Below are 50,108 nucleotides of genomic sequence, written 5' to 3' on the forward strand. Positions count from 1 at the left end.
ATCGTTGTGTTAGATGAGACTATGAAGGAAAAAGTAAGAGAAGCTGCATATGGTCAATATAAAGTACATTCAGCTTCTGGGGTCATTCTTGTATTAGGTGATAAAAAAGCTTATAAAAACACGGCTGAACTAAGTCAGGGTATGGTGGACTTAGGGATTATCACAACATATGAGTTAGAAGAAATAGTTGCTGAGAATACTCACTTTTATGAAGATCGCGGCGATGCATTTATGAAAGAAGAAGCGATTCGAAATGCATCTTTGTCAGCAATGTTATTTATGCTAGCAGCGAAAAATCGCGGATGGGACACTTGTCCTATGATAGGCTTCGATAATCAAAAAATGCGTGAGCTTTTCAATGTGCCCGAAGAGCAAGAAATAGCTCTCATGATTACTATTGGGAAAGAAAAAGAAAGCAGTCGTCGTTTACGCGGTTATCGTAAGCCAGTCGAAGAATTTGCCACTTATTATTAAAGTGGTATAAAATTACAAAAGTTATATAAATACTATGAATAATATACATTTAGGAGGAAACATCGTGAAAGTAGTAGCCATCGTAGGGAGTATCCGTAAAGAATCTTATAATATGCAATTAGCTCAATTTATTGAAAAACGTTATGCCGAGAAATTGGATCTAGAAGTGTTAAGTCTGAAGGATTTACCGATGTACAACCAAGATATCGAAAATGAAGCACCACAAGCAGTACTTGATTTTAAAGCGAAAGTAAAGGCTGCAGATGCAGTGTTATGGATAACACCAGAATATAATGGAACTGTTCCAGGTGTGATGGTTAATGCAATTGACTGGTTATCTCGTGTAGATAAAGTAATGATTGGCAAGCCATCTATTATAATGGGTGCATCTATGGGGAATTTAGGTACTGTTAAAGCACAATTACATCTGCGTGATATATTATTCTCACCTGGTATTAATTCACCATTACTAAGTGGTAATGATGTTTATATCGGTGCTGTGCATACTAAATTTGATGAAGAAGGTAATTTGACGGATGAGGGTACAGTGAAATTCTTAGATGTAGTCATCGATAATTTCTTAAACTGGTCAAAAAAATACATTTAATTTAAAACCTAACCCATAAGTTTATAGTATACTTATGGGTCTTTTTCTGTTTGGATCGAGTTTTTTTCTGCATGAAATCTTCATATTTTGCCGATATACTAGTAAGAAACTCTAAAATGGTGGTTACAGATGAGAAAATTATCACTAAAGCTAGGCATCATCTTTTTCATTACATTATTTTGTATTGAAACATTTATGATGTTTTTTTTACACGCCTCATTGACTAATTCTAGAGTCGAAGAAGAATTAGCAAGTTTGCAAGCGAGAGGAAACTCACATCGCACAATATTAGAACAGAACTTTAATAACGAAACATTAGCACATGTCGTCCTGATGGAATCGGAAGAATCTACAGATGTAGTGGTGACAGATGCTGAGGGGATCATTTTAGCCTCCTCGCAACTACATCCTGAAATCAAAGAGCTGATAAAGAAAATAGATGAGACTATTCCATACGAGGGAAAGATTCTACAAGATAACTGGCGAGAGGTAAAAGCTATTGCTACTATTAGTCCAATGAAAAGTGAGCAGACAACGATTGGCTATGTCTTTATGTTTCAAAATACAGACTCAATCCATGCTTTAATGAAACGTTTAAATAAACATTTTCTTATTGTGGGCATCGTCTCTGGTTTAGTAACCATTGCTGTCATCATTGTGTTATCTAGAAAACTTGCGGAACCATTAATTCAGATGAAAGAGGCCACTTTGAAAATGAGTAAAGGGGATTTTACTGTCGCTCTTTCTACAAATGGCAAAGATGAACTTGGAGATTTATCGAATGCCATTCAGCTACTATCCAATGAGTTAAATCATTTAAGGCAGGAACGCGAAGAGTTTTTATCTAGTATTGCCCATGAGCTTCGTACACCGATAACCTTTATTAAAGGCTATACCGATATTCTTTATAAACGTGATTTATCAGCGCAGGATCGACAAAAATATTTAGCCATTATACGGGAAGAGACAAATAGACTTTCTCGTTTAATAAAGGATTTATTTGATCTAGCTAAAATGGATGAAAACTCCTTTATAATTGAAAAACAAAATCTAGATTTACAGGCTTTTTTTACTGGCATTAAGGGGAAATTAAGCCCTGCTTTTCAAGAAAAAGATATCCACTTTGAGGTATGCTGTGAAAACGGCTTAACGTTATGGGCAGATGAGGCAAGATTAGAGCAAATAATAATCAATCTATTAAATAACGCATTGACCTATTGCGGACAGGGAGATACTACCACGGTAAATGTTAAGAAGGTCAATGGTGTTTTAACGATTATTATTCGTGATACAGGAAGAGGGATTCCCAACAAAGATTTACCGTTTATTTTTGAGCGCTTTTACCGTGTAGAAAAATCTAGAAGTCGTGCTTTAGGTGGCTCTGGATTAGGTCTTGCAATTGTTAAGGAACTCGTACAGGCCCATGGGGGAGAAGTGACGGTTAAAAGTGAACTAAATAAAGGGACTGTTTTTGAATTATCGTTTAAAGGAGTAGGAGCGGATGAAAACCATTTTATGCATAGACGATGAACCAAGAATGTTAGATTTATTGACTCTTTATTTAGAGCCCGTGTTTCATTGTAGAGCCATGTCGTCCATTCATGATGCGCTCATATATCTAGAGGAAGAGCATGTTGATTTAGTTCTTTTGGATATTATGATGCCAGAGATGGATGGATTTCAAGTGTGCCAAGAAATCAGGAAGTTTTGGCATGTACCTATCATCATGCTTACGGCAAAAGGAGAGCACTCGGATATTGTAAAAGGATTAAACATTGGGGCAGATGATTATATATTAAAACCTTTCGATGAGGAAGAGCTATTAGCACGTATACATGCTGTATTAAGGAGAACCAAAGTAGAAAACAAAGTCGTTGTCTTTGAGGGGTTACGCTTAGATAAAGAATCCTTTGAATTATATTTTCAACAAGAAGCCATCCCATTAACACCAAAAGAATTTTCCATGATGTCCTTATTTCTAGATTATCAAAATAAAGTATTTTCAAGGGAACATCTTATTAATACAGTTTGGGGATATCATGTATCCATTGAGGATCGCACTATCGATTCCCATGTCCGAAATTTACGTGAAAAATTAAGAAAAAGCGGTTTTCCTGCTGATGATTATTTGCAAACTGTTTGGGGAATCGGCTATAAATGGCATAAGTTTGCGGATCGAAAGCCTTGAGAACATAAAAACTAGAAAACAACCTCTGCCAAATCTATTGGGAGAGGTTGTTCGGATTATTGCGCTGTTAACTCATCTTCTGTTACCCATTTATGATTTTTCACTGTTTCACCATTCGTCGTAGAAATATAATCAACCATATAAACAGTGGTTGGTACAGCTTCTTCAATTCGGACAGTCGCGTTTTTCATTCCTGCCATATGAGTAGCAGTCGTTTTTACCTCTGTGTCAGAGGATAGAGGCGCTTCTCCTACATCAATTAATTCCTCATGGATAATCCATTTATGATTCTCTACACGTTCGCCACCAGATGTTGGATTATAAGAAATAATATAGGCTGTAGTTTTATAGGCACCAACAATTGTCGCTTCAGCACCTTTCATCCCTTCCATATGCCCATCTTTAATCAAAGCGGTACTTCCTACCGGAAATGTTGGATCTTCAGCCTTTTTTAATGTAGCTGGTACTTCTGCTGAGCTAGAATGGTTCATCGTGGAGTGATCCATTTCTGTTTGTTGCTCCGACTCTGGAGTATTATTTGAAGTTGATGAAGGCTCCGTTTTATCTTCAGAACAAGCTGATAAAGTTAGTAAAACAACTGCTAATAATAGTCCACCTGACCACCTTCGTTTGAATGTCATATGAGATTCTCCTTTCTATTTGCCCTTACTGTAACAAACAAATATGCAGAAAGGATGAACATTAACGATTACAAAAAACTTCTTTAGTCCATTAACTTAAGAAGTGGGTGTAAGCGTTATTGAATGGGTAAGATTTTCAATGTTTTTTGCAGTCGGTACGCTAAAAAACCAGCGAAAATAGCTAAAATAATATCTTTTGGAAGTGGGGGGATCATCCAGAGCCAAGCTAATCTATAGGAAAAACCCTCTGGCGCACTGGCCCATAGTTTGTATGCAATAAACAGCCAGTTGGTACCTATTAAATAATTGAGAGCAGTTGCCAAAAATGCCGCTAGAATATAGCTTTTTCTCGTACCACTTCGTTCTACCATTAATCCAGCCATATACGCTGCTAAAATAAAGGTAATAATGAATCCAAATGTGGGGCTTAATAGTTGACTAAAGCCTCCACCAAAGCGAGCAAAGACAGGGGCTCCTGCTAATCCAATGCACATATAAACTGTGCAGGCAAGCGCTCCCTTTCTACTACCCAAAATAAGTCCTGCTAAAATGGCAAAAAGGGTTTGGAGAGTAATCGGTACTCCTCCCACTGTCATAAAGGGTACAAAGGAAGTTATATTGGCGCCGATCATCATAAGGGTAGAAAATAATCCAATATATGCCATATCTACAGTTCTTAATTTTTGATGACTTTGATTTGTTGCTGTTGTCATGATTTCACCTCTTATTTCAGAGTACTTACCGATAGTGTAAAAAACTAAGTTTTTTGTGTCAACTTAATTTTTGTTCATTGTTAACTCAAGTATGCTGGAAATTCCTTGTAGACTAAGTATCTATAAAAATGTATGATAGAATCGTCATAATTTTATAACTTCACATACTATTGGTGTGACATTTGAAACAATGTCGCTTAAAAGGGAAATCGGTGGAAGTCCGATGCTGTCCCGCAACTGTAACGAGGAGTCCTATCATGTTTATTTGCCACTATTAAAATGGGAAGGCTAATTATAGGATGATGAATCGAAGCCAGGAGACCTGCCAATAAGTAATACCTGTAATGCCCACGAGGATGCAAGCAATTACGGACAATAGCTGGATTTTCTGACTTTGTTTATTCGAGGGTATTTTTGTGCATATTTTGCATGAAATGCCCTTTTTTTATTGAGTGCTAACTGAAGTAAGAGGATCTGGCCAAAATCATGCGAAAGTATATTTAATTGCTTCATTCATCATCTTAGTAGGAGTTTAATGAATGAATAAAAAATTTATGTTATTTTCTTTAGTGCTTCTTTTAGTATTAATCGTATCCATGACATTTGCTGTGATGGTAGGATCTGTTTCTGTGACGCCATTATATGTATGGAAAGTAATTCTTTCAAAATTACCCTTTATACAACACACAATAGAGCAGGATTGGAGTCGCTCACAGGAAATTATTATATGGCAAATAAGAGTACCCCGTGTCATCCTTGCGGCTATTGTTGGAGCGGGTTTAGCCATTGCAGGGGCAGCAATTCAGGCACTTGTAAGAAATTCCATTGCAGACCCGTACATATTAGGAATTTCTTCAGGAGCAGCAGTTGGAGCAACTTCAGTAATTATTTTAGGTGCTTTTTCATTTTTAGGTATTTACGCACTTTCTGTATCAGCTTTTATAGGGTCTTTGCTTGCGATTGGGTTAGTGTTTTTCTTATCGCGCGTAGGTGGCAGGGTCTCGATTTTTCGCTTGCTATTGGCAGGAATGGCAGTTTCCTTTATATTAACAGCCATTTCTAATTTTATATTAATGATGTCAAAGCAAGAGGGTGCATTAAAGGCCGTTATGTTTTGGATGTTAGGAAGCTTAGCTGGAGCTAAATGGAGTAATATTATTATTCCAGCTTCCATCTTTTTCATAGTGTTTGCCCTTTTATGGCTATTTTATCGAAATTTAAATTTGCTATTACTTGGGGAAGAGGCTGCTGTAACATTAGGAGTCAATCTTCAACAATTTCGCATACAGCTCATATTACTTGTCTCTCTTTTAACGGGGGTACTTGTAGCAGTCAGTGGTTCTATCGGATTTGTGGGATTAATTATTCCGCATATAGTACGGTTAATTGTCGGTTCTAACTATAAATATGTAATACCGGTCAGTGCTTTATTAGGAGGGATATTCTTAGTCTGGGCAGATGCTTTAGCTCGCATTATAATTGCCCCACAGGAGATGCCAATCGGTATTATTACAGCTTTCTGTGGGGGACCATTTTTCATTTGGTTGCTCCGTCGTAACAATTATTCTTTCGGTGAAGGAGATTAAGTTCCATGACATTAGAAGCAAAACAAGTATCATTCTCCATTTACGATCAGCAAATACTTCACGAGGTAAGTGTAAAAATAAAGAAAAAGCAATTTGTCGGGTTAATCGGCCCTAATGGTAGTGGGAAGTCGACCTTGCTTAAAAATATGTATCGTCTCCTAAAGCCGGAAAGTGGGACAGTCTTGTTAAATGAACAAGATATTTTAAAGCAATCTAGTAAAGCCATTGCTAAAAATTTAGCCGTTGTGAGTCAAGAAACACCTGTATTATTTGACTTTACTGTTGACGATTTAGTCAGTATGGGAAGGACTCCACATAAAAAGCTTTTAGAGCTTGATCAGGAACAGGATTTTCAAATTGTTAAAAATGCTCTCAAGCAAACGGGTATATTGCATCTCGCGAAACGAAGCTTTAGCTCACTTTCCGGTGGGGAAAAGAAGCGTGTCATGGTGGCAAGAGCACTTGCTCAGCAAGCACACGTACTTATATTAGATGAACCAACAAATCATTTAGATATTCAACATCAACTTCAGTTGATGGACTTAATTCAAACCTTACATCTAACAGTAGTAGCCGCTTTGCATGACTTGAATATCGCCGCAATGTACTGTGATCAAATTTATGTTTTACAGCGTGGACGCATTGTTTGTCATGGTACACCAGAAGAAGTGCTTACACCATCATTACTGCAAGAAGTATTTGGAGTATTTGCAGATATTCAAACACATACACTGACGGGTAAACCGTATCTTACATATGTCCCTGAACAATTTGCAAGAAGGACCAACCCTATTTAGTAATCACAATTGTCTTGCCTCAATCATTTAACATCATCTAAATAAAAAGGGCGCCACTTCATTAAGAGGGCGCCCTTTGTAATCAAATATCAAGATACTGCTTTTAAACCTGCAACTCCAATGATAATTGCAACGATACTGATGATTCGTGCAAGGTTTTTAGATTCCCCAAAGAACATAATATTGACAAGCACGGCACCTACAGTTCCAATACCAACCCAAACAACATAGGCGATACTTAATTGTAAATAATTGAAGGAAGCATATAAAAGTGCAAAAGATAAACCAAAGCCTCCGATGTATAATAATAAATTTCGGACGGTTTTATGTTGACTATAAAAGCGTAAACCAATGACACCGACTATTTCCGCCACTGCTGCTAATATAACGAATACCCAGCCCATTATGCATCCACTCCTTTTGTCGTACTAGGATCTTTCGATGGATTATCCGCCAATTTTAGGCCAATAACGCCCAACACTAAAATAACCATAAATATCCCCTTAATCGCATTAAAGTCACCATTGAAAATAAAAATATCCATTAAGGTCGTTCCGATTGCACCTGCTCCAGCGAAAATTGCATAGACAGTACCAGTAGGAAGTTTTTCACAAGCCTTTGATAAGAAGTGAAAATCAATAGCGATAATAGATACAATAATGATCCAATGCCACCATGAATTTGCTACATTAAAACCGAATATCCAGAACAATTCAAATAAACTTGTTAGTCCTACATACATCCATTCTTTTTGCATAAATAAATTCCTTTCATAGTAAAATATTATGACTGACATTCAGTCATTTTTGAGGTAAAAGAGAACGCCACTTATGCGTGACGTAGGCCAAGTGCATGATATAAAAAGTCTAGAAGCTCAAGTTTAAGCAGTTGCATGGTTTCATCCTTACTATCGTCAAACAAATAAATTTGTTCGGCAGCAGATTCAATTAGCCCAATGATAAGCTTGGCTGAACGTGATGGGTTAATGGAATCTCGTATGACTCCTTGCTGTTGAGCCGTTAATAAGAAATTACTCATCCAATGATAGTAGGGTGAATAGATGTTTTCCCATTCTTTCAAATGCTCAGTTTGTGCAATACCCGCATAAATAAGTGCAACGATATCTCCATATTCTTTCGTAATTAAGAAAATCATTTCAACCACTTCTTCAAGCTGCTGTTCAAAGGGTTTATGATCTGAAACTCCTTCTTCGACAGTCGCTATAATGCGCTCTACCATATTTTTTGCAATAGCAGGCATAACTGAAAGGCGCGATGGGAAATAAAGATAAAATGTTCCTTGTGCAATACCAGCGGCCTTTACGATATCTGAAACCTTTGTTTTTTCAATACCTTTTTCTCGAAATACTTCAATGGCTGCTTGAATAATTTTTTCTTCCTTTGACATGATATCCCTCACTTTTGCCATCTTTATTAGTATGTTACAGGAGAGAAAAATGAATGTCAACGAAAAATGACTGATAGTCAGTCATTTTTTAGGTAAGTATAGTTGTTTTAAATTCGGGGAACTTTATATTTGAAAGGATTGATGACAATGGAAGACATTAAATTTGCACAATTAGATTCACAGCAACTTGCGAAAATTAATGAACTGGAGAAAAAAATGGGTGTCACATTAGTTGCCTATGATTCATCATCTACACCCCCACACAGCTCTGGGGCTTATGAGGAAAATAATAGCACAACCAATAATCATCCATCATAATAAAATTGTGAAATGCCTTGCAGTCATGTAAGGTATTTTCGTTTAAGTAGCGCTTAAGGAGTGAATGAACATGAAAGAATTCTATGCTGATTTACATATTCATATTGGTCGTACAGCCAAAGGGCGTGCCGTGAAAATTACTGGCAGTAAAACGTTGACATTAGCCCGTATATTGGAGACTGCTAGTGCAAGAAAGGGACTGGACATCATTGGTATTATTGATTGCCATTCGCCCGAGGTAATAGAAGAAATGAAAGTGATGATTGACCAAGGAGAACTGGTGGAGCTGGCAGAGGGTGGACTACGTTTTCAAGAAACGACACTGATTCCTGGTTCAGAAATAGAAATCTATGACCATCATTGTCATGGTCCCATTCATGTACTTGCTTACTTTCCTACATTATTGCGAATGGAACAATTTTCAGATTGGATGTCTCAGCATATGAAAAACATTCATTTAAGCTCACAACGAATTTACTGTGAAGGAAGGACATTACAAAAAAAGGTCCGTGAGTTGGGAGGGCTATTTATTCCTGCACATGTATTTACCCCATTTAAAAGTTTATATGGGAAAGGTGTTCATCGCAGTTTAACAGAGGTTTTTGATCCGCAGCTAATAGATGCCATTGAATTAGGGTTAAGCTCAGATACAAACATGGTACGCCAGATTAAAGAGCTTCAATCCTATCCATTCGTGAGTAATTCTGACGCTCATTCTCTTGGAAAACTGGCACGTGAGTATCAAAAATTACGATTAGCAGATGCAAATTTTATAGAATTACAAATGGCTCTCCGTGATCAACAGGGACGAGCCATAATAGCCAATTATGGCTTAAATCCATTGCTAGGTAAATATCATCAGACAGTTTGTAGTAAATGTGGAGAACAGCTTAGTAACGAGGCTATGATTTGTACGAACTGTGAAAGTACGCAAATCATAAAAGGCGTTGCTACACGTATTCAGGAGTTATCAGAGAATTTTCCACATGAAAAAAATAGACCACCGTATATCCATCAAGTACCGCTCGATTTTATTCCAGGGATTGGCCCAAAAATGATGGAAAGACTACTACATGCTTTCGGAACAGAGATGAATATTTTACACCAAGTTACCATGGAACAGCTTGAACAAATAGTGCCACATAAAATAGCCAAATTAATTGATGCGGCAAGAACAGGTCATTTAGATATTGAAGTTGGTGGTGGAGGAATTTATGGGAAGGTACACATGGAATAGCAAAAATGATTAAAAAACATTGCTGGGTTTTTAACCTATTTTTATCCTTCTTCTAGTAAAATAGTTAAAACAATTACTATTTTTTAGGTAGGGGAGAGAGTGTATGAAACTTTCAAAGAAATGCCAATTTTTAGCTACTAGTATGCTAGCATTACAATTAACGATACCTGTCGTTGCGAATGCTGAAGAAACAGGAGATTACATAGCACCAAGTTGGACTACTCAGGCAGATTATGTAGCTCTAGGTGATTCAATTGCACATGGGATGAATGAGGTCGGTGCAATCGGATTAGGCTACCCAGATTATGTTGCACAAGCTTTACAAAAAGAGGGTTTCATTACTTCTTTTAATAAAGGCTTTGCGATGTCAGGCTATACAACAAAAAATGTGTTGGCAGATATACAAAATGATGTTGCAAAAACAGTGACAGGTTTTGGCTATCCCATGGAACAGGTTAAATTAAAAGCATCTATTAAAGAGGCAGAGATTATTACGTTAACTATTGGTGCTAATGATTTACTGCCAATATTAAAAGAATCACAGACAGCGGGAATTGATACACTAGCCATTATAAAGGCTACAAAAGAGGCTGTAACCAATATTGCAGCAATTTTAACTGAAATAAAAAAACTAAATCCACAAGCAGAAGTTTATGTGATGGGCTATTACAATTCGTTCCCCTATTATGGTGAGAGCCTACAAAATCAATTTAAAATACTATTGGCTACAATGAATACAACCATTAAAACGACAGTTGAAAAGGCTGGAGCATTTTTTGTACCAACATCTGATATTGTAGCAAAGGATGTTCCAAGCTATCTTCCAAATCCAGAAAATATTCATTTAAGTGAAGCCGGTTATTTCGCAGTAGCCAATGAGGCATTTTTACCAATCATAAAAACTAGTTCCTTATGGGATGTAACAAATGCTATTCAAGTACATGTGAAGGATCATAAAACTGTGGATATAAGTTGGCGAGAAGCGACGGATAATGTAGGTGTGGAAAATTACCAAGTATATGTAAATGGGAAATTAGCTTCAACAGTAACTGCTGATACAACAGAGATGACACTTACGGATCTGACTGAGAATACAGACTACACTATTACAATAAAAGCAATTGATGCTGCTGGTAATGAAAGTGTTCAAAATCCAACAGCGGCTTTCACTACTAGAGAAACGATACGTTTTACAGATACAGCTCATCATTGGGCAAAAGAGTATATTCAACAAGCAGCAGAAGCGGGGATGATGAATGGCTATCCAGATGGTACATTTAAACCTAATCAAAATGTGACACGAGCACAAGTAGCTTCAATACTAGTGAGAAGTCTGGGGATATCAACACAGGAAAAGACGCCGTTTACAGATATCGCCAAATATGATGCGAAAACACAGTCGGAAATTGCGGCAGCGTATGCACATGGCATTATTAAGGGGGCCGATGGGAAATTCAACCCTGCAAGACCTGTAAGCCGCGCTGAATTAGCAGTAATGATTGAGCGTGCCTATGAGCAACAATTTAAACAGCCTTATATTGTCCAAGGAAGTTCACCATTTACAGATATTACATCTTATAATGCAGAGACAAAACATGCCATCACGATGTTATTTGAGCTAGGAATTGTGTCCGGAGATGGACAGAAGTATTCACCAGCGGCTTCAACTACAAGAGGGCAAGCAGCTAAAATAATGGTGAATCTGAATCAATTATTCAATAAGTAGACCATCAAAGGTAGAGGTGAAATGGCGCCTCTACCTTTTAACGTTTTCGTGATAAATGAAAGCTTCTATGTTTTTATTCGTCATACAACTTTTTCAGCAACGTTTTCATTACCTGTCAAGTGACGAGGACCTGCCTGACAGTGTTGTTCACCACCGGTTTTTCTTTGGAAAAGATTTTCGTAATGATTGAAGCGCCATTACACAGTTCAACTGTATACCGCAAATGCTATAGCGACATAAACTAAACATTAATAAGCGATAAGGATAAAAATGAGATTGAACTTGTCCTAAATTACTACAATTTAGATCAGGTTTAAAAATAAATGTGTTGAATACCCCTCTAATGATAGTTATAGGGTGTTTTTTTATGATTAAAAGAAATAAGATTTGTCTAGATAAAATTATAGTAGGTAAATACCTGGGTTAGAGGATAATATATGAATATAAGCAATACTTTTAATTCGTACTTATATAGAGTTTACTGAATTAAAGAAAGGAAAATGAGGATGTTATCATTTATTTTATCTACCAAAAGATTAGTTAAAGGATTGTGGCGGTCATTTAAAAGACCCCAGTTTCTTTCATTATTTACAACTCTATTCCTCATCATTCTATCGGGTACGTTGTTTTACAAGGGGACAGAGGGGTGGCATTGGCTAGATGCCATGTATTTTGCCGTAGTCAGCTTGATTCCAACAGGCGTAGAAACGGGGCTATACCCAACAACCTCGTTCTCCAAGATTTTTACCATGATCTATCTTATTGTAGGTACGGGTGTAATGTTTATTATGTTGCTCACGCTTGGCCGCTCTATCGTAGACTTTTCCTTAAATGAGGAGGAAGCGGTTGCGGTTAAGAAACGTTTGAAAAAGTAAAATAGCCGTACAATGAATCTGGTGAAAGATTCATTGTACGGCTATATTTTTATGAAAGTTTAGCTATAATGCCTTCTTCGTCGTCTAAAACAAGTTCAATACCTGTTGAAAAAGGATCACCATGTAGAACATCTTTTATCCAAACACGTAAGGCACCAATCATGGCTCCTGTATTGAGTATTTCGATTTGACCATTTACTTCAACCTCCGCACCGAAGCCTGTGTCATCATCATATGTCAATTCGACGATAACATCCTCTGGGCGAATGCTCTTATAATACGCTTGAGATAAACAAATAGCGTTAATAATATCTTGTTCGTTAATTATTTGTGCCATTGGGCTTCCTCTTTGCGTTTTTTATCTTTAAACATATTCATAATTTTTACGACTAGCATCACAATAACAGCAATTGCAGCTACGTTAATGAGCAATCCTAAGATGTTTCCAAGTAAACCCATACCGCTAAATAAGCTACCGAATAATAAACCTGCAAGTCCCCCAAGCATTAAACCTTTCATAAGACCACCCGAGAAGAAACCACCTTTTTTAGTTGTATCAGCTTTATTTGTTGAGTTGGTATTGTTTTTATTTGTTGTGGCATTTTTTTGATCTTTAGAAGTGTCCTGAGACTTCTGGATATTTGAGCTATTGTTATTATTTGAGAAGCCTTTTTTACCTGATTTATAGGACTTAGCCTCTGCTGTTGGTGTGTCAGAGATGAATAATGCTGCACCAACTGTGGAAAATATCAGTGTCGCTGCAAATAGAGCGGCAAGAATTTTTTTCATTACTTACATTCCTCCAATATAATTTTTGGTTTGGTCATAAACTAGTTCTTATATAGTAATATTACATGAACTTTATTAAAAAATAAAACCAATACCTTCTATAAATAAGCAATATCAAAAAATTTGAACAAATAGTGACAGATGTAGCATTTGGGAAAATTATATAATAGAAAGAGGTGAAACGATGCTAGTTACATTCATATTCTTCATCTCCATATTTTTATTGCTGTACCTGACAGAAAAAAGGCGTTTCCTTAACGCGGTAGCTCTGGGTTTGATAGGTGTATATATAGTCAGGGTGCTCATTATACATTTTCCTTTATTACTGCCGAATAATCAGGGCATCATATCAGAAATGGGGATTTTTATTATACTAGGAAGCTTTCCTAGTATCATGTTTATGTTATCTATAGCTATGTTTTTCAATAGTAAGGTTTTGTTAGAGAAGGAAGGACGTAAAGTAAGGAATTTAATGTTAGCTATTATGGGGCTTAGTTTTGTTATTATGATGATAGGGTATGTATTCGTTATTTTTATTCAGATTGAAAATGTGCTTTGGCATATTCTTTTCTTCTATGCCTTTTTAATTTTTGGCTATACCATGTTTTTATACACAAGTGTCCTAGCATACGCTGTATTGTATCATTTCACACCTATACGCTATGAACCAAACTATATAATAGCTCTTGGATCAGGATTAATTGGCGATAGAGTTCCACCACTTTTAGCAAGTCGCTTAAATGAAGCGGTAAAGCAATACAAGAAGTACGGGGAAAGACCGTTTATCATTGTCTCAGGTGGTCAAGGGACTGATGAAAACGTATCTGAGGCAAAGGCTATGAAAAAATATTTATTAGATGTTCATGATATTCCCGCTAATAAAGTTCTAATGGAAGATCAGTCAACCAATACAGAAGAAAATATGATTTTTACGAAAAACATAATGGATCAGCATGCTCAAGGAGAAAAATATCGTTCCATATTTGTGACAAATAATTTTCACGTATTTCGCGCAAGTCTCTATGCAAAAAAAGCAAAATTAGATGCAGAAGGAGTTGGCTCAAAAACAGCCTTTTACTATGTTCCTAATGCATTTACAAGAGAATTTATAGGCTTATTAGAAATGAATAAGTGGGCCCATATGACAGTTTTTTTGATCATTACGCTATTCATAGGCTTACTGTTGCGAGCATATGTGTAACCAAAAATCAACTGTCTTCCATATAATAATGGCAAGACAGTTTTTTACATAATGTGCAAGGGAGGAAAACAATGTACGAGCAAATTTTAGCTAAGCGCAATAAGGAACGCATTCAGTCCCTACAAGAAATCATGCAAACAAAAAATACAATGTTTGCTCAAAATATTACATTACTAACATTCACTGAAGTTAACTTAACAGCCTTGCAAAAAATACTGTATCAAATAGTGCGAGGGTTATTAAAAGATCAGCAACAGCGACATTTACAAATTGTCCATTCAGATCAAACTCAATCTGTGCAGGATAATGTTTTAACGTTGTTAGCAGAGTATGATGATGTGTTGCGTGATGCCATTCCACAACCAATCTATATACTCATTTGGCAAATTTCATCCCTCGAAAGGTTAACAAGCAGAGTAGAAGTTGTAGATGATGTACTTGATGTTGTTGAATGGTATTTCGACCATCAGGATGATCAAGTCAAGATTTTAGATGAAGAAGATTTAGATCATGAGGTAATGATTGATTTATATAAAGAGGCGGTTGAAGATCAAGACACGGATGCACAATATCAGCTAGGGGAGTATTACAATGCTAAGGAAGGGAATTGTTTTCAACCTGAAAAATCATTAAAATGGTTCGAATTAGCCGCAGCCCAAGGAAATGCAGATGCTCAATATGTGCTAGGGAATTTTTATTTTGAGGGAGTCGGTGTTGAGGAGAATTACACGCAGGCCTTTTCTTTATATGAAAGGGCTGCTTTACAAGGGCATGCCGATGCTGCCAATAATTTAGCGGATATGTACTTTAATGGAGAGGGTGTGCCGCTGGATTTTACTCTGGCAAGAAAATGGTTTGATTTTGCAGCTAGTAAGAATGTGGCAGAGGCTATGTTTACGCTAGGAATTATTTATGAGCAAGGATTAGGAGTCAATAAAGATACAAATGCAGCTTTTAATATGTATAAAAAGTCTGCCGAAGCAGGATATGTGGAAGCGCAGTATCGTCTAGGGGGTATTTATCTAGAGGGGCGCCTTGATCAAGCAAAAGATATAAATCGAGGTCTATTTTGGTATGAAAGAGCTGCAGAGCAATTTCATATCGATGCCTTTTATGATTTAGGCTTTATTTGGAGTAAAGGTTTAACAGGCATCCGAAATATTGAAAAGGGCATTCATTGGTTTAAACAGGCTGCTCTACAAGGGGATGCAGATGCAAAGCTACAACTTGGTCATATATATAATAATGATGAAGGCATTGCTAGAAATCTGAAGGAGGCTCTTAAGTGGTATAGACTTGCTGCAGATGCTGGCATAGAAGAAGCGGCTAAAATAGTAGAGGAACTTAAGGGATTGTAAATTTTATATTAAAATTTCATAGCTCAATAAGATTATTTATACGAATGTATATAATGAACCTTTTGTATTGTTAGAGAGCTAGATATTAGGTATTTATGATTATTTAAAATAAAGGTATAAAATATTAATATAGTGAAATTCAATGATGATTGATCGAAAAATAGAAAAAAGGTAAAAAAAATAAGCATAATCAAACAAACAAATGAAACAAAAGGCTACCAATAATATTGTGGTAGCTTTTTTTTGATGATATTCATACAATGTAACAACAAGGACTTTATATACATATTATGTAAAATTATGGTAATGATAAAATTGACAGTATTTTTTAAAATGTTTAAGGTAAATGAGTAATTTTGAAATGAATCAAACATAAATAAATCGACTGTAGTCAATGTATAGAGAAGATCTGTTAGTTGGGTGCAAATTACCTTTTATTCATGATAGAACAATGTGTGACTGCTTTTTTGGGAGGAAGAAGTGTGACAAATGAAATAGCTGAAGCAAATGGGCTCATAGTAATATGCTAAGCTATTTATCGGTATTTTTTGTTGTATCAATCAATATGCTAAAAGGTATTTGTTGTTTCTCAGCCTAATAAAGTAAACGGGACGAAAGAGGGAAGATAAGTGATTTTTCAAAAACAGAGTAAGACGAAGGCGTTGGATTTACAGCAATATACGGTGAAAATGGATCTGTCTAATCGCCAATTAATGGTGAAGCAAATTGAAATGCTGAATGTAACGAAGCAGGACTTACAATATTTAAAAGCATTCCAGCCGTATGTTATGGACAATGTAGACCACATCGTAAACCGTTTTTACAATATGATCGGTACCGAACAACATTTGGTAAATATCATTAGTCATCATAGTTCTGTAGAAAAGCTTAAAGTAACGTTACGGCAGCATATTATTGAAATGTTTAATGGAACGATTGATGAGGTGTATTACCAAAGGCGTGTGAAAATTGCAAAGGTGCACGTCCATATTGGGCTTAGAACACAATGGTATATTTGCGCATTCCAAGATTTATCTCTCTCATTTATAGACTTGGTTGAACAGCATATTGGTCATCCGCAAGATCAGTTTAATACAATAAGAGCTATTTCTAAAATTTGTAATTTTGAGCAACAACTTGTTTTAGAGGCATATGAAAATACAGTGGAACAGCATAAAGAAAACATGGAACAAGAAAAAGAAGTAATTGAACGACAAATTGTACAATCTTCTGAATTACTTGCAGCCATTTCACAGGAAACCAATAGTTCATTTTGCAGACTAAGCGAGCAGTCTGGGGATATTGAACAATTGGCGAAGAGATCACTAGAAGTGTCTACTCTTGCTGAAAACCAAGCACTGGATGGACGTGAATGTTTAAAGAAACAATCACAAAATATGCACAATATTATTCAATCTCTTCATGATATAGAAGAAAATATTGAACAATTATCTGATATGTCGAAGGAAATGGAAACGATTATGAGTGTCGTTACCAATATTGCCAATCAGACTAATTTGTTGGCTTTAAATGCCGCTATTGAAGCAGCCCGTGCCGGAGAAGCAGGGAAGGGATTTAGTGTAGTAGCTGATGAAGTACGTAAATTATCCATTCAAACAAAGGAATCTGTCACGGCTGTTGCATTATTGCTGCAAAAAACGAGTGAACGCACAGAGAAGTTAGAGCAATCTCTCATTAATATCCAAGATGAGGTGGCATCTGGTGAGGATAATATGTTACACACGGAAGGTCAATTTACAAATATAGTAGGTGCAATGACAGAAGCAAAAGATCAAAATGATTGCATGGCGACGAAAATACAAGCAATTGCAGGTATATTAAGTGGGTTGGGTACTTCTTTTACTGAAGTAACGAACTCAGCAGAAAAATTAGCTAGCTTTGCCCAAAATTTAAAAAGCTAGACCACTAGTAACAATATTTAACACTATAGTACTCATTGTAATGTGTGTTTAGTAAGTATCATTCTTTTGAGCTAGAGTTATCTCACGGTTGAGATAGCTCTATTTTTGCTAAATTTGTAAAGGGTTTAACGTAATTTTCAATGAAAATAAGTTTATACTGTAGACAGAACTAAAAATAGGGGCGGTTTACTATGAAAACAGTTGTTGTATTAGGTGGCGGTATTACTGGGTTATGCACAATGCATTATCTACAACGTCAAGTGAAGGAAAAAAATTTAGATGTTCAGCTAGTGCTCGTAGAAAAAAATACATATTTAGGTGGTAAATTATATTCAGCCTATGAACAAGGTTTTATTATGGAAACTGGTGCTGATTCTATTGTAGCTCGCCATAAAGGTGTAATGGAGCTAGTGCAGGAGCTAGATTTTGAAGATCATCTCGTTTACAACGAAACAGGTATATCCTATATTTATACAAATAACGAGCTGCACGCCATCCCAGCGGATTCTACTTTCGGTATACCTATGAGTGTGGCATCACTTGAAGAAAGCACACTTATCTCTGATCAGGCCAAACAAGAAGCTTTAAAAGATTTAACTTTACCCAATGCAGGCTTTACAAAAGAAAGCTCGATAGGGGAATTTCTAACTTATTACCTTGGTGAAGAGCTAGTGGAAAATCAAATTGCACCAGTTCTAGCAGGTGTCTATTCTGGTGATTTACACCAGCTTTCTATTGCCTCCACTTTACCGTATTTAATTGACTATAAAAATGAATATGGAAGTATCATAAAAGGTTTTGATGCGAATCGTGAGCAATTTGTTAAAGCAGCTAATAAAAAATTTATTTCATTTCAAAATGGATTATCCTCTTTAATTGAGCGATTAGAGCAAACATTAACAGATGTAGACATCATTAAAGGTGTAGCCACAAGTCAGGTCAAAAAAATGGAGAACCACTATTTGATTTCCTTAACAAGTGGTCAAAACATTGAGGCAGATTATGTTGTTCTAGCACTACCAAATGAGGCAGTCCAAAGTATATTGCAGGACGACTCCTTAACACATTATTTTAATCAGTTTACTACAGCGTCAGCTATTACCATTTATCTGGGCTTTGATGTGCCTGATGCAAACTTACCAGCGGATGGTACAGGCTATATTGTATCTCATAATTCTGATGTCACTTGTAATGCAGCAACTTGGACGAGTCGTAAGTGGAAGCATACATCGAAAAACAATCAATTACTTGTGCGCCTATTCTATAAGAGTATAAATCCGGCGTATGAGCAGTTACGTGATATGACTGATGATGAATTGGCAGCGGTTGCTTTAGAAGATGTTCGAAAAAGCCTAGGAATCGATGAAAAACCAACCGTTGTGAATGTTACAAAGTGGATTGATCAAATGCCTAAATATGACTTAGCACATCGTGAAGCGCTGCAAGGCTTATTACTAGAGCTAAATGAAAACTACCCGAATTTATCGATAGCAGGTTGCTCTTATTTTGGAGTAGGTATTGGTGCTTGCATTCAAAATGGGAAAAAAATTGGTGAAGAGCTTGCGGAAGAACTATCCAATCTTTAAGTTTTTAAGCGGAAAAATTCTTTGTTGTGAGAAATAGTCTTGACTCATACGTCTGTAAACGATATGATTCTTTTAATTATTTAAAAAATTCATACTTAATAATTCTTATCAAGAGAAGCAGAGGGACTGGCCCATTGAAGCTTCAGCAACCAACTTTTTGTCAGGTGCTAAATCCAGAAGACCGTTGAGTCGAAGATGAGAAGGAACAATAATGATGAGTCGTTAAAGCCTTCTTTTTATATAAAAGAAGGCTTTTTATTATACAGAGATAGAGGAAGAGAGGCTAGATTTATGGGATTGCTGGAAAGGTTAAAAACACATGTATTGACGGCAGATGGTGCAATAGGCACAGTGTTGTATGGCTATGGATTGGAGTATTGCCATGAGGAAATGAATGTTCAAAGACCTGAATTAATTGAAAAGATTCATAGAGAGTACATTGCAGCTGGTGCTGATATCATTCAAACGAATACATACGGTGCCAATGCCATTAAATTAGCTCGCTATGGACTAGAATCGAGTGTCCAACGATTTAATGAAGCAGCTATTACTATTGCCAAGCGAGCAGCAGCAGATGGCGGTCAATTTGTTTTAGGAACAATAGGTGGTATTCGTGGTATTCGTAAAAGCGATGCCACATTAAATGACATTTTAAAGACCGTTGAAGAACAGGCAAGTGTGCTACTTGCAGGGAATCCAGATGGCCTTTTACTCGAAACCTATTACGATTTTGAAGAATTAACAGCAACATTAAAAATGCTACGCGCCAAAACTAATATACCGATAATTGCTCAAGTATCTATGCATGAGCCTGGTGTTTTACAAAATGGTATGTCTCTAAATATTGCACTACATGAGCTAGAGATTCTTGGTGCAGATATAGTAGGTGTCAATTGCCGTCTAGGTCCATATCATACGATTCAAGCCTTTGAGGGTGTAGAACTTCCAGAAAAGGCGTTTATGTCGGCCTATCCAAATGCTTCGTTATTAGATTTAGAGGATGGGCGTGTTGTTTATGAGTCGGAGGCTGATTATTTTGGTCGCGCTGCTGTCGAGCTGCGTGATCAAGGGGTACGCTTAATTGGGGGGTGTTGTGGTACGACACCAAAGCATATTGCAGCCGCAAAGAAGTATTTAGAGGAGCTATCACCAGTTAGTGAAAAGTATGCGAAACCTGCAAAGATTGAGATTGTTCGTGATGCAGAGCCAGCTAAGTATGAACCACTTCATGAAAAAGTAAAACGTGAGCGCTCGGTCATCGTGGAGTTGGATACGCCTAGACACTTAGAAATAGAAGGATTTCTTGAAGGGGCCAAACAACTATATGAGGCAGGTGCCGATGTAGTGATGATGGCAGACAATTCATTGGCATCCCCACGTATTAGCAATATTGCAATGGGTGCCTTATTGAAAAGTACGAATGGTGTACGCCCTCTTACTCATATTACCTGTCGAGATCGTAATTTAATTGGCCTGCAATCGCATTTAATGGGCTTAAATGCATTAGGGATTCATGATGTGTTAGCTGTTACGGGTGACCCAACGAAGGTTGGAGACTTTCCTGGTGCCACCAGTGTATATGATGTCTCCTCGATGGAGCTTATCCAATTAATTAAACAATTAAATGAGGGAGTCTCTTTCTCAGGGAAACCACTCCGAAAAAAGGCAAATTTCTCTGTGGCTGCTGCATTTAACCCAAATGTTCGTGTTTTAGATCGTGCTGTTGCACGCTTAGAAAAAAAGATTGAGCATGGGGCAGACTACTTCATTTCACAGCCTGTGTATACGAAGGAAAAAATGATAGAAATTTATGAAGCAACCAAGCATTTACAAGCACCGATTTATATTGGTATTATGCCCGTTACGAGTTATAAAAGTGCTGAATTTTTACATCATGAGGTGCCAGGTATTAAATTATCTGAAGATGCTTTAGCAAGAATGAAAGCATGTGGTGAAGATAAGGAACGCGCCACACTTGAAGGTATTGCAATTGCCAAGGAATTAGTAGAAGTGGCTGCGCAATATTTCAATGGAATTTACCTCATTACACCATTTTTACGCTACGATGTGACATTAGAGTTAATGAAATATATAGAGCAATTGGATGAACAGAAAAAAGGGGTAAGTATAAATGGCTAAGCACTTAATTGAAGAACAACTTGATAAACGAATATTAATTCTTGATGGCGCGATGGGAACAATGCTGCAAAATGAAAACTTAACAGCAGATGATTTTGGCGGGGAGGAGCTAGATGGGTGTAATGAAAATCTAGTGCTAACTAGACCTGATGTCATTGAAAAAATACATCATAAATACTTAGAGGCAGGAGCAGATATTATTTGTACGAATACATTCGGTGGAACACCACTTGTATTAAATGAATATAGTCTGGGTGCAAAAGCGGAGGAAATTAATAAACGTGCAGTCGAGATTGCTCGCCAAGCAGTAGATAATTATTCTACTTCTGATTGGCCCCGCTTTGTTGCTGGTGCAATGGGTCCAACAACTAAAACACTATCCGTAACAGGTGGTATTACATTTGATGAATTAGAAGAAAATTTTTATGTACAAGCAAAGGCATTGATTGAAGCAGGGGCAGATGTGCTTTTACTAGAGACAAGTCAGGATATGTTAAATGTGAAAGCAGGTACCCTTGGGGTAACGCGTGCTTTCGAGAAAACTGGCAAAGAGCTACCTGTTATGATTTCTGGAACGATTGAGCCTATGGGTACTACTCTTGCAGGACAAACCATTGATGCTTTTTATATTTCCATCGAGCATATTCAACCACTATCAGTGGGCTTAAACTGTGCAACGGGACCGGAATTTATGACGGATCATATACGCTCGTTAGCAGAGCTGTCAACAGGGTATATTAGCTGTTATCCGAATGCAGGCTTACCGGATGAGGAAGGATGTTATCATGAGTCTCCAGAATCTTTATCGCAAAAATTAAAAGGATTTGCAGAAAAAGGTTGGCTCAATATTGTAGGTGGATGCTGTGGTACAACTCCAGCACATATTGCGGCCATTCGTGAAGCTTTAAAGGATGAAAAGCCTCGTCAGCTACCAGAAAAAACGCATGGTCACGTAGTATCAGGGATCGAGCCACTTCTATACGATGATTCTATGCGTCCGTTATTTATTGGGGAAAGAACAAATGTTATTGGTTCCCGCAAATTTAAAAACTTAATTATTGATGGAAAGTTTGAGGAAGCGGCTGAGATTGCAAGGGCGCAAGTGAAAAACGGCGCACATGTCATAGATATTTGTTTAGCGAACCCAGATCGGGATGAATTAGCAGATATCCGTGGCTTTATGCAGGAGGTCGTAAAAAAAGTGAAGGTTCCACTTGTTATTGATTCCACAGACGAAAAGGTTATTGAAGAGGCACTCAAATTTTCGCAAGGAAAGGCCATCATTAACTCTATTAATCTAGAAGATGGCGAAGAACGATTTGATGCAGTATTGCCATTAGTGAAAAAGTATGGTGCCTCGTTAGTTGTGGGAACAATCGATGAGACAGGGATGGCAGTCGATCGTCATCGGAAGCTTGAAATTGCTGAGCGTTCCTATCAACTACTAACAGAAAAATGGGGAATTGAACCTGAAGATATCATCTTTGACCCATTAATGTTCCCAGTAGGAACGGGGGATGAGCAATATATTGGCTCAGCACTTGAAACAATTGAAGGAATACGTCTCATCAAAGAAAAAATGCCTCGTACTTTAACGGTGCTTGGCGTTAGTAATATTTCGTTTGGCTTACCACCGGTTGGACGCGAAGTTCTCAATGCTGTATATCTTTATCATTGTACACAGGCTGGTTTAGATTATGCCATTGTAAATACCGAGAAGCTAGAACGGTACGCATCTATTCCAGAAGCAGAAATAAAACTAGCCAATGATTTGTTATTTAATACAAATGATGAAACATTAGCTGTATTTACCGATTTTTATCGTGACAAAAAGAAGGAAAAGACGGAAGCTGATATTCCGAAAACTGTAGAAGGTCGCTTAGCCTACTATATATTGGAAGGGACCAAAGAAGGACTTATTGCTGATTTAGAGGCTGCCCGAGAAATATTTGAGACACCTCTTGATATCATAAATGGACCTCTTATGAATGGGATGGCTGAGGTTGGTCGTTTATTTAATGATAACCAACTGATCGTAGCGGAGGTTTTACAATCTGCTGGAGTGATGAAGGCTGCTGTTGCCCATTTAGAGCAATACATGGAGAAGAACGAGGAGAGCGCTGGTAAGGGTAAAATGGTGCTTGCTACTGTAAAAGGTGATGTGCATGATATTGGAAAAAACCTTGTTGATATTATTTTAAGTAATAATGGCTATAAGGTTGTAGATTTAGGTATCAAGGTGACGCCTGCTCAATTAATAGAAGCTATTCGCAAGGAAAAGCCAGATTTCATCGGATTATCAGGTTTATTAGTCAAATCTGCCCAGCAAATGGTCACTACTGCTCAAGATTTCAAAGAAGCGGGAATTGATGTACCCATTTTAGTAGGAGGAGCTGCACTTTCTCGACGTTTTACAGAAACAAAAATTGCTGATGAATATGGTGGTCCTGTTATTTATTCAAAGGATGCGATGCAAGGATTAGAGCAGGCAAATTTACTAATGGGTGAGGGGACACGTGAAAACTTCTTAGCAGAAATAGCGGAATCTCGACAAAAACGTTTAGAGGCAGATGAAAAAAGAGCGGCTCGTCCTGCCAAAGAGGTCACAATAAAACCTGCGCGTACCGTAAAGGAAGCACCAGTTTTTTTACCTGCTGATTTACGCCGTCATGTAAAGAAAGAATACGCTGTCTCTCATTTATATCCATATGTGAATATGCGGACATTGTTGGGGCATCATTTGGGGTTAAAAGGGCAAGTGCAACCATTACTAGATGCTGGCGATCCAAGAGCTACAGAGCTAAAAGATTTAGTGGATGATTATTTAAAAAGTGATTTATTAAAGCCTTCAGGTTTATATCAATTTTTCCCTGCCCAAGCAGATGGAGATGATGTAATTATTTATGATCCAGCGGATAGCAAGACAGAAATTGAACGTTTTACATTCCCACGTCAGCAGATAGACCCTTTTTTATGCCTGGCTGATTTCTTAAGAACGGTAGAAAGTGGAGAAATGGATTATATTGCCCTTATGGTAGTGACAGCAGGGCAAGGAGTTATGGCAAAAGCTCGTCAGCTAAAAGAAGATGGCAAATTCCTTGAAAGTCATGCCTTGCAGTCGACGGCACTAGAATTAGCAGAGGGCTTTGCTGAACGCATGCATCAAGAAATACGTGATCAATGGGGTTTCCCAGATGTGACAGATTTCACGATGCGCGATCGTTTTGCGGCTAAGTACCAGGGACAACGTTTTTCATTTGGTTATCCAGCATGCCCAAACTTAGAGGATCAAGAAAAATTATTTGGTTTACTAAAGCCAGAAGATATTGGTGTTCATTTAACGGAAGGCTTTATGATGGAGCCAGAAGCATCTGTATCGGCGATTGTTTTTGCTCACCCTGATGCTCGTTATTTCAATGTGTAAGGCGTAAAATTGAGGATATAGATAGTGGAATGATAAGTCTATCTATATCTTCTTTTCTTACAATTGAAGATAAGGATAATGTCGGAAGGACGTGAGGAAAATAATTCGATTGATGGAAGAAAAAGATATACCTGAGGTATTAGAAATTTATAATGATATAATTTTAACAAGCAAAGCAGTCTATCGATATGAAATTCAATCTTTAGATGAAAAAGTGAAGTGGTTTAGGGAACAGCAAGCATTAGGAAATCCGTTGCTTGTATTTGATGATAATGGGATGGTCGCTGGCTTTGCAACTTATAGTCAATTCCGTCCTTATCCGGGTTATAAATATACTATGGAGCACTCCGTTTATGTACATAAGGAGCACTATCAAAAAGGTATTGCAACGAATCTTATGCTTCAGCTTATAGAGATAGCGAAGGAGCAAGGGGTAAAGACATTAGTTGCAGGTATAGATGGAGAAAATATTGGTAGTATTAAAGCACATGAGAAACTAGGCTTTGAATATGCAGGAACCATAAAAAATGCAGGCTATAAGTTTGAACAATGGCTAGATCTTGTGTTCTATCAACTACATCTGACTGGACCGATTCATAAAAGGATATGACAAATGTCATATCCTTTTTGTGATGTTTGCGTCTGTTGCTGACTTATACTCTTATTTTATGATGAGGTCATAAGAAAAAGGAAACGAGGGAGTAAAAGATGGCAACAATAAAAGAAAAAACAAAAAAATTACGCCAAGATGTAGCGCCTTTTGCTAAATCAGACACGCGTAAAAGTGTTTTTCAAATGATTAATACCATTGTACCGTTAATTGCTTTGTGGGTGGCAGGTTACTTGTTAGTTGATGTTTCACCTTGGCTAACAGTTGGTTTAAGTGTTATTTCAGCAGGTTTTGTCGTAAGAACTTTTATTATCTTTCACGATTGTACACATGGATCATTTTTCAAAAGTAAAAAGGCAAACGACTGGGTTGGATTTTTTACTGGGGTGTTAACTTCATTCCCATATGAAAAATGGAAACGTGAGCATACAATTCACCATGCAACAAGCTCAAACTTAGACAAGCGTGGTATTGGTGATATTGATATGATGACTGTGGAAGAATATATGCAAGCCTCAAAGGGACAACGATTATGGTATCGCTTTTATCGTAATCCATTTGTAATGTTTGGTTTAGGACCTTTATATATGGTACTTGTTTTAAATCGTTTTAATCGTAAGGATGCAAAGCAAAAGGAACGTACTAACACAATTTTAACGAATATTGTTATTGCTGGAGTTTGTGCCGCTTTAATCTTCTTTATGGGCTGGCAAGCGTTTTTATTAGTCCAAGGTGTAACATTATTTATTGCGGGTGCTTTAGGAATTTGGTTATTTTATATTCAGCACACCTATGAAGATTCTTACTTTGAACATGATTCAGAGTGGGATTATGTGAAAGCCGCAGTAGAAGGTAGCTCGTATTACAAATTGCCGAAAATCTTGCAATGGGTTACTGGAAATATCGGTTTCCATCATGTTCATCACTTGGCACCTCGTGTACCTAACTATAATCTTGAAAAGGCTCATAATGAAACGCCGCCATTACATACGGCGACAACGATTACTTTACGTACAAGTTTAGAATCATTGCGTTATAAGCTATATGATGAAGAGCAAAGTAAATTTGTCACATTTAAAGAAGTCGAATTAATTATAAAACGTAAAGCAAAAGGCAGTATTGCCGCTTAGCTAGAAACAGCCATCTCAATTAGAGAGATGGCTGTTTTAAATATAGCCGAGAAAATAAGCATGTATGGGCAAAAAAATAATTTTCTTGTTATAATAAGGGAAAAGTAGGAAAGAGCGTGAGATTATGTTGAGGAAATGGCATAGTATTATTCCGAATAGTCCTATGCTCAGTATATATTTATGGATTATTTTTTGCTTTCTACCGTTTTTCTTTATTTTTAGAAAATCATCTTATATAGAAATCTCTATAGGCATTACGTTTTTAATGCTATATTTTATTTTTTATCGATTTTCCATGAATTCGAAAAGCGGTCTTGTATATATGTGGATTAGCTTTGAAATGGTTATTAATATTGTCATGACGATTTTATATGGTTATGTTTATCTTTCCATTTTTACAGCATTTTTCATTGGAAATATACGAAGACCAGTTGGTTTCTATATCATGTACGGTCTACATATTGGCTTTACAGTCATTTCTACAGGCGCTGGCTTTTTTGTCGAGCTTCACTTATTTTTATCACAATTACCTTTTGTCGTGTTAACTATTTTGGCTGTTGTTCTTTTACCACTAACAATCTATTCCAAAAACAAACGTGAGAACCTAGAAGGACAGTTAGAAACGGCCAATGAACGTATTGCTGAGTTAATTGTTTTTGAAGAACGACAACGTATTGCACGTGATTTACATGATACATTGGGGCAAAAATTGTCTATGATCGGTTTGAAAAGTGATTTGGCATCAAGGTTGATTGAGCGTGATCCACAGCAAGCTTTAGTTGAGATTAAGGATATACGCCAAACTGCCAGTATTGCCTTAAAAGAGGTTCGTGAATTGGTTTCAGACATGCGGACAGCAAAATTTGAAGATGAGCTTATGCGTATTTCTCAAATACTAAAGGCAGCAGAGATGGAATTTGTCTTTGAGGGCGATAAAAATGCCTTGCAAGTGCCACCACTTGTAGAAAATGTTTTGTCTATGTGCTTAAAAGAGGCTGTTAATAATGTTGTTAAACATAGTGGTGCGACAAAATGCGAAATAGCATTTCATCAAAATTTTAAAGAAGTTTACTTAGTAGTTCGTGATAATGGACAAGGGATTACAAAAAAACAAGCATGGAAGACTGGGAACGGGTTAAAAGGAATGCGAGAGCGTTTAGAGTTTATCAATGGTTCCTTTAAAATTGAAAGTGTTGACGGAACGACATTATCGGTAACCATTCCAGTGGCTATTACGCATCAAAGTGTAAAAGAAAATCTGAAGAACATATAGAAAAGAGGCTTGTGACATGATACGAATTGTGATTGCTGAAGATCAGGGGATGCTATTAGGCGCTCTTCGCTCTTTACTTAGTATGGAGGATGATATGGAGGTCGTTGGCTTAGCCAAAAATGGTGAGGAAGCAGTGATGCTTGTTGAAGAGCACCAGCCTGATATTTGTGTGATGGATATTGAAATGCCTGTTAAAACTGGCCTTGATGCAGCAGAAGAGATGCATGGCTCTGGCTCGGATTGTAAAGTCATTATTTTAACTACGTTTGCTAGACCGGGTTATTTCGAGCGTGCTAGAAAAGCTAGTGTAAGGGGATATTTATTAAAGGATAGCCCTATTGAAGAATTAGTTTCTGCAATTCGTACGATAATGGATGGTAAACGGATTTATGCCCCAGAGCTCGTTGATTTTGTTTATGAGGATGATAGCGAAAATCCATTAACAGAGCGAGAAAGCCAGGTGCTGACACTTGTGGCAGAGGGCAAAACAACAAAGGAGATTGCCGCAGAGCTATTCCTATCTGCTGGAACCGTTCGTAACTATATTTCTACGATTTTAGAAAAATTAAACGTAGGCAATCGTATTGAAGCCATCGCACGCTTTAAAGAAAAAGGATGGAATAAATAAGAAAAGAACCTTATCGCATGGTTGCGGCAAGGTTCTTTTCTGTTTTATTTATTGCGTTTTGTTAAACGTCCAAGAACGAATGCACCTGCTGCTACAGCAAGAACTGTATTCGTCTTTTTCGTAAACACTTGTTTTGTGACAAGGTTAAGGTTTTGAGGACGTTCAGCTAGGCGACGCATAAAGTAACCATACCAATCTTCGCCGAATGGAACGTATACACAGAAGTTATAGCCTTCTTTAGCTAGCTCTTTTTGCATATCTGTACGGAATCCATAAAGCATTTGGAATTCGAATTTATCAAGTGGAATATTATGATCAGCTACAAAGCGTTTAACGTGAGCAATAATATTATGGTCATGTGTTGCAATGGACGTAAATTTACCATGTAATAAATGATATTCAATTAACTCAATAAAGTTTAAATCGATATCCAATTTATCCTGATAAGCAACTTCAACAGGCTCTTTATAAGCACCTTTTACGATACGTAAACGATAGTCCTTGAATTTTTCAATGTCGTCCTTTGCACGGTAAAAGTAAGATTGAATGACAGTTCCAACATTACTAAATGTTTTAGATAATTCTTCTACCATATCAAAGGATGTTTGAAGACGCCCGAAGTCTTCCATATCGAAGTTAACGAATATATCGTAAGCAGCCGCTTTTTCAACAATTTCATACAGATTGTCATAGCAGAAATCTACATCAATATCTAAACCTAATTGAGAGGGCTTTAATGAAATATGTGCTTTTACATCATTTTCATGAATAGCTTCTACGACAGAGAGGATTTTATCTTTTGCAGCAGTTGCTTCTTCTTTACTTGAAACAAATTCCCCAAGGTTATCAACTGTACAAGAGATATTATGTGCATTTAGTTCTTTGATGCTTGCAATTGTTTCTTCAATATTTGTACCAGCTACTACACTTTGTGCTCCTAATTTTAGGCCATATTTCTTTGCAGCACTATTCAATAGTTGGTTTTCAGATAGATGGATGAAAAAATCGCGTAATAACATGGTCATTCTCCTAACTGCATTTTCTTTTTAGTATATCATAAATTATTAAAACTATATTAAATCTGCTTAACAATTATTTCATTTCAAGTATTTGCATACGCTCATTAAAAAGTGCAGGATAACTTAAAAAACCAATCATGATACTTGATAATGTTGCCGTTGTTAGAAGAGCGAAGATGATCAAAAGCTGAAATTGTACAGCCTGAATGGGGTCGGCACCACCGATAATTTGACCGCTCATCATGCCTGGTAGCTGTACCAAGCCAATTGTTTTTTGGCTTTCAATAGTAGGAATCATACTTGCTTTTACGGCATTGATAAGTTGTCGATGAACGGCTTGTTTAGGTGTGCCTCCAAGTGACAAGATTAATTCCATTTGATCTTTATGGCTAGTAATTTCAGCCGTAAATCGGTTTAAAAATAAAATGGATAACACCATTGAATTGCCAATTAACATGCCACTAATGGGAATAATATATTGAGCGGTTGCTGGCACAATGTTGAAGCCCAGTAAGACACCTTGTGTAATAATTTCTATTATCACAAGCGTCAGTGCAATCTTCCAGGTGATTCTTTTAATACCTTCTCCTTTTTTTCGAGCATTAAACGTAGCAACTAGTATCATTAAAGCTACCATAAGAAAAATATACATATAACTATTTGCATCAAAGACAAATTTAAGTATATAGCCAACAGCAAGCAATTGAACTATTGAACGAAGAGTTGCAATAAGTGTATCTTTTTCAAGTCCTAATTTTAATGTTTTGGATAGCAGTAAAGGGATGCAAACAAATATTAATGTCAGTGATAAGGACGTATATGTCATATGTTAGCCCCCTGAACAAATTCAGCTACACGTGGGTTCGTTGGTGCTTTAAGTAAAGCACTCTTGCCAGTTTCAATTAGCTCTCCATTCATCATGACCCATGTGTAGTGTCCAATTGTTAACGCTTGTTGCAAATTGTGAGTAATCCAAATCATCGTTACATTGTATTTTTGATTAATAGTGACGATGAGTTTTTCAATGTCCTTGACTGATTGGCGATCGAGAGCGGAGGTTATTTCATCTAATAATAAAATAGAGGATTGATTAATAAGTGTTCTTGCTATAGAAACCTTTTGACGTTGTCCTCCGGATAATTCATTTGTGGATTGATATAAGAAGCTTTCATCTAAGCCAACATCCTCTAAATATTGAATGGCCTCCTGTTGAGAAAGTTTTTTTCCTTGCAATGTTCGCGGGAGTGCAATGTTTTCCTTAACAGTACCAGCAATCATAGGAGCAGCTTGTAGGGCAATACCAACATGTCTTCGTAATGCTGAGGGCTCATAATTTGAGATGGGTTCATTATCAATAAGTATTTGCCCATTTGTCGGTGAAAGAAGGCCATTACATAATTTAAGCAGGGTTGTTTTACCTGCACCAGAAGGGCCGACGAGAGTGGTAATTTGACCTTTCGGAAACGACCCCGTAATTGACTTTAATATCATTTTGTCATTTACTGAGAATTGAACTTGTTGAAAGTGAATGGCAGGCTCGTATAGCGTATTCATATAGTGAAACTCCTTTGCTATAGTCAGTAAAATAACTGTAGCATGAAATGAAGGAAAGATGCAGTTTAAATATAAGATTTTAGAAATGGGGAGAAAAGGGAATGGAAAAATTGTATTTTGATATATTAACGTTTGCACAAGGTAGTATGTACATTGTGGCTTCAAATAATGGACTTGCCTATATTGGAACACCTAATGCATCATTTGATGAGGTTAAAGAGTGGGCTAAAAAGCCTTTCAAAGGTTATAGCTTTGAAGAAAATCAAGAGCAATTGCAACCATATAAAGAACAATTAACAGCATACTTTAATAAGGAACTGACAGAATTTGATGTACCTATCCATGTGAAGGGGACACCTTTTCAATTAGCTGTATGGGACGCCCTTAAAGAATTACCCTATGGTTCAACAACATCGTATGGAAGTATTGCAGAACGTATTGGGAACCCCAAAGCGGTTAGGGCTGTAGGCAGTGCTATTGGTGCAAATCCAATCTTAGCAATTATTCCATGTCACCGGGTCATTGGAAAAAATGGTCAATTAACAGGTTTTCGTAGTGGACTAGATGTAAAACAATTTTTATTAGAACTAGAGAAAGCTTAACATCATTAGTTTGCTAAAAAAATCTGCCTGCTACTTTATTAAAGGCAGAGCAGATTTTTCTTTTGGTTATATGTGTTGTTCTTCTTGTTGTACGTTGCTTTGGGTTTTACCGAAATGTGTTAAACGATGTGCAAAGGTTTCTCCTCGAACAGCAGAGCTCTTGAAAATATCTTGGAATTCGTAGGCCGGAGCTCCGTGCTCTATAACGTCTAAACCAGCAATTTCCTCTTCAGCCGTTACCCGTAATGGTACAAAAGCTTTGATGATAAATATACCAGCTGTTACAGAAACACTAACCCAGGCTATTGTAGCAATAACACCGACTGCTTGAATGCCTAATAGACTCAAGCCCCCACCATAAAATAAACCTTGACCGTTACTATCAAATAATCCAACTGCTAGTGTCCCCCATACACCGCAAATACCATGTACAGCAATTGCACCAACTGGATCATCCACTTTTAGCTTCCACTCAAGGAATCGTACACCTTCAACAAGTAATGGGGCGGCGATAAGGCCGATGATAATAGAACCGATAATGCTGACATTCGCTGCACCTGCTGTAATTCCTACTAGTCCTGCTAGTGCACCATTTAATGTGAGGGAGCCGTCAATATGGCCATAACGGAACTTCGTATAGAAGGCGGTTGCTACGACACCAGCGGCCGCTGCAAAAAATGTATTAGCAATGACATTTGGAACAAGTTCAGGATCAGCAGCTAAAGTGGATGCACCATTAAAGCCAAACCAACCGAACCATAGTAAAAATACGCCTAATGCTCCTAATGGTATACTATGACCTGTAATAACATTTACTCGACCGTTTTCATATTTACCTAGTCGTGGTCCAACCATAACTGCTGCGACAAAAGCGGCTACAGCACCTGTTAAATGAACGACTGTCGAGCCGGCAAAATCTACAAAGCCTAAATCAGTCAACCAACCTTGACCACTCCAAACCCAATGGCCTACAACTGGATAAACAACTAATGACATTAGTATAATAATTCCTATATAAGCAAAAATATTAGTACGCTCTGCTACAGCGCCAGATAAAATAGTTGCTCCTGTTGCAGCAAACATTGCTTGGAAAATAAAGAATGAAAGATCATCGACTCCGTTTAAAGCAAAGCCGCTTATGCCGAATATACCACCTACAGTGTCACCAAACATAATGGCATAGCCACATAAAAAATAAACAATTCCCCCTAGGGAAATGGTAAGAAAATTTTTCATGATGATGTTAACAGCATTTTTTGAACGTGTAAATCCTGCCTCTACCATAGCGAATCCAGCGTGCATAAAAAAGACTAAAATTGTGCCTAACATCACCCAAATTAAATTAACCGATAATATTATTTCTTCCATCTATATCGCCCCCTTATTCTACTGCAATTGATCCGACTTCTTTTGTTCGGATACGAATCGCTTGTTCTACTGGATAAATGAAGATTTTCCCGTCCCCAACCTTGCCAGTGGCTGCTTCACGCAATAGTATTTCTACAATGCCATCCACTTTACTATCATCTACAATCATTTCTAATTTCAATTTAGGTAAAAATTCGATTTCATACGTATTACCACGAAATAAACCAGTCCGCCCTAATTGACGACCACAACCTGCGATTTCAGAGACACTTAACCCTGCAATTCCTTGTTGTGCAAGACCGTCCCGAACGGCTCCAAAAACCTCAGGACGAATGATTACTTCGATTTTTTTCATCTGTACCAGCTCCTTGCGTAATTTTAATTTACATGATAAATTGCCTTGAACAGGAGTGCAATTACTTTTTGGAAATCTGTGTTAGTTTTTATTACATGAATTATTTTTGTTCTCGAAATATTCGTGAGAAAAAGGTTTCAGAATGGGAATGAAAGCGGTACTAAAATTTGTGTCTAAAATATGAACAGTTCTAAATTTTCTGACTATTAATGTTAGAAAACCTAACATAGAGGAGTGAGAATGTCATACGCAAGAATTTGGGTATATAGTGTATACTAGGACTAATTATCAAAGCGGAAGAAGGGGTTTCTTGTGAGATCAAACTATGCAGACGATAGCTTAGCGCTACACACAGACTTATATCAAATCAATATGGCCGAATCCTATTGGGCTGATGGGATACATAATAAAAAAGCAATTTTTGAGTTGTATTTTAGAAAATTACCTTTTGGCAATGGCTATGCAATATTTGCTGGCCTAGAGCGAATGCTGGATTATTTACGCAATTTCCGTTTTAGTGAATCTGATATTACGTATTTACGTGAGGAAGTTGGTTATAAAGAGGACTTTATTGAGTATTTAAAAGATATTCGATTCACAGGGGATATGTATTCGATGGTAGAGGGAGAGCTTGTTTTTGCCAATGAACCAATTGTTCGAATTGAAGCTCCATTAGTGGAGGCTCAGCTTATAGAAACAGCATTATTGAACATCGTTAATTATCAAACATTAATAGCAACGAAGGCTAGCCGTATTAAACAAATTATTAAAAATGAAGTGGCCATGGAATTTGGTACACGACGCGCTCAGGAAATGGATGCAGCTATTTGGGGGACGCGTGCAGCATTCATAGGTGGCTTTGCTTCCACTAGTAATGTACGAGCAGGTAAACTGTTTAACATCCCGGTGTCTGGCACACATGCTCATGCTTTGGTACAGGCGTATAAAAATGATTACGATGCTTTCCATTCTTATGCAAAGCGTCATAGAGATTGTGTTTTTCTTGTAGATACGTACAATACTTTGAAATCTGGTGTTCCAACCGCTATAAAAGTAGCCAAAGAATTAGGTGACAAAATTAATTTTATTGGTATACGTTTAGATAGTGGAGACATTGCGTTTTTATCAAAAGAGGCTCGTCGCATGCTAGATGCGGCTGGTTTCCATGATGCGAAAATTATTGTTTCAAATGATTTGGATGAATACACCATATTAAATTTAAAAGCTCAAGGGGCAAAAGTTGACATGTGGGGAATTGGTACGAAGCTTATTACAGCTTATGACCAGCCTGCGTTAGGAGCTGTTTACAAAATGGTTGCCATTGAAAATAGTGAAGGTCAATTGGAGGATACCATTAAAATATCAGCGAATGCTGAAAAGGTAACAACGCCAGGTCTCAAAAATGTATATCGTATTATCGATAAAAAGAATGGCAAAGCAGAGGGAGATTACATCGCGATGCAGGATGAAAATCCTCAGGAGGAGGAGCGTATTAAAATGTTCCACCCAATTCACACGTTTGTATCTAAATTTGTCACGAATTTCGAAGCGAAAAATTTACATCAGCATGTGATTCATCATGGCGAAATAAACTATACAAACCCAACGCTTGAGGAAATGCGTGACTATGCAGCCGGAAATTTAGAGCTGCTATGGGATGAATATAAACGTGCGATGAATCCTGAAGAGTATCCAGTCGATTTAAGTCAAAAATGCTGGGATAATAAAATGCGCAATATTGAAGAAGTTCATAACATGGTTAAGCAAATGTAAATAGGGAGTGATGGAACGATGACTTTACAGCAACAGATCATTGAAGAATTACGTGTACAACCAACTATTAATGCGCAGGAGGAAATACGTAAATCCATTGATTTCTTAAAGGAATATGCGAAACATTATAGTTTTGTAAAAGGATTTGTTCTTGGTATTTCTGGTGGTCAGGATTCAACGTTAACAGGAAAACTAGCGCAACTAGCTGTTGATGAATTGAATAAAGAAGTTGGTGAAATGAAATATTCATTTTGGGCGATTCGCTTACCGTATGGAGTGCAAGCAGATGAGCAAGATTGTCAGGACGCTATCGACTATATAAAGCCAACGGGGTCTTATACAGTTAATATAAAAGATGCTGTCGATGCGAGTGTGAAGGCCCTAGCAAATGCGGGTGTTGAGCTGAATGATTTTGTCAAAGGGAACGAAAAAGCGCGGGAGCGTATGAAAGTGCAATATTCGATTGCTGCAATGAATGGAGCAGTTGTATTAGGAACGGATCATGCGGCAGAGGCTATTACAGGTTTTTATACTAAGTTTGGTGATGGAGGAGCTGACTTAATGCCAATCTTTCGTTTAAATAAAAGACAAGGGAAGCAGTTATTGGCAGAACTCAATTGTCCAGAGCATCTTTATACGAAGGTACCAACAGCAGACTTGGAGGAAAATCGTCCATCTTTGCCAGATGAAGTGGCTCTTGGTGTGTCCTATGATCAAATTGATGATTATTTAGAGGGAAAGGAAATCCCAGAAGAACCTCGCCAATTACTAGAAGGGTATTATTTGCGTTCACAACATAAACGCCATATGCCTATTACAATATTTGATGTTTTTTGGAAGTAAAATTAGGGAAAAGGGTTATAAAAGTGAATCTCACTTTTGAAAATAGCTCTTTTCTCTCTTTTTTTATGCAATTTGGTTCTATGTTGTTAAATATCATCATATAATGTCGATATAATTACCTATAAGGATTATAAAATGTAAGGGAGGGTAACTTAATATGAGGACTTCTAGAGTAAATGCAACGACAAGTAGTGTTTTTCGTCAGGAAAATCAGTATCTACATGCAGGTGATATTAGCCATAATTTTGGGCAAAATCCACAAAATTTATTTAAAAATAGTTTGCAAAGAAATAAAGAGAAGAAGCGCAGTTCGATCAATACACCAAATCAACAGAAACAGCATCAGCAAACTGCGCCCATCCATATGGATAGTACGAATGATTTGCAAATTCGTCGCGAATTAAATGAAACTGCGTTAAAACTTAGTCGTTTAAGCAGACAAAAGAAGTTACTTAATAGTTACCGTTCTTCCATATAAAGACTAAACTCCCCACAGCTAAACATGTGGGGAGTTTTTGATGCGAGTGAAAAAGAAGCACTAAATTCAAATTATTTGAAATGAAGATGTTCATTGAATGTTCAAGATAATTTTTCCAAATCTTCACCTCGATTTTTTACTAATTTCACAACTAATCTGTATTGTAGAATATGGCAACAGAAAATTAAAATTGGAGGAAAAAATTTGTGAAAAAATTATGGTTACCAGCATTATTATTATTATTTTTACTTGCAGCATGTAATAGCGAAAAACCACAGGTAAAGGAGAAGGGATCAGAGCAAGATGCTACCGAAATGGAAACGGAAGTAGTGGATGATTCTGTACAAGTTGCTTCGCTTGTCGATTCACGGTTACAAGAGCCAAAGGAAGATACAGTTTGTGAAATGTGTAATATGAAGGTATACATGAAGGATCATGAGATGGGCGTATTTTCAACGCAAGCGATCAAAGAAGATGGAACTATTGCATTTTATGATGATATTGGCTGTTTGTTAAATGCAGAGGTTGCCAATGAAGAGAAAAATGCCAAATTCGTCCGTGATTTTGTGACGAAGGAGTGGGCGAAGGTCGAAGATGTAACAATTGTGAAAACAGAGCTGAAATCTCCGATGAACTGGGGCTATATTTACTTCGTGAACAAAGCGGAAGCAGATACATACATCCAAGAAAATCCGAATGCTTATGTTGAAGAACTACAAAAAATTAAAGATGACGCATTGGAACGACGTAAGAAAATGATGGAAAAAAAGGCTAAGGAAGAAAGTGGAGATTCTAGTTCTATGCATTCAAATGAAATGAATCATGGGCAAGAGGGACATGGCCATTAAAAGCCTAGACTAGGGGGCTCTCCTCTAGTCTTTTTATGCTGAATAAGGTGGTGAACGTGATGAAACGAATATGTTTGTTCGTATTGTTTTTTCTATGGGCAAGTCAAACAGCGAATGCGGAGTTTGATCTTCAATTGGCTATTGATCAAGCGAAACCAGGAGAAATTGTTCATATTCCTGCCGGCCTTTACCAAGGAAATTTTATAGTAAAGAAACCGATTAAACTCCTAGGTGAAAAAGGGGTTGAACTTTATTCTCAAAATACTGAACCTGCACTAAAAATTGACCATACGGCTAATGTCTCTATCGAAAATATAATGATTTCTGCCAAAAACAAAGGAATTGTTGTTAATGAAACGGAGAATTTAAAACTGAAAGCTATTGAGATAAAGAATATACAAGTGGGTATCCATATTCAACGTTCTAAGCATATTCGAATAGTTGAAAATAAGATTGTTGGTAATCAGTTACATTATGCTGAAAAAGGCAATGGGGTTGCTGTGTTTAAAAGTGAGGACATTGCTATTGAACACAATGCTATTGATCTTGTGCAAGATGGAATATATGTAGAAGAAGCAAAACAAATCGATGTGCGTCAAAACGAAGTGACAAATAGTCGATATGGGACGCATTTTATGTATTCAAGTGATATCAAGGTGGATTTCAATTCATATTTTCAAAATGTTACAGGTCTTATGGTAATGATGACTACTGACTTAGAAATAGCCAGTAATACAGTTAGAAACCATAATGATTTCAATAGCTATGGTCTTTTAATGTATGACACTCAACAGGCAAAGGTAAGAAAAAATAGCTTTCAAAATAATCGGGTGGGCGTAGCATTGCAAAAATGTTCAGTTATACAAATACAAGAAAATCGGTTTCAGATGAATCAGACTGCCTTAGAAGGAACAAAGGTAGATAAGCACTCTATTATAAAGGATAATCAGTTTACTGGAAATATATTGACAGCAAGATCAGACCAACAAGGTTTGCGATTAGTTCGCAATTTTTATGATGATTATAGAGGGATAGATGTTGCAGGAGATGGTTTTGGAGATGTTCCATATGTAGCTGTTTCGAGCTTTGGTCAATGGATGGTGAGACAACCAGTTTATCAATTTTTTGTGGCATCACCGAGTGTTATGATCCTGACGTCACTTGATCAGCAAGTGAATAAGACAGAACAAAATTTACTTGTAGATAACGAACCGAGATTAATTAGCCATACGAAAGAGAAGGGGCTTTCGATTAACATCCTACAATTCATTATTGGTTTGGTTGTAACTATGGGTGGATTTTGGCTGTGGAAAAGAGGAATGTTAGTATGATAAGGTGGATAACCATTCTAGTTATATGTAGTACAATATTGGGCGGTTGCAGCGGAAAAGTATATAACCCACGTGATATTATCAGTGAAACAGATATTTGTGAAATTTGTAATATGAGTATCGTTCATCAAGAATATGCTGGACAAATTGTATTAACAAATGGAGATTATAAGATTTTTGATGATATTGGATGTTTGATGGATTATCTTACGCTAAATGGTGAGGGTGAAATTGGCGCAGCCTATATTAAAAATAAAGCAAATAATGAATGGATTGATGTTTATAAAGCTACCTATGTATATAATCCAGGCTATTGGACGCCGATGAACTATGGCGTTCTTGCGTTTGCGACAGAGGCTGAGGCACAGGAATGGATGACCAATGAAGGAGAGGGGCAATTATTAGCCTATCAAGATTTGCTGACGTTTAATTGGGGGATTCATAAATGATGTTTGTGAAAATAGAGCTAAAGCAAATTTTAAGAAGCCATTGGATGCAACTAGTAGCTTTTCTTTTTACATTTGTATTTGTAGCCATTATAGTCATTCAACGAATGGCATTACCTGATATGGAGGGCTTTACACGTCAAACAGCATCATTTTTAAATGTGTTATTGTTTCTATTGCCCTTATTCATTATCACCATTGGAAGTATGAGTTTAGCTGGCGATATAGAATCTGGTTGGTTTTCGTTATTAAAAACATATCCCATGAAAATAGCGCAATATATTATAGGGAAGTATGTGGCTATATCACTTGCTTTTTTATTAGTAGTGCTTGTGGCGTTTGGTGTTGTCTTAGCATTAGGTGGTCTATTGGATGGCGTACAGTTACCGATTATTTTAGTAATCCTTACGTTATTATGTATCTTTATATTTGTCTCATTGGGTATTGTACTGGGGGCAATGGCTAAAACAAGATTATTTGCACTAGCCCTGTCACTTGTTGTATGGTCCTTTTTTTTACTGCTCATTTCTTATGCTTTAATGGCTCTTGGTGCAGTTGTAGCGGGTCATGTTTTACAAAAACTTACCATTATATCGATACATATTAATCCAGTAGAATGGCTACGCTTTGGTTATTTTATATTCACCCATCAGGCTAGTGTGCTTGGTCCAGCATTTTATGGTGTAACGAAATTTTATTCGTCACCTGAGGGTCATGTGATGTATGTGATAGTGACGCTTCTTTGGATCATTCTACCACTTATACTGGCTACGAAGTTTTTAAAGGAGGACCCAAAGCGATGATTCTATTAGAAGCAAAAAATGTAGCCAATGTCTATGGAAATGGTAGAGGCTTAAAAGAAGCTACCTTTACACTACATTCGGGTAAAATTCTAGCATTGGTTGGGGGCAATGGAGCTGGGAAGAGTACGTTGATCCGTTTACTAACGGGACAAGAAAAGAAAAAGTCTGGAGAAATGATATGGCATAAACCGCAAGTAATTCGTTATATGCCTGATGACGTAAATTTTCCAATCATGCTAACGGCGGCAGAAATTTTTGAACTGCTGGCATCTTTAAAACAAGTAGATCAAGATGAGCAAGAGCGTATATTGAAGCGTGTTTCCTTGTGGGATGTTCGCAATCAACCAGCTAAACAGTTCTCTAAAGGGATGCTTCAACGATTAAATCTTGCGCAAAGTTTACTTGGAAGTGGATCCTTGCTAATCTTGGATGAACCGACAAATGGTCTTGATCCATTTTGGATAGCACAACTGAAACATGTGATGATAGAGGAAAAGAAAAAAGGAAATACGGTCATATTCTCTACTCACTTGCTGTCATTTGCTGAAGAAATAGCAGATGATGTATTAGTTTTACATGATGGGGAAATTATTATTTCTGGTCCGATCACTGAAATTTTTACACAAGAAAATTCTACATCTTTGGAAGAGATATGGTTAAAAAGATTAGAATTGTAACATTCTAATGATTAGTGACGTTGTATAATAAACAAGGCTTGTTTGACTATGTTCAAACAAGCCTTGTTTATTAAGTGTTATCAAAGGGAAGGAGTTTCTGATAATTGTTTTACTAGACATATTTCGATATGCTTATGATAAGTTATCGTGCAATTCACACAATTGTTCGGTGGAATGGAGGTTTTTTAATTTATGAATTCTCAAATACAAAATGTGCTAGAAAATATAGAGAAAGTAATGATTGGAAAGAGAGAGGTGGCTGAGCTGAGCCTTGTTGCTTTATTAGCGAGGGGGCACGTATTGTTAGAGGATGTGCCTGGTGTTGGGAAAACAATGATGGTTCGTTCATTAGCCAAATCCTTTGATGCACAGTTTAAACGAATTCAATTTACTCCAGATTTATTACCTTCCGATGTAGTGGGAATCTCTATTTATAATCCAAAGACTTTGGAGTTTGAATTTCGTCCAGGACCGATAATGGGCGATGTTATTTTAGCTGATGAAATTAATCGTACCTCGCCAAAAACGCAATCAGCTTTACTAGAGGGGATGGAAGAAGCATCTGTTACTATTGATGGTAAAACACTTGCCATTAATCAGCCTTTCTTTGTAATGGCCACGCAAAATCCGATAGAACACGAAGGTACTTATCCATTGCCGGAAGCCCAGCTTGATCGTTTTTTGTTGAAAATAAAGATGGGCTACCCTACTAGAGGGCAAGAAGTAGAAATTTTACGTCGAGCGGAAAATGGCAAAGCAATTGAAAAGATCGACGCTGTATTGTCAGTAGCTCAATTAATTGAATTACAAGAGCTTGTTCAAGGAGTGTACGTTGAAGATTCAGTAAAAAATTACATGGTGGAGCTTGCTACTCAAACTAGAGAAAACAGCTATGTTTATTTAGGAGTAAGTCCCCGGGCTACATTAGCCTTAATGAAGGCTTCGCAAGCTTACGCGTTTATGAAAGGGCGTAGCTATGTCATACCTGATGATGTCCAATACCTTGTACCTTTTGTTTTCAGTCATCGCCTAGTTTTAAAACCAGATGCTCGCTACGATAATGTAACGGCCAATGAAATTATTGAACGGATCATTGCCAAAACGCCAGTACCAACAAAAAGGTTTGCAGAACAATGAGGCAATGGAAAGCTTTTTTGGAGAAAAGTAAACATTTCCTATTAGTGGTTTTCTTAATGGTTGTAACATTTTGTTATGCAATGTTCCAAGGTGGTTTTGTTAGTTGGTTTGTGTTTTTTACCGTAAGTCCATTTTTAGTGTACGCCTTATTTTTCTTTGTTGTTAGGGAAAGTATCCTAGTAGTAGAGCGCAAAATTGAACCTTCACACATAGAACGTGGTCAGTCAGCGAAGGTAACGATTTCGGTCGAGAGAAAAACACGTTTCCCTTTTGCTTATATGATGATGGAGGAACTTGTAGATAGTGAGGGATTAGTACAGGCCAAGCTACAAAGTTCAGCTGCTATCAAATTTGTTGGCTTTAGAAAAAAATTTAACTGGCATTATGAACTAGTAAATATGCCTCGTGGTGAACACCGTTATTTGGGTGTTACGATAGCTTTCTATGATTTTTTTGGCTGGGCCAAAAAAATGGTTGTGGCTGAGAAAGAACAAACTATTTTAGTTTATCCAAGGCTCAGAGAAATGAAATATTCGGCACTGCAAACAAAATATGATGTTGGGCCAATGATGTCCCCTTATTCCATAGTTAAGGATACTACTATGTCTGTTGGATTACGAGAATATGTTCCAGGGGATCGTTTTTCTTGGATTCATTGGAAATCTTTCGCAAAAACCCAAACCTTACAATCGAAGGAATTTGAGGATAGACAATCCTCTGAGTTAATGTTAGTGCTTGATGCCAAGAAATCAACGTTATTTGAGGATAAGATTGAACTAGTTGCATCTATGCTCAATATGATCGTGCAGGAACTTGGTGATATTTCCTTTATTGCTGCTGGAGAAATGACGAAGGTGTTTCCGGTTATACAAGGTGAAAAGCAGTTAGATCAGGTTATGTATCATTTGGCAGCTATCAAACCTACTGAGAATGTAAAATTTCGATTTTATGACCAGCAAGCCTTTAAGCAAGTTGCGACATTGCTTTATGTAACTAATGAAGTATCAGATGAATTCCTACATACTCTTGCGAATATAGTGAAAAGTTGTATTTGTTTTGTCGTGACAAAACAGCCACCTGTGCAATCTGAGGTTACGTTGCGTTATAAACATATTCAAATGGTCTATGTAGATCCAACAGATTTTTATCATGTTTTCACGGGGGTGATGAAGCCGTGAAACAGTCGTTAGGAGAATTTTTAGAGTTGGCAGTCGCCTATATTATCGTTTTCTTTATATTGCGTGAATGGCTAATGCCCATTATGCAATTAACTAATACAGGAGGGTTTCATCTCTTCCTAGTCTTTATTGGCTTGTCTCTAGCTTTAAGTTTATTCCGAGTGCATCCTGTATTATCAGGAATTGTAAAGTTAGGTTATATTATCTGGTGTATTGTCTTTATTTATAGCGAAAGCCCAGTGCTCTCTGGAAAGACCATATCCTTCTTATTAGCAGAATGGAAAGGCAATATGGCCGCCATTATTTCAGGTGATTTTGGACTAGTATCCGATGCTTTTAGAACAGTGCTATTTCTAGTATTAATATGGATGCTTGTTTACTTAATTCACCATTGGGTCTCCGTGCGGAAAAATATATTTTACTTTTTTGTCATGACAGTATTCTTTATTGCTACGTTAGATACGTTTAGTGAATACAATGGTAAAACAGCTATTGTTAAAGTGGTTATACTAGGATTAATGATGACAGGTGTCCTATTTGTCAAACGTTTATGGCTTCAAGCGGGTGCAACGAGCAATGCGTTTGGAAAATGGAAAATTGTTATTCCGATGCTTGTTTCCGTAATACTTTTTGGTAGTATCGCCTTCTTTTTACCAAAGACAGGGCCGACATGGGCAGACCCTGTGCCATTTATCCAAGGTGTTACTGGGCAAGATGGGAATGGAGCAGGCATGAAATCAGTCGGCTATGGTCAAGACGATAGTCAATTAGGTGGACCTTTCCAAGGAGATAATACATTAATTTTTACTGCTTCTTCTCGTGATCGTCATTATTGGCGTGTTGAAACGAAGGATACTTATACCTCAAAGGGATGGATTTTGTCAGAGGGGAACTTTGGGAAAAATGTATATGAGTCAAATGCGCCGATTATGACCTCATTACAAGTGGGATTACCTGAAAACGAGCGTCAAATTCAATTGGACATTGCGGCCTCGATGCCATTTTTAATCCAAACATATGGTTTATTATCTGTTTCGGCACAAGATTCCACATTATTTATTCAGGATGAGCAGACGGAACGGATGACTATAGAGCAGCAGAATGATACATCTAAATCGTTATCAAACTATACATTATCATATAGTGAGCCAGTCTATAGTATGGAACAGTTGCAATTATCTCTGCCAGCCACACTTGAAACGTTAGATTTATCTTTTGATCGCTTTATGCAGTTGCCAGTGGAATTGCCACAACGGGTAAGAGATTTGGCGTTGGCGATAACACAGGATGAAACTACGGTTTACGATCAAATTAAGGCAGTGGAAGGTTATTTTCGGACAAACGGGTTTAGGTATGATAAAACCCAAGCGGCTATTCCGGCAGAAAATCAAGATTATGTCGATCAGTTTTTATTTGATACAAAAGTAGGGTATTGTGATAATTTCTCAACGTCAATGGTAGTGCTTTTGCGTTCAATAGGCATACCGGCTCGCTGGGTCAAAGGTTTTGCGCCTGGTACGGCAGGGCCAATGACAGATGGTCTGCGAGAGTATCGAATTACCAATGACAACGCACACTCATGGGTAGAGGCATATATACCTGGGACAGGTTGGATGGAGTTTGAACCTACAATAGGCTTTAGTGGCAATGCTAACATTGATTATGATATACCATTAGATACATCAGAACAGGAAGAAATTCTACAGCCAGAGCAAAAACCTGAACAGCCACAACAGCAGGAACAAGTGTCCAATAAAGAGCAAAGTAAATCAACGTTTAGTCTGGATATGCTCTGGGCATGGATGAAGAAGTTCGCTTATGTTTGGGGAATTGGTTTAATATTATTACTGATTAGTGGGATTGCATTATACTTGCAGCGCAAAACATGGCTGCCTAAAATGCATGTGCGAGCATATCGTAAAAAGACTGCCGATTGGTCTACCTTTGATTCCTCTTATCATATTCTTCTGAAGCAATTATCACGTATTGGACTGCGTATGAGAGATGGAGAAACGTTGCACATGTTTGCCGAACGTGTGGATGCATCCTTAGAAACAGATGAAATGCAAAAGCTAACGGCTGTTTATGAGCAACATGTTTATGGGAAGGATAAACAAGAAGTGGATTTCATGAAGCTGAAAGAAAGTTGGGAATATTTAATCAATCGCACTATCGGTTGATTTTAACTTAGACAAAGAGTAAAATGAAAAAAATTAAATGCAAGGATTGCTTTCATATAAGTTCGATAATAAGGTTCGGATGTTTCTACGAAATCACCACAAATGATTTCTCTATGAAGGCGGATGTATTCGCTAGGTGAGAGGTATAGTAAATCACTTTACTTTGCTACGCATTCGCCTTTATAAATCATCATGAGCTTTTTGAACGCGTAGAAAGATTTTACTTTCTTCGCGTTTTTCTTTGAACAAATGAATGATCCTTTAATAATAGTAGAAGAGGTGGAAATTTTGACAGCTAGCCCTTTATTAAAAGAGCAAGAAAAAATCGTTGTACTTGACTTCGGTAGCCAATTTAACCAATTAATTACTCGTCGTATCCGTGAGTTTGGTGTATTCAGTGAATTACATCCACATACAGTAACTGCTGAAGAAATTAAAGAAATGAACGCAGCTGGTATTATTTTTTCAGGTGGTCCAAACTCTGTTTATGATGAAAATGCTTTCCATGTGGATCCAGCCATTTTTGAATTAGGCCTACCAATCCTAGGTATTTGCTATGGTATGCAATTAATGGCGCATACAAATGGTGGTAAAGTAGAAGGCGCTGAAACTCGTGAATATGGTAAAGCTGAAATCAAAGTAACTGCTTCCAATAAATTATTTGGTGAGTTACCAACTGAGCAAATCGTGTGGATGAGCCATGGTGACCATGTAACAGAAGTTCCTGCTGGATTTGAAGTGATCGCAACGAGCGCATCATGTCCGATTACAGCAATGGCAAACGTAGAACGTAAACTATACGCTGTTCAATTCCACCCAGAGGTACGTCACTCTGTTTATGGTAATGATTTATTACGTCAATTCGTATTCGATGTTTGTGAAGCAAAAGGTGATTGGTCAATGGCCAACTTCATCGAACTTGAAATCGCAAAAATTCGTGAAATTGTAGGCGATAAAAAAGTATTATGTGCGCTTTCAGGTGGTGTTGACTCTTCAGTTGTAGCTGTTCTTATCCACAAAGCGATCGGTGACCAATTAACTTGTATGTTCGTAGACCACAACTTAAACCGTAAAGGTGAAGTTGAGCAAGTAATGAAAACATTTACTGAAGATTTCGATATGAATCTTATTAAAATTGATGCTCGCAAACGTTTCATGGACAAGCTTGCGGGTGTATCAGATCCAGAGAAAAAACGTAAAATTATCGGTAATGAATTTATTTACGTATTTGATGAAGAAGCATCAAAGCTTGAAGGTATGGATTTCTTAGCTCAAGGTACTCTTTATACAGATATTATTGAATCAGGTACTTCAACTGCACAAACAATCAAATCTCACCATAATGTTGGTGGACTTCCAGAAGATATGCAATTCCAATTAATCGAACCACTAAAAACTTTATTCAAAGATGAAGTACGAGCATTAGGCTTAGAGCTTGGTCTGGATGAAAAAATCGTTTGGCGTCAACCATTCCCAGGTCCTGGATTAGGTATCCGTGTACTTGGTGAAGTAACAGAAGAAAAATTAGAAATCGTTCGCGAATCTGACTTCATCTTACGTGAGGAGATCGCCAATGCTGGCCTTGATCGTGACATTTGGCAATACTTCACGGTATTACCTGATATCCGTTCAGTTGGTGTAATGGGCGATGCACGTACGTATGATTACGCAATCGGTATCCGTGCGGTAACATCTATCGACGGTATGACTTCTGACTGGGCACGTATCCCATGGGATGTACTAGAAAAAATCTCTGTCCGTCTAGTAAACGAAGTAAAACACGTTAACCGTGTAGTGTATGATATTACATCTAAGCCACCAGCAACGATTGAGTGGGAATAGTAGCAAAAGCCCTAAAAGCCCTGAGAGGTTTTTAGGGCTTTTTTGATTTCACTATGTCTGAATTTATGCTAAATAAAGTATCTCAACATGGAAAAATTGCTGGTAAAGTGTTGTGTGTAGTAAACTAAATGAATGCAAAAGAAATGGTTCTATTCAGATTAGGGGGGGATTTAAATGGAAAAAATTAAACCAATAATTCATACATTAGCAGTTGGGATGCCAAAAGAATTGATTGATAGTAAAGGGCGTTCAATGATTACAGGTATTGAAAAGCAAAAAATTCAAGAAGTTTATTTGTCAGCTCATGGCTTTGACGGAGATGATGTTGCTGATAAAAAACATCATGGTGGTCCTGATCGTGCAGTTTGTTTATATCCTGCGGAACATTACATACAATGGGAACAAGAACTTGGTAAACCACTACCAACTGCTGCTTTCGGTGAAAATCTAACGGTTACAAATATGCTAGAAGCGGATACTTGTATTGGTGATATTTATAAAATAGGAGATGCTGTCATTCAAATTACACAAGGGCGTGTTCCCTGTAGCACGATCGACAAATATACTGAATCAAACACATTGCTGAAACGTATGATTGAAACTGGTTATACTGGCTTCCTTGGACGTGTACTAGAAGAGGGGACAATCTGTGCGAGCTCGAATATTGAATTAGTAGAAAAGCATCCTGCCCAAGTTTCGGTTTTGTATTGCAACGAAGTATATTTTAAAAACAAAGATGCGGATGCGATGAAACATATCCGAGCAGTAGATGCATTGGCGGAAGATTGGAAACAGAAGTTAGAAAAAAGAATTCAGGTTTTGCAAAGTAAAGTGATGAATTAAAGATTGTCTGCAATTGAGTCCTTCCATAAAATCCTTTAGAATTCGAGTGAGTTCTAAGGGGTTTTTTTATTGTTTGCGTTCGGAGAATTGTTCAGTACTTAGGCTTTTTAGTAGCAGTTTATTAAAATATGAACATTAAATAAGAAATTTACACGAACTTTCGTATTTTATTTTATAAAATTGTTCGGAAATAGGGTTGAAATCTAAAAAGTGAAATGATATATTACGAATGTAAATTAAATAAGTCGTCGTATAATGTCGGGGATAGGGCCCGTGAGTTTCTACCAAGTTACCGTAAATAACTTGACTACGATTGAGGTTTATATGCGAATGTATAAACCCTAATTTATTTCACACATTAATGTGGATGAAATATATCGTAGACATGCGACTAGTAGATTAGTCAGCGTGTCTTTTTTGTTTTCGATATTGAGGACGACCATACGGAGGATTTTTTTATAATGAAAAAATATTTCATGTTTGATGAATTAGGAACTAATTACCGCCGCGAAATAATAGGCGGTATTACAACCTTTCTTGCGATGGCATATATTCTAGCTGTTAACCCAGGTATTCTAGAAAATGCAGGGATGGATAAAGGTGCTGTTTTTGTAGCAACAGCATTAGCTGCAGCAGTTGGTTCTTTAATAATGGGTATTTTCGCTAAATTCCCAATTTCACTAGCTCCTGGTATGGGATTAAATGCATTCTTCGCCTTTACTGTTGTTGGAGCTTATGGTATTCCATGGCAAACTGGTCTAACTGGCGTCTTCTTCTCTGGGATTATCTTTATCATCCTATCTCTAACAGGTATTCGCGAAACAGTTATTAACGCTATACCAGTACAGCTTAAATATGCTGTTTCGGCAGGTATAGGATTGTTTATTACTTTCGTAGGTTTACAAGGTGCAGGAATTGTTGTAGATAGTCCAGCTACATTAGTAACTTTAGGAACTTTCACTGGCTCTACATTATTAGCGGTATTCGGCATCGTTCTATCTGTTATTCTGATTATTAAATTACGCAGTGTCGGTATTTTCTTAGGGATGGTTATTACTGCGATTATTGGTATGGTGACAGGTATTATTGAACCTCCAACAGCAATTGTTTCTGCTATTCCAAGTGTGGATTCTACATTCATGGTGGCACTAGAACCACTTGGAGACATTAAATCATTATTTAACGTGAAGTTTTTAGTAGTTGTATTAACATTCTTGTTTGTAGATTTCTTTGATACAGCAGGTACTTTAATGGCTGTGGCAACACAGGCTGGCTTAGTCAAAGATAATAAATTACCACGTGCAGGTCGCGCATTAATGGCAGATGCACTTGCAACAACAATTGGTTCTTTATTTGGTACATCTACGACTACTGCCTATGTAGAATCAACTTCGGGGGTAGCAGCTGGGGCTCGCTCTGGGTTCTCGGCGGTAGTAACAGCAGTACTTTTCTTAGTAGCTTTATTTTTCTCTCCGTTATTAGCAGTAGTAACGCCAGCAGTAACAGCACCTGCGCTAGTAATTGTAGGGGTATTAATGGTTTCGTCATTACGTTTAATTGATTGGGATAAATTTGAGATTGCCGTACCTGCATTCTTTACGGTATTAATGATGCCTCTTGGTTATTCTATAGCTACGGGTATTGCAATTGGCTTCGTGTTCTACCCAATCACAATGTTGTTAGCGGGACGGAGAAAAGAAATTCATCCTATGATGTATGGTTTATTCTTTGTCTTCCTAGCATATTTCATCTGGGTACGATAAATTAAATATACTTTGAAAAAAACTCCATTGTTAAGTAAGGATTCTAACAATGGAGTTTTTTATGATTGAATAAAAAATTTTATTGTTACTCTATTCATCTTTTTTATTATTCATAGAGCATTACTTTATATAAAGTTGCTTTCACATTTATTATAGAAGAAACTCACTTTTAAATAATAAGAATAGTTTTACTTTAATGAAACGCTTGCAAACTTTATTTTATGATGATATATTTAAACACGTTGTTACGAAACAAACGAACAACTTTTAAAATATTAACATAGACAGTTGACAATATGTTAACAATATGTTAAATTATAAAAAGTTACTTGAGAGTAACTAGCAAATGAACCTTGAAAACTGAACAAGCAAAACGTAATCAATAAAGTTTTAAGTAGCTAGCCTAGCTAGTGAACGAAACAAAATTTTGGACATCAAA

Annotated in this window: 47 protein-coding genes and 4 riboswitches (1 of these 51 only partly in view); of the genes, 35 read left to right on the top strand and 12 right to left on the bottom strand. The window is 37.2% G+C overall.

The genetic code is table 11. The features are described 5' to 3' along the window. The 4 genes from ACOZBY_RS20160 to ACOZBY_RS20175 form a co-directional block, all read left to right on the top strand. Positions 1-474, top strand: the 3' portion of a protein-coding gene (locus ACOZBY_RS20160) for a nitroreductase family protein (protein ID WP_012291958.1). The gene continues 144 nt to the left of window position 1, outside the view; the window shows 474 of its 618 coding nt (coding positions 145-618); the start codon falls outside the window, past its left edge; it ends in the stop codon at positions 472-474. Between the two features lie 64 nt (positions 475-538). Then, positions 539-1,081 (top strand): NADPH-dependent FMN reductase, encoded by a 543-nt coding sequence (locus ACOZBY_RS20165; RefSeq protein ID WP_036160389.1) that lies wholly within the window; start codon positions 539-541, stop codon positions 1,079-1,081. A gap of 129 nt (positions 1,082-1,210) precedes the next feature. After that, entirely contained in the window at positions 1,211-2,611 is a 1,401-nt protein-coding gene (locus ACOZBY_RS20170) for an ATP-binding protein (RefSeq protein WP_031416337.1), read from the top strand. Continuing rightward, positions 2,583-3,269: a response regulator transcription factor gene (locus tag ACOZBY_RS20175; protein ID WP_036160392.1), complete on the top strand. Its 687-nt coding sequence runs from the start codon at positions 2,583-2,585 to the stop codon at positions 3,267-3,269. The genes ACOZBY_RS20170 and ACOZBY_RS20175 overlap by 29 nt, the downstream gene beginning before the upstream one ends. A gap of 56 nt (positions 3,270-3,325) precedes the next feature. Here the strand turns inward: ACOZBY_RS20175 and ACOZBY_RS20180 are convergent, their stop codons facing one another. Then, positions 3,326-3,910, bottom strand: coding sequence for a YdhK family protein (locus ACOZBY_RS20180; RefSeq protein WP_012291962.1), 585 nt, complete (start codon positions 3,908-3,910; stop codon positions 3,326-3,328). A 116-nt stretch (positions 3,911-4,026) separates the two neighbouring features. Further along, on the bottom strand, positions 4,027-4,623 hold the full coding sequence (locus tag ACOZBY_RS20185) for a biotin transporter BioY (RefSeq protein ID WP_031416340.1): 597 nt from the start codon (positions 4,621-4,623) through the stop codon (positions 4,027-4,029). A gap of 154 nt (positions 4,624-4,777) precedes the next feature. Beyond that, positions 4,778-4,967: riboswitch (cobalamin riboswitch) on the top strand. 195 nt (positions 4,968-5,162) lie between these two features. Here ACOZBY_RS20185 and ACOZBY_RS20190 point away from each other — a divergent pair. Then, a complete protein-coding gene (locus ACOZBY_RS20190; protein ID WP_031416342.1) occupies positions 5,163-6,209 on the top strand; it encodes a FecCD family ABC transporter permease in 1,047 nt (348 codons plus the stop codon). 5 nt (positions 6,210-6,214) lie between these two features. Then, positions 6,215-7,006 (top strand): ABC transporter ATP-binding protein, encoded by a 792-nt coding sequence (locus ACOZBY_RS20195; RefSeq protein WP_031416344.1) that lies wholly within the window; start codon positions 6,215-6,217, stop codon positions 7,004-7,006. 89 nt (positions 7,007-7,095) lie between these two features. Here ACOZBY_RS20195 and ACOZBY_RS20200 read toward each other — a convergent pair whose 3' ends face one another. From ACOZBY_RS20200 to ACOZBY_RS20210, 3 genes are all read right to left on the bottom strand, one after another. Then, on the bottom strand, positions 7,096-7,410 hold the full coding sequence (locus ACOZBY_RS20200; protein WP_012291965.1) for a DMT family transporter: 315 nt from the start codon (positions 7,408-7,410) through the stop codon (positions 7,096-7,098). Further along, positions 7,410-7,763, bottom strand: coding sequence for a DMT family transporter (locus ACOZBY_RS20205; RefSeq protein ID WP_012291966.1), 354 nt, complete (start codon positions 7,761-7,763; stop codon positions 7,410-7,412). The genes ACOZBY_RS20200 and ACOZBY_RS20205 overlap by 1 nt, the downstream gene beginning before the upstream one ends. 71 nt (positions 7,764-7,834) lie before the next feature. Then, positions 7,835-8,416 carry a TetR family transcriptional regulator gene (locus ACOZBY_RS20210; RefSeq protein WP_031416345.1) on the bottom strand — a complete coding sequence of 194 codons (582 nt, stop codon included), beginning with the start codon at positions 8,414-8,416 and terminating at the stop codon, positions 7,835-7,837. Between the two features lie 144 nt (positions 8,417-8,560). Between ACOZBY_RS20210 and ACOZBY_RS20215 the strand changes: the two genes are divergently transcribed. From ACOZBY_RS20215 to ACOZBY_RS20230, 4 genes are all read left to right on the top strand, one after another. Then, a complete protein-coding gene (locus tag ACOZBY_RS20215; protein WP_196243869.1) occupies positions 8,561-8,731 on the top strand; it encodes a hypothetical protein in 171 nt (56 codons plus the stop codon). A gap of 70 nt (positions 8,732-8,801) precedes the next feature. Next, entirely contained in the window at positions 8,802-9,968 is a 1,167-nt protein-coding gene (locus ACOZBY_RS20220) for an endonuclease Q family protein (protein WP_012291969.1), read from the top strand. Positions 9,969-10,071: 103 nt separating this feature from the next. After that, entirely contained in the window at positions 10,072-11,694 is a 1,623-nt protein-coding gene (locus tag ACOZBY_RS20225) for an S-layer homology domain-containing protein (RefSeq protein WP_031416347.1), read from the top strand. 500 nt (positions 11,695-12,194) lie between these two features. Then, entirely contained in the window at positions 12,195-12,569 is a 375-nt protein-coding gene (locus ACOZBY_RS20230; RefSeq protein WP_230584423.1) for an ion channel, read from the top strand. A gap of 49 nt (positions 12,570-12,618) precedes the next feature. On the opposite strand, the gene ACOZBY_RS20235 is transcribed toward ACOZBY_RS20230, so the two are convergent. Together ACOZBY_RS20235 and ACOZBY_RS20240 are read right to left on the bottom strand one after the other, a co-directional pair. Beyond that, positions 12,619-12,906 (bottom strand): DUF2653 family protein, encoded by a 288-nt coding sequence (locus ACOZBY_RS20235; protein WP_008176904.1) that lies wholly within the window; start codon positions 12,904-12,906, stop codon positions 12,619-12,621. After that, positions 12,894-13,358 carry a hypothetical protein gene (locus ACOZBY_RS20240; protein WP_012291972.1) on the bottom strand — a complete coding sequence of 155 codons (465 nt, stop codon included), beginning with the start codon at positions 13,356-13,358 and terminating at the stop codon, positions 12,894-12,896. The genes ACOZBY_RS20235 and ACOZBY_RS20240 overlap by 13 nt, the downstream gene beginning before the upstream one ends. A 394-nt stretch (positions 13,359-13,752) precedes the next feature. Here ACOZBY_RS20240 and ACOZBY_RS20245 point away from each other — a divergent pair, with 394 nt between their 5' ends. The 10 genes from ACOZBY_RS20245 to ACOZBY_RS20290 all read left to right on the top strand — a co-directional run bounded on the left by ACOZBY_RS20245 (position 13,753) and on the right by ACOZBY_RS20290 (position 28,629). Continuing rightward, positions 13,753-14,559 (top strand): YdcF family protein, encoded by an 807-nt coding sequence (locus ACOZBY_RS20245; protein ID WP_230584424.1) that lies wholly within the window; start codon positions 13,753-13,755, stop codon positions 14,557-14,559. Between the two features lie 71 nt (positions 14,560-14,630). Next, complete coding sequence (locus ACOZBY_RS20250) at positions 14,631-15,917, top strand: SEL1-like repeat protein (protein ID WP_031416355.1); 1,287 nt, start codon at positions 14,631-14,633, stop codon at positions 15,915-15,917. 629 nt (positions 15,918-16,546) lie between these two features. Beyond that, complete coding sequence (locus ACOZBY_RS20255) at positions 16,547-17,839, top strand: globin-coupled sensor protein (protein WP_012291975.1); 1,293 nt, start codon at positions 16,547-16,549, stop codon at positions 17,837-17,839. Positions 17,840-18,030: 191 nt separating this feature from the next. Then, the gene (locus ACOZBY_RS20260) at positions 18,031-19,425 is read left to right on the top strand and encodes a protoporphyrinogen oxidase (RefSeq protein WP_031416356.1); all 1,395 of its coding nucleotides are present in this window, start codon (positions 18,031-18,033) and stop codon (positions 19,423-19,425) included. A gap of 102 nt (positions 19,426-19,527) precedes the next feature. Beyond that, positions 19,528-19,627, top strand: a riboswitch (SAM riboswitch). A gap of 89 nt (positions 19,628-19,716) precedes the next feature. Continuing rightward, positions 19,717-21,564 carry a bifunctional homocysteine S-methyltransferase/methylenetetrahydrofolate reductase gene (locus ACOZBY_RS20265; protein WP_031416357.1) on the top strand — a complete coding sequence of 616 codons (1,848 nt, stop codon included), beginning with the start codon at positions 19,717-19,719 and terminating at the stop codon, positions 21,562-21,564. Further along, the gene (gene metH, locus ACOZBY_RS20270; RefSeq protein WP_012291979.1) at positions 21,557-24,988 is read left to right on the top strand and encodes a methionine synthase; all 3,432 of its coding nucleotides are present in this window, start codon (positions 21,557-21,559) and stop codon (positions 24,986-24,988) included. Before ACOZBY_RS20265 ends, metH begins: the two co-directional genes overlap by 8 nt. 100 nt (positions 24,989-25,088) lie before the next feature. Further along, entirely contained in the window at positions 25,089-25,598 is a 510-nt protein-coding gene (locus tag ACOZBY_RS20275; protein ID WP_031416360.1) for a GNAT family N-acetyltransferase, read from the top strand. A 98-nt stretch (positions 25,599-25,696) separates the two neighbouring features. Beyond that, positions 25,697-26,728 (top strand): fatty acid desaturase, encoded by a 1,032-nt coding sequence (locus ACOZBY_RS20280; RefSeq protein WP_012291981.1) that lies wholly within the window; start codon positions 25,697-25,699, stop codon positions 26,726-26,728. A 124-nt stretch (positions 26,729-26,852) separates the two neighbouring features. After that, complete coding sequence (locus tag ACOZBY_RS20285; RefSeq protein WP_418903501.1) at positions 26,853-28,001, top strand: sensor histidine kinase; 1,149 nt, start codon at positions 26,853-26,855, stop codon at positions 27,999-28,001. Positions 28,002-28,017: 16 nt separating this feature from the next. Beyond that, positions 28,018-28,629 carry a response regulator transcription factor gene (locus tag ACOZBY_RS20290; protein WP_031416364.1) on the top strand — a complete coding sequence of 204 codons (612 nt, stop codon included), beginning with the start codon at positions 28,018-28,020 and terminating at the stop codon, positions 28,627-28,629. A 44-nt stretch (positions 28,630-28,673) separates the two neighbouring features. On the opposite strand, the gene ACOZBY_RS20295 is transcribed toward ACOZBY_RS20290, so the two are convergent. The 3 genes from ACOZBY_RS20295 to ACOZBY_RS20305 all read right to left on the bottom strand — a co-directional run bounded on the left by ACOZBY_RS20295 (position 28,674) and on the right by ACOZBY_RS20305 (position 31,202). Next, the gene (locus tag ACOZBY_RS20295; protein WP_012291984.1) at positions 28,674-29,648 is read right to left on the bottom strand and encodes a proline dehydrogenase family protein; all 975 of its coding nucleotides are present in this window, start codon (positions 29,646-29,648) and stop codon (positions 28,674-28,676) included. A 73-nt stretch (positions 29,649-29,721) separates the two neighbouring features. Beyond that, entirely contained in the window at positions 29,722-30,474 is a 753-nt protein-coding gene (locus ACOZBY_RS20300; RefSeq protein ID WP_422762640.1) for an ABC transporter permease, read from the bottom strand. Continuing rightward, the gene (locus ACOZBY_RS20305; protein ID WP_036164149.1) at positions 30,471-31,202 is read right to left on the bottom strand and encodes an ABC transporter ATP-binding protein; all 732 of its coding nucleotides are present in this window, start codon (positions 31,200-31,202) and stop codon (positions 30,471-30,473) included. Before ACOZBY_RS20305 ends, ACOZBY_RS20300 begins: the two co-directional genes overlap by 4 nt. 101 nt (positions 31,203-31,303) lie before the next feature. Between ACOZBY_RS20305 and ACOZBY_RS20310 the strand changes: the two genes are divergently transcribed. Next, complete coding sequence (locus ACOZBY_RS20310; RefSeq protein ID WP_422762641.1) at positions 31,304-31,804, top strand: methylated-DNA--[protein]-cysteine S-methyltransferase; 501 nt, start codon at positions 31,304-31,306, stop codon at positions 31,802-31,804. A gap of 66 nt (positions 31,805-31,870) precedes the next feature. Here the strand turns inward: ACOZBY_RS20310 and ACOZBY_RS20315 are convergent, their stop codons facing one another. Continuing rightward, positions 31,871-33,172, bottom strand: coding sequence for an ammonium transporter (locus ACOZBY_RS20315; RefSeq protein WP_012291988.1), 1,302 nt, complete (start codon positions 33,170-33,172; stop codon positions 31,871-31,873). A 13-nt stretch (positions 33,173-33,185) separates the two neighbouring features. Further along, a complete protein-coding gene (locus tag ACOZBY_RS20320; protein ID WP_012291989.1) occupies positions 33,186-33,527 on the bottom strand; it encodes a P-II family nitrogen regulator in 342 nt (113 codons plus the stop codon). Positions 33,528-33,839: 312 nt separating this feature from the next. Here ACOZBY_RS20320 and ACOZBY_RS20325 point away from each other — a divergent pair, with 312 nt between their 5' ends. The 14 genes from ACOZBY_RS20325 to ACOZBY_RS20390 all read left to right on the top strand — a co-directional run bounded on the left by ACOZBY_RS20325 (position 33,840) and on the right by ACOZBY_RS20390 (position 49,669). Then, positions 33,840-35,300, top strand: coding sequence for a nicotinate phosphoribosyltransferase (locus ACOZBY_RS20325; RefSeq protein ID WP_422762642.1), 1,461 nt, complete (start codon positions 33,840-33,842; stop codon positions 35,298-35,300). A gap of 18 nt (positions 35,301-35,318) precedes the next feature. Continuing rightward, a complete protein-coding gene (gene nadE, locus ACOZBY_RS20330) occupies positions 35,319-36,143 on the top strand; it encodes an ammonia-dependent NAD(+) synthetase (RefSeq protein WP_031416370.1) in 825 nt (274 codons plus the stop codon). A 157-nt stretch (positions 36,144-36,300) separates the two neighbouring features. After that, positions 36,301-36,621 (top strand): hypothetical protein, encoded by a 321-nt coding sequence (locus tag ACOZBY_RS20335; protein ID WP_012291992.1) that lies wholly within the window; start codon positions 36,301-36,303, stop codon positions 36,619-36,621. Positions 36,622-36,827: 206 nt separating this feature from the next. Continuing rightward, positions 36,828-37,469 carry a hypothetical protein gene (locus ACOZBY_RS20340; RefSeq protein ID WP_036164151.1) on the top strand — a complete coding sequence of 214 codons (642 nt, stop codon included), beginning with the start codon at positions 36,828-36,830 and terminating at the stop codon, positions 37,467-37,469. A 59-nt stretch (positions 37,470-37,528) separates the two neighbouring features. Continuing rightward, the gene (locus tag ACOZBY_RS20345; protein ID WP_422762646.1) at positions 37,529-38,800 is read left to right on the top strand and encodes a right-handed parallel beta-helix repeat-containing protein; all 1,272 of its coding nucleotides are present in this window, start codon (positions 37,529-37,531) and stop codon (positions 38,798-38,800) included. Further along, complete coding sequence (locus ACOZBY_RS20350) at positions 38,797-39,249, top strand: nitrous oxide reductase accessory protein NosL (RefSeq protein ID WP_031416375.1); 453 nt, start codon at positions 38,797-38,799, stop codon at positions 39,247-39,249. Before ACOZBY_RS20345 ends, ACOZBY_RS20350 begins: the two co-directional genes overlap by 4 nt. Then, positions 39,246-40,049, top strand: coding sequence for an ABC transporter permease (locus ACOZBY_RS20355; protein ID WP_031416377.1), 804 nt, complete (start codon positions 39,246-39,248; stop codon positions 40,047-40,049). The genes ACOZBY_RS20350 and ACOZBY_RS20355 overlap by 4 nt, the downstream gene beginning before the upstream one ends. Beyond that, the gene (locus ACOZBY_RS20360) at positions 40,046-40,726 is read left to right on the top strand and encodes an ABC transporter ATP-binding protein (protein ID WP_012291997.1); all 681 of its coding nucleotides are present in this window, start codon (positions 40,046-40,048) and stop codon (positions 40,724-40,726) included. Before ACOZBY_RS20355 ends, ACOZBY_RS20360 begins: the two co-directional genes overlap by 4 nt. A 192-nt stretch (positions 40,727-40,918) precedes the next feature. Next, positions 40,919-41,863, top strand: coding sequence for an AAA family ATPase (locus ACOZBY_RS20365; protein ID WP_012291998.1), 945 nt, complete (start codon positions 40,919-40,921; stop codon positions 41,861-41,863). Beyond that, positions 41,860-43,041: a DUF58 domain-containing protein gene (locus tag ACOZBY_RS20370; protein WP_012291999.1), complete on the top strand. Its 1,182-nt coding sequence runs from the start codon at positions 41,860-41,862 to the stop codon at positions 43,039-43,041. Before ACOZBY_RS20365 ends, ACOZBY_RS20370 begins: the two co-directional genes overlap by 4 nt. Then, a complete protein-coding gene (locus tag ACOZBY_RS20375) occupies positions 43,038-45,221 on the top strand; it encodes a DUF4129 domain-containing transglutaminase family protein (protein WP_036164153.1) in 2,184 nt (727 codons plus the stop codon). Before ACOZBY_RS20370 ends, ACOZBY_RS20375 begins: the two co-directional genes overlap by 4 nt. 32 nt (positions 45,222-45,253) lie before the next feature. Beyond that, positions 45,254-45,355: riboswitch (purine riboswitch) on the top strand. 154 nt (positions 45,356-45,509) lie between these two features. Beyond that, positions 45,510-47,063 (top strand): glutamine-hydrolyzing GMP synthase, encoded by a 1,554-nt coding sequence (gene guaA / locus ACOZBY_RS20380; RefSeq protein ID WP_281486875.1) that lies wholly within the window; start codon positions 45,510-45,512, stop codon positions 47,061-47,063. A 174-nt stretch (positions 47,064-47,237) separates the two neighbouring features. Continuing rightward, positions 47,238-47,906, top strand: a complete 669-nt coding sequence (locus ACOZBY_RS20385; RefSeq protein WP_422762643.1) for an MOSC domain-containing protein — start codon at positions 47,238-47,240, stop codon at positions 47,904-47,906. Between the two features lie 228 nt (positions 47,907-48,134). Beyond that, a riboswitch (purine riboswitch) is annotated at positions 48,135-48,236 on the top strand. A gap of 131 nt (positions 48,237-48,367) precedes the next feature. Next, positions 48,368-49,669 (top strand): NCS2 family permease, encoded by a 1,302-nt coding sequence (locus ACOZBY_RS20390; RefSeq protein ID WP_031416433.1) that lies wholly within the window; start codon positions 48,368-48,370, stop codon positions 49,667-49,669. Positions 49,670-50,108 lie beyond the last annotated feature (439 nt).

Origin of the sequence: Lysinibacillus sp. NPDC056220, assembly GCF_049315265.1 — a bacterium.
GTDB lineage: Bacteria > Bacillota > Bacilli > Bacillales_A > Planococcaceae > Lysinibacillus > Lysinibacillus pinottii.

Excerpts from the sequence above, each read along its gene's own strand:
- ACOZBY_RS20170 (WP_031416337.1), top strand. The coding sequence starts at position 1,211 with ATGAGAAAATTATCACTAAAGCTAGGCATCATCTTTTTCATTACATTA.
- ACOZBY_RS20175 (WP_036160392.1), top strand. The coding sequence starts at position 2,583 with ATGAAAACCATTTTATGCATAGACGATGAACCAAGAATGTTAGATTTA.
- ACOZBY_RS20180 (WP_012291962.1), bottom strand. The coding sequence starts at position 3,910 with ATGACATTCAAACGAAGGTGGTCAGGTGGACTATTATTAGCAGTTGTT.
- ACOZBY_RS20185 (WP_031416340.1), bottom strand. The coding sequence starts at position 4,623 with ATGACAACAGCAACAAATCAAAGTCATCAAAAATTAAGAACTGTAGAT.
- ACOZBY_RS20190 (WP_031416342.1), top strand. The coding sequence starts at position 5,163 with ATGAATAAAAAATTTATGTTATTTTCTTTAGTGCTTCTTTTAGTATTA.
- ACOZBY_RS20195 (WP_031416344.1), top strand. The coding sequence starts at position 6,215 with ATGACATTAGAAGCAAAACAAGTATCATTCTCCATTTACGATCAGCAA.
- ACOZBY_RS20200 (WP_012291965.1), bottom strand. The coding sequence starts at position 7,410 with ATGGGCTGGGTATTCGTTATATTAGCAGCAGTGGCGGAAATAGTCGGT.
- ACOZBY_RS20205 (WP_012291966.1), bottom strand. The coding sequence starts at position 7,763 with ATGCAAAAAGAATGGATGTATGTAGGACTAACAAGTTTATTTGAATTG.
- ACOZBY_RS20215 (WP_196243869.1), top strand. The coding sequence starts at position 8,561 with ATGGAAGACATTAAATTTGCACAATTAGATTCACAGCAACTTGCGAAA.
- ACOZBY_RS20220 (WP_012291969.1), top strand. The coding sequence starts at position 8,802 with ATGAAAGAATTCTATGCTGATTTACATATTCATATTGGTCGTACAGCC.
- ACOZBY_RS20225 (WP_031416347.1), top strand. The coding sequence starts at position 10,072 with ATGAAACTTTCAAAGAAATGCCAATTTTTAGCTACTAGTATGCTAGCA.
- ACOZBY_RS20230 (WP_230584423.1), top strand. The coding sequence starts at position 12,195 with ATGAGGATGTTATCATTTATTTTATCTACCAAAAGATTAGTTAAAGGA.
- ACOZBY_RS20235 (WP_008176904.1), bottom strand. The coding sequence starts at position 12,906 with ATGGCACAAATAATTAACGAACAAGATATTATTAACGCTATTTGTTTA.
- ACOZBY_RS20240 (WP_012291972.1), bottom strand. The coding sequence starts at position 13,358 with ATGAAAAAAATTCTTGCCGCTCTATTTGCAGCGACACTGATATTTTCC.
- ACOZBY_RS20245 (WP_230584424.1), top strand. The coding sequence starts at position 13,753 with ATGTTTATGTTATCTATAGCTATGTTTTTCAATAGTAAGGTTTTGTTA.
- ACOZBY_RS20250 (WP_031416355.1), top strand. The coding sequence starts at position 14,631 with ATGTACGAGCAAATTTTAGCTAAGCGCAATAAGGAACGCATTCAGTCC.
- ACOZBY_RS20260 (WP_031416356.1), top strand. The coding sequence starts at position 18,031 with ATGAAAACAGTTGTTGTATTAGGTGGCGGTATTACTGGGTTATGCACA.
- ACOZBY_RS20265 (WP_031416357.1), top strand. The coding sequence starts at position 19,717 with ATGGGATTGCTGGAAAGGTTAAAAACACATGTATTGACGGCAGATGGT.
- metH (WP_012291979.1), top strand. The coding sequence starts at position 21,557 with ATGGCTAAGCACTTAATTGAAGAACAACTTGATAAACGAATATTAATT.
- ACOZBY_RS20280 (WP_012291981.1), top strand. The coding sequence starts at position 25,697 with ATGGCAACAATAAAAGAAAAAACAAAAAAATTACGCCAAGATGTAGCG.
- ACOZBY_RS20285 (WP_418903501.1), top strand. The coding sequence starts at position 26,853 with ATGTTGAGGAAATGGCATAGTATTATTCCGAATAGTCCTATGCTCAGT.
- ACOZBY_RS20290 (WP_031416364.1), top strand. The coding sequence starts at position 28,018 with ATGATACGAATTGTGATTGCTGAAGATCAGGGGATGCTATTAGGCGCT.
- ACOZBY_RS20295 (WP_012291984.1), bottom strand. The coding sequence starts at position 29,648 with ATGTTATTACGCGATTTTTTCATCCATCTATCTGAAAACCAACTATTG.
- ACOZBY_RS20300 (WP_422762640.1), bottom strand. The coding sequence starts at position 30,474 with ATGACATATACGTCCTTATCACTGACATTAATATTTGTTTGCATCCCT.
- ACOZBY_RS20305 (WP_036164149.1), bottom strand. The coding sequence starts at position 31,202 with ATGAATACGCTATACGAGCCTGCCATTCACTTTCAACAAGTTCAATTC.
- ACOZBY_RS20310 (WP_422762641.1), top strand. The coding sequence starts at position 31,304 with ATGGAAAAATTGTATTTTGATATATTAACGTTTGCACAAGGTAGTATG.
- ACOZBY_RS20315 (WP_012291988.1), bottom strand. The coding sequence starts at position 33,172 with ATGGAAGAAATAATATTATCGGTTAATTTAATTTGGGTGATGTTAGGC.
- ACOZBY_RS20320 (WP_012291989.1), bottom strand. The coding sequence starts at position 33,527 with ATGAAAAAAATCGAAGTAATCATTCGTCCTGAGGTTTTTGGAGCCGTT.
- nadE (WP_031416370.1), top strand. The coding sequence starts at position 35,319 with ATGACTTTACAGCAACAGATCATTGAAGAATTACGTGTACAACCAACT.
- ACOZBY_RS20335 (WP_012291992.1), top strand. The coding sequence starts at position 36,301 with ATGAGGACTTCTAGAGTAAATGCAACGACAAGTAGTGTTTTTCGTCAG.
- ACOZBY_RS20345 (WP_422762646.1), top strand. The coding sequence starts at position 37,529 with ATGAAACGAATATGTTTGTTCGTATTGTTTTTTCTATGGGCAAGTCAA.
- ACOZBY_RS20350 (WP_031416375.1), top strand. The coding sequence starts at position 38,797 with ATGATAAGGTGGATAACCATTCTAGTTATATGTAGTACAATATTGGGC.
- ACOZBY_RS20355 (WP_031416377.1), top strand. The coding sequence starts at position 39,246 with ATGATGTTTGTGAAAATAGAGCTAAAGCAAATTTTAAGAAGCCATTGG.
- ACOZBY_RS20360 (WP_012291997.1), top strand. The coding sequence starts at position 40,046 with ATGATTCTATTAGAAGCAAAAAATGTAGCCAATGTCTATGGAAATGGT.
- ACOZBY_RS20365 (WP_012291998.1), top strand. The coding sequence starts at position 40,919 with ATGAATTCTCAAATACAAAATGTGCTAGAAAATATAGAGAAAGTAATG.
- ACOZBY_RS20370 (WP_012291999.1), top strand. The coding sequence starts at position 41,860 with ATGAGGCAATGGAAAGCTTTTTTGGAGAAAAGTAAACATTTCCTATTA.
- ACOZBY_RS20385 (WP_422762643.1), top strand. The coding sequence starts at position 47,238 with ATGGAAAAAATTAAACCAATAATTCATACATTAGCAGTTGGGATGCCA.
- ACOZBY_RS20390 (WP_031416433.1), top strand. The coding sequence starts at position 48,368 with ATGAAAAAATATTTCATGTTTGATGAATTAGGAACTAATTACCGCCGC.